Annotated in this window: 60 protein-coding genes (1 of these 60 only partly in view); 42 read left to right on the top strand and 18 right to left on the bottom strand. The window is 32.9% G+C overall.

Annotated features, from left to right (window positions below; all coding sequences use genetic code 11):
- The first annotated feature begins 220 nt into the window (after positions 1–220).
- From ACM55F_RS05310 to ACM55F_RS05175, 28 genes are all read left to right on the top strand, one after another.
- Complete coding sequence (locus ACM55F_RS05310; protein WP_416852706.1) at positions 221–1,309, top strand: alkene reductase; 1,089 nt, start codon at positions 221–223, stop codon at positions 1,307–1,309.
- A gap of 51 nt (positions 1,310–1,360) precedes the next feature.
- Complete coding sequence (locus ACM55F_RS05305; RefSeq protein WP_416852705.1) at positions 1,361–2,422, top strand: class I fructose-bisphosphate aldolase; 1,062 nt, start codon at positions 1,361–1,363, stop codon at positions 2,420–2,422.
- Between the two features lie 362 nt (positions 2,423–2,784).
- On the top strand, positions 2,785–3,258 hold the full coding sequence (locus ACM55F_RS05300; RefSeq protein ID WP_416852704.1) for a Dps family protein: 474 nt from the start codon (positions 2,785–2,787) through the stop codon (positions 3,256–3,258).
- A 38-nt stretch (positions 3,259–3,296) separates the two neighbouring features.
- The gene (locus tag ACM55F_RS05295) at positions 3,297–3,464 is read left to right on the top strand and encodes a hypothetical protein (RefSeq protein WP_416852702.1); all 168 of its coding nucleotides are present in this window, start codon (positions 3,297–3,299) and stop codon (positions 3,462–3,464) included.
- Between the two features lie 273 nt (positions 3,465–3,737).
- On the top strand, positions 3,738–5,111 hold the full coding sequence (locus ACM55F_RS05290) for an OmpA family protein (RefSeq protein ID WP_416852701.1): 1,374 nt from the start codon (positions 3,738–3,740) through the stop codon (positions 5,109–5,111).
- Positions 5,112–5,394: 283 nt separating this feature from the next.
- The gene (locus tag ACM55F_RS05285; protein ID WP_416852700.1) at positions 5,395–5,778 is read left to right on the top strand and encodes a hypothetical protein; all 384 of its coding nucleotides are present in this window, start codon (positions 5,395–5,397) and stop codon (positions 5,776–5,778) included.
- Positions 5,779–5,822: 44 nt separating this feature from the next.
- Positions 5,823–6,044: a hypothetical protein gene (locus ACM55F_RS05280; protein ID WP_416852699.1), complete on the top strand. Its 222-nt coding sequence runs from the start codon at positions 5,823–5,825 to the stop codon at positions 6,042–6,044.
- 136 nt (positions 6,045–6,180) lie between these two features.
- Positions 6,181–6,651: a PA2169 family four-helix-bundle protein gene (locus tag ACM55F_RS05275; protein WP_416852697.1), complete on the top strand. Its 471-nt coding sequence runs from the start codon at positions 6,181–6,183 to the stop codon at positions 6,649–6,651.
- A 291-nt stretch (positions 6,652–6,942) separates the two neighbouring features.
- Positions 6,943–7,701 (top strand): MlaE family ABC transporter permease, encoded by a 759-nt coding sequence (locus tag ACM55F_RS05270; RefSeq protein ID WP_416852696.1) that lies wholly within the window; start codon positions 6,943–6,945, stop codon positions 7,699–7,701.
- A gap of 2 nt (positions 7,702–7,703) precedes the next feature.
- Entirely contained in the window at positions 7,704–8,480 is a 777-nt protein-coding gene (locus tag ACM55F_RS05265; RefSeq protein WP_416852695.1) for an ABC transporter ATP-binding protein, read from the top strand.
- Between the two features lie 34 nt (positions 8,481–8,514).
- Entirely contained in the window at positions 8,515–9,399 is an 885-nt protein-coding gene (locus ACM55F_RS05260; RefSeq protein WP_416852694.1) for an MlaD family protein, read from the top strand.
- A gap of 276 nt (positions 9,400–9,675) precedes the next feature.
- On the top strand, positions 9,676–10,440 hold the full coding sequence (locus ACM55F_RS05255) for a DUF4382 domain-containing protein (RefSeq protein ID WP_416852693.1): 765 nt from the start codon (positions 9,676–9,678) through the stop codon (positions 10,438–10,440).
- A 143-nt stretch (positions 10,441–10,583) separates the two neighbouring features.
- On the top strand, positions 10,584–10,793 hold the full coding sequence (locus ACM55F_RS05250; protein ID WP_416852692.1) for a hypothetical protein: 210 nt from the start codon (positions 10,584–10,586) through the stop codon (positions 10,791–10,793).
- Between the two features lie 424 nt (positions 10,794–11,217).
- Entirely contained in the window at positions 11,218–11,403 is a 186-nt protein-coding gene (locus tag ACM55F_RS05245; protein WP_416852691.1) for a CsbD family protein, read from the top strand.
- A gap of 170 nt (positions 11,404–11,573) precedes the next feature.
- The gene (locus ACM55F_RS05240; RefSeq protein ID WP_416852689.1) at positions 11,574–12,038 is read left to right on the top strand and encodes a sll1863 family stress response protein; all 465 of its coding nucleotides are present in this window, start codon (positions 11,574–11,576) and stop codon (positions 12,036–12,038) included.
- Between the two features lie 222 nt (positions 12,039–12,260).
- Positions 12,261–12,896: a porin family protein gene (locus tag ACM55F_RS05235; RefSeq protein WP_416852688.1), complete on the top strand. Its 636-nt coding sequence runs from the start codon at positions 12,261–12,263 to the stop codon at positions 12,894–12,896.
- A gap of 141 nt (positions 12,897–13,037) precedes the next feature.
- A complete protein-coding gene (locus ACM55F_RS05230) occupies positions 13,038–13,190 on the top strand; it encodes a lmo0937 family membrane protein (RefSeq protein WP_416852687.1) in 153 nt (50 codons plus the stop codon).
- Positions 13,191–13,254: 64 nt separating this feature from the next.
- Positions 13,255–13,407 carry a lmo0937 family membrane protein gene (locus ACM55F_RS05225; RefSeq protein WP_113633709.1) on the top strand — a complete coding sequence of 51 codons (153 nt, stop codon included), beginning with the start codon at positions 13,255–13,257 and terminating at the stop codon, positions 13,405–13,407.
- Between the two features lie 34 nt (positions 13,408–13,441).
- Positions 13,442–13,774 (top strand): YtxH domain-containing protein, encoded by a 333-nt coding sequence (locus tag ACM55F_RS05220; protein ID WP_416852686.1) that lies wholly within the window; start codon positions 13,442–13,444, stop codon positions 13,772–13,774.
- A 58-nt stretch (positions 13,775–13,832) separates the two neighbouring features.
- The gene (locus tag ACM55F_RS05215) at positions 13,833–14,180 is read left to right on the top strand and encodes a hypothetical protein (protein WP_416852685.1); all 348 of its coding nucleotides are present in this window, start codon (positions 13,833–13,835) and stop codon (positions 14,178–14,180) included.
- Between the two features lies 1 nt (position 14,181).
- A complete protein-coding gene (locus ACM55F_RS05210) occupies positions 14,182–14,520 on the top strand; it encodes a hypothetical protein (protein ID WP_416852683.1) in 339 nt (112 codons plus the stop codon).
- Between the two features lie 186 nt (positions 14,521–14,706).
- Positions 14,707–15,654, top strand: coding sequence for a diguanylate cyclase (locus ACM55F_RS05205; RefSeq protein WP_416852682.1), 948 nt, complete (start codon positions 14,707–14,709; stop codon positions 15,652–15,654).
- A 423-nt stretch (positions 15,655–16,077) separates the two neighbouring features.
- Complete coding sequence (locus ACM55F_RS05200) at positions 16,078–17,856, top strand: Ig-like domain-containing protein (protein ID WP_416852681.1); 1,779 nt, start codon at positions 16,078–16,080, stop codon at positions 17,854–17,856.
- A 93-nt stretch (positions 17,857–17,949) separates the two neighbouring features.
- The gene (locus tag ACM55F_RS05195; RefSeq protein ID WP_416852680.1) at positions 17,950–19,983 is read left to right on the top strand and encodes an OmpA family protein; all 2,034 of its coding nucleotides are present in this window, start codon (positions 17,950–17,952) and stop codon (positions 19,981–19,983) included.
- A 245-nt stretch (positions 19,984–20,228) separates the two neighbouring features.
- On the top strand, positions 20,229–20,708 hold the full coding sequence (locus ACM55F_RS05190; RefSeq protein ID WP_416852679.1) for a nuclear transport factor 2 family protein: 480 nt from the start codon (positions 20,229–20,231) through the stop codon (positions 20,706–20,708).
- On the top strand, positions 20,698–21,144 hold the full coding sequence (locus tag ACM55F_RS05185) for a DinB family protein (protein ID WP_416852678.1): 447 nt from the start codon (positions 20,698–20,700) through the stop codon (positions 21,142–21,144). The genes ACM55F_RS05190 and ACM55F_RS05185 overlap by 11 nt, the downstream gene beginning before the upstream one ends.
- A gap of 216 nt (positions 21,145–21,360) precedes the next feature.
- The gene (locus ACM55F_RS05180; protein ID WP_416852676.1) at positions 21,361–23,103 is read left to right on the top strand and encodes an APC family permease; all 1,743 of its coding nucleotides are present in this window, start codon (positions 21,361–21,363) and stop codon (positions 23,101–23,103) included.
- A 187-nt stretch (positions 23,104–23,290) separates the two neighbouring features.
- Positions 23,291–24,379, top strand: coding sequence for an AI-2E family transporter (locus ACM55F_RS05175; RefSeq protein WP_416852675.1), 1,089 nt, complete (start codon positions 23,291–23,293; stop codon positions 24,377–24,379).
- 1 nt (position 24,380) lies between these two features.
- On the opposite strand, the gene ACM55F_RS05170 is transcribed toward ACM55F_RS05175, so the two are convergent.
- The 10 genes from ACM55F_RS05170 to ACM55F_RS05125 form a co-directional block, all read right to left on the bottom strand.
- Entirely contained in the window at positions 24,381–25,427 is a 1,047-nt protein-coding gene (locus ACM55F_RS05170) for an o-succinylbenzoate synthase (RefSeq protein WP_416852674.1), read from the bottom strand.
- Between the two features lie 52 nt (positions 25,428–25,479).
- Positions 25,480–25,836, bottom strand: a complete 357-nt coding sequence (locus ACM55F_RS05165) for a helix-turn-helix domain-containing protein (protein WP_416852673.1) — start codon at positions 25,834–25,836, stop codon at positions 25,480–25,482.
- Positions 25,837–25,841: 5 nt separating this feature from the next.
- Complete coding sequence (locus ACM55F_RS05160; protein WP_416852672.1) at positions 25,842–26,135, bottom strand: type II toxin-antitoxin system HigB family toxin; 294 nt, start codon at positions 26,133–26,135, stop codon at positions 25,842–25,844.
- A gap of 146 nt (positions 26,136–26,281) precedes the next feature.
- Positions 26,282–27,490 carry a tetratricopeptide repeat protein gene (locus ACM55F_RS05155; RefSeq protein WP_416852671.1) on the bottom strand — a complete coding sequence of 403 codons (1,209 nt, stop codon included), beginning with the start codon at positions 27,488–27,490 and terminating at the stop codon, positions 26,282–26,284.
- Between the two features lie 238 nt (positions 27,491–27,728).
- Entirely contained in the window at positions 27,729–28,406 is a 678-nt protein-coding gene (locus tag ACM55F_RS05150; protein WP_416852670.1) for a metal-dependent hydrolase, read from the bottom strand.
- A 76-nt stretch (positions 28,407–28,482) separates the two neighbouring features.
- On the bottom strand, positions 28,483–29,433 hold the full coding sequence (gene menA / locus ACM55F_RS05145) for a 1,4-dihydroxy-2-naphthoate octaprenyltransferase (protein ID WP_416852669.1): 951 nt from the start codon (positions 29,431–29,433) through the stop codon (positions 28,483–28,485).
- A 97-nt stretch (positions 29,434–29,530) separates the two neighbouring features.
- Positions 29,531–31,045, bottom strand: coding sequence for a PH domain-containing protein (locus ACM55F_RS05140; protein WP_416852668.1), 1,515 nt, complete (start codon positions 31,043–31,045; stop codon positions 29,531–29,533).
- On the bottom strand, positions 31,045–31,566 hold the full coding sequence (locus ACM55F_RS05135; RefSeq protein ID WP_416852667.1) for a PH domain-containing protein: 522 nt from the start codon (positions 31,564–31,566) through the stop codon (positions 31,045–31,047). The genes ACM55F_RS05140 and ACM55F_RS05135 overlap by 1 nt, the downstream gene beginning before the upstream one ends.
- 184 nt (positions 31,567–31,750) lie before the next feature.
- Positions 31,751–32,581, bottom strand: coding sequence for a 1,4-dihydroxy-2-naphthoyl-CoA synthase (locus ACM55F_RS05130; RefSeq protein ID WP_291247932.1), 831 nt, complete (start codon positions 32,579–32,581; stop codon positions 31,751–31,753).
- Positions 32,582–33,310: 729 nt separating this feature from the next.
- Positions 33,311–34,165 carry a CvfB family protein gene (locus ACM55F_RS05125; RefSeq protein ID WP_121365211.1) on the bottom strand — a complete coding sequence of 285 codons (855 nt, stop codon included), beginning with the start codon at positions 34,163–34,165 and terminating at the stop codon, positions 33,311–33,313.
- A gap of 537 nt (positions 34,166–34,702) precedes the next feature.
- Between ACM55F_RS05125 and ACM55F_RS05120 the strand changes: the two genes are divergently transcribed.
- A complete protein-coding gene (locus tag ACM55F_RS05120; protein ID WP_416852666.1) occupies positions 34,703–35,152 on the top strand; it encodes a hypothetical protein in 450 nt (149 codons plus the stop codon).
- Positions 35,153–35,284: 132 nt separating this feature from the next.
- On the opposite strand, the gene ACM55F_RS05115 is transcribed toward ACM55F_RS05120, so the two are convergent.
- Entirely contained in the window at positions 35,285–35,626 is a 342-nt protein-coding gene (locus ACM55F_RS05115; RefSeq protein WP_416852665.1) for a DUF2853 family protein, read from the bottom strand.
- Positions 35,627–35,714: 88 nt separating this feature from the next.
- Complete coding sequence (gene menD / locus ACM55F_RS05110; RefSeq protein WP_416852664.1) at positions 35,715–37,376, bottom strand: 2-succinyl-5-enolpyruvyl-6-hydroxy-3-cyclohexene-1-carboxylic-acid synthase; 1,662 nt, start codon at positions 37,374–37,376, stop codon at positions 35,715–35,717.
- Positions 37,377–37,452: 76 nt separating this feature from the next.
- On the opposite strand from menD, the gene ACM55F_RS05105 reads away from it, so the two are divergent.
- The gene (locus ACM55F_RS05105; RefSeq protein ID WP_416852663.1) at positions 37,453–37,968 is read left to right on the top strand and encodes a GNAT family N-acetyltransferase; all 516 of its coding nucleotides are present in this window, start codon (positions 37,453–37,455) and stop codon (positions 37,966–37,968) included.
- 108 nt (positions 37,969–38,076) lie between these two features.
- Complete coding sequence (locus tag ACM55F_RS05100) at positions 38,077–39,027, top strand: tRNA dihydrouridine synthase (protein WP_416852662.1); 951 nt, start codon at positions 38,077–38,079, stop codon at positions 39,025–39,027.
- Positions 39,028–39,104: 77 nt separating this feature from the next.
- Here ACM55F_RS05100 and ACM55F_RS05095 read toward each other — a convergent pair whose 3' ends face one another.
- The 5 genes from ACM55F_RS05095 to ACM55F_RS05075 all read right to left on the bottom strand — a co-directional run bounded on the left by ACM55F_RS05095 (position 39,105) and on the right by ACM55F_RS05075 (position 44,859).
- Complete coding sequence (locus ACM55F_RS05095) at positions 39,105–39,692, bottom strand: glutathione peroxidase (protein ID WP_416852661.1); 588 nt, start codon at positions 39,690–39,692, stop codon at positions 39,105–39,107.
- 142 nt (positions 39,693–39,834) lie between these two features.
- Positions 39,835–42,048, bottom strand: a complete 2,214-nt coding sequence (locus tag ACM55F_RS05090) for a TonB-dependent receptor (RefSeq protein ID WP_416852659.1) — start codon at positions 42,046–42,048, stop codon at positions 39,835–39,837.
- Between the two features lie 119 nt (positions 42,049–42,167).
- Complete coding sequence (locus tag ACM55F_RS05085) at positions 42,168–43,463, bottom strand: tetratricopeptide repeat protein (RefSeq protein WP_416852658.1); 1,296 nt, start codon at positions 43,461–43,463, stop codon at positions 42,168–42,170.
- 114 nt (positions 43,464–43,577) lie between these two features.
- On the bottom strand, positions 43,578–44,132 hold the full coding sequence (locus tag ACM55F_RS05080) for a DUF4331 family protein (RefSeq protein WP_416852657.1): 555 nt from the start codon (positions 44,130–44,132) through the stop codon (positions 43,578–43,580).
- Positions 44,133–44,205: 73 nt separating this feature from the next.
- The gene (locus tag ACM55F_RS05075; protein WP_416852656.1) at positions 44,206–44,859 is read right to left on the bottom strand and encodes a DUF4331 family protein; all 654 of its coding nucleotides are present in this window, start codon (positions 44,857–44,859) and stop codon (positions 44,206–44,208) included.
- Positions 44,860–45,090: 231 nt separating this feature from the next.
- Here ACM55F_RS05075 and ACM55F_RS05070 point away from each other — a divergent pair, with 231 nt between their 5' ends.
- Both ACM55F_RS05070 and ACM55F_RS05065 read left to right on the top strand, forming a co-directional pair.
- The gene (locus tag ACM55F_RS05070) at positions 45,091–45,621 is read left to right on the top strand and encodes an RNA polymerase sigma factor (RefSeq protein ID WP_416852655.1); all 531 of its coding nucleotides are present in this window, start codon (positions 45,091–45,093) and stop codon (positions 45,619–45,621) included.
- A complete protein-coding gene (locus ACM55F_RS05065; protein WP_416852654.1) occupies positions 45,621–46,406 on the top strand; it encodes an anti-sigma factor in 786 nt (261 codons plus the stop codon). Before ACM55F_RS05070 ends, ACM55F_RS05065 begins: the two co-directional genes overlap by 1 nt.
- 115 nt (positions 46,407–46,521) lie before the next feature.
- Here ACM55F_RS05065 and ACM55F_RS05060 read toward each other — a convergent pair whose 3' ends face one another.
- The gene (locus ACM55F_RS05060) at positions 46,522–49,731 is read right to left on the bottom strand and encodes a cytochrome c biogenesis protein CcsA (RefSeq protein WP_416852653.1); all 3,210 of its coding nucleotides are present in this window, start codon (positions 49,729–49,731) and stop codon (positions 46,522–46,524) included.
- 198 nt (positions 49,732–49,929) lie between these two features.
- On the opposite strand from ACM55F_RS05060, the gene ACM55F_RS05055 reads away from it, so the two are divergent.
- The 9 genes from ACM55F_RS05055 to ACM55F_RS05015 form a co-directional block, all read left to right on the top strand.
- Positions 49,930–50,703 carry a Rossmann-like and DUF2520 domain-containing protein gene (locus ACM55F_RS05055; protein ID WP_416852652.1) on the top strand — a complete coding sequence of 258 codons (774 nt, stop codon included), beginning with the start codon at positions 49,930–49,932 and terminating at the stop codon, positions 50,701–50,703.
- On the top strand, positions 50,687–51,214 hold the full coding sequence (locus ACM55F_RS05050) for a KdsC family phosphatase (protein WP_143388196.1): 528 nt from the start codon (positions 50,687–50,689) through the stop codon (positions 51,212–51,214). The genes ACM55F_RS05055 and ACM55F_RS05050 overlap by 17 nt, the downstream gene beginning before the upstream one ends.
- Positions 51,215–51,375: 161 nt before the next feature.
- Positions 51,376–52,287, top strand: a complete 912-nt coding sequence (locus tag ACM55F_RS05045; RefSeq protein ID WP_416852651.1) for a geranylgeranylglycerol-phosphate geranylgeranyltransferase — start codon at positions 51,376–51,378, stop codon at positions 52,285–52,287.
- 92 nt (positions 52,288–52,379) lie between these two features.
- Entirely contained in the window at positions 52,380–52,964 is a 585-nt protein-coding gene (locus ACM55F_RS05040) for a Maf-like protein (RefSeq protein WP_416852650.1), read from the top strand.
- A gap of 14 nt (positions 52,965–52,978) precedes the next feature.
- Positions 52,979–53,509, top strand: a complete 531-nt coding sequence (locus ACM55F_RS05035; protein WP_416852648.1) for a mechanosensitive ion channel domain-containing protein — start codon at positions 52,979–52,981, stop codon at positions 53,507–53,509.
- A gap of 179 nt (positions 53,510–53,688) precedes the next feature.
- Complete coding sequence (locus tag ACM55F_RS05030; protein ID WP_416852647.1) at positions 53,689–54,888, top strand: AI-2E family transporter; 1,200 nt, start codon at positions 53,689–53,691, stop codon at positions 54,886–54,888.
- A 43-nt stretch (positions 54,889–54,931) separates the two neighbouring features.
- On the top strand, positions 54,932–56,752 hold the full coding sequence (locus tag ACM55F_RS05025) for a hypothetical protein (RefSeq protein WP_416852646.1): 1,821 nt from the start codon (positions 54,932–54,934) through the stop codon (positions 56,750–56,752).
- A 167-nt stretch (positions 56,753–56,919) separates the two neighbouring features.
- Positions 56,920–57,237, top strand: a complete 318-nt coding sequence (locus ACM55F_RS05020) for a hypothetical protein (protein ID WP_416852644.1) — start codon at positions 56,920–56,922, stop codon at positions 57,235–57,237.
- A 171-nt stretch (positions 57,238–57,408) separates the two neighbouring features.
- A protein-coding gene (locus tag ACM55F_RS05015) for a hypothetical protein (RefSeq protein WP_416852643.1) crosses the window boundary here: on the top strand, positions 57,409–57,671 show its 5' portion. The gene runs 238 nt beyond the window's last position; only the first 263 of its 501 coding nucleotides appear in the window; the start codon lies at positions 57,409–57,411; the stop codon falls past the right edge of the window.

Genomic DNA, 57,671 nt, shown 5'->3' with positions numbered 1-57,671 from the left:
TAAAATTCATAGAAACGATTGAGCCTATTTTGACTGATTCATAAAAGCATTACCAAGATTATTTTCAAAAGAAAAACATTTAAAAATCATTTTTCAAAGAAGACTTTTTCAAACTGTAATATCCTTATTTAATGGACAATATATCATTTTAGAAAGTTTTCTCAATACGTAAGTCATTAAATATAATTATCTTTATAATAGCAATTTAAGAACAAAAAACATGAAAACACATGAATTATTCACACCAAAAAAAGTGGGTTCCATAGCATTAAAAAATAGAATTGTTATGGCACCTATGACAAGATGCAGAGCAATTGAAAATATTCCTAATGATTTGATGGCTGAATACTATAGTCAACGTTCCAGCGCTGGATTAATCATAACCGAAGGTACATCACCATCCCCTAATGGTCTTGGATATGCCCGGATTCCTGGTATTTTTAATGTAATACAAGTCGAAGGCTGGAAAAAAACAACAACGGCTGTTCATAAAAATGGAGGGAAAATATTTGTCCAATTAATGCACTCCGGAAGAATCAGTCATCCCCTTAATATGCATAAAAATGCTCACATCCTAGCTCCCTCACAAGTAAAAGCTGCCGGGCAAATGTGGACGGACTCCGAGGGTTTACAAGACTTTATTGTTCCAAATGAAATGACTTCCCAAGATATTTTGCATGCCCGGACAGAATATATTTCCGCGGCAGAAAATGCTTTATTCGCAGGATTTGACGGTGTAGAATTACATGCGGCTAATGGGTATTTATTAGAAGAATTTCTTTCTCCTGTAAGTAACATCAGGACAGATAATTATGGAGGAAGTATTGAAAATCGATGCCGTTTTGTAATTGAAGTTGCGAGTGCTGTTGCACAAGCCATTGGTAAAGAAAAAACAGGTATTCGTTTATCACCTTATGGAGTGGCAAGTGATATGCCGCATTATCCTGAAATCGATGCCACCTATAATTACTTGTCTAAAGAGCTCAATAAACTAGATATTGCCTATATTCATCTTGTGGATCATTCGGCAATGGGAGCGCCAGCAGTTCCTTTGGAAATTAAAAAATTGATACGTCATAACTTCAAAAACACCTTGATTCTCTGTGGTGGTTTTGACAAAGAAAGTGCCGAAGCAGCAATTAAGAGTGGACTTACGGATCTGGTAGCTTTTGGACGTCCCTTTATAAACAATCCTGATTTAGTGGAAAAATTTGAAAATAATTCACCCTTAGCAGAGGATCTTAATATGGATTTATTTTATACTGCTGATGAAAAAGGATACACTGATTATCCTATTGATAAAGGTTAATTAAAGAATAGGCTTGTTTGTTTTTAGAAACGCATTCAAATCAAAGTTAAAATGAAAGATATATCCCAATTGTTAGCTTTATTAGGTGATGAAAAAGACGCTTTGTTAAATCATGTCTGTCAAACAATTTCGAAAGATCAAATTCACCTACCCCATCCGTCCCATATCGATACTACTTTTTTACAGAGTAATCGAAATGAGCAAACGATTCGGAGTTTGACACAGTTATACCATCATGGCCGACTTTCTGATACCGGCTATATTTCTATTCTACCGGTAGATCAGGGAATTGAGCATACTGCAGGAAGTTCGTTTTCTCCAAACCCTATTTATTTTGATCCTGAAAACATTGTAAAATTAGCCATTGAAGCGGGTTGCAATGCAGTCGCCTCTACCATGGGCGGACTGGCGATGCTATCAAGAAAATACGCGCATAAAATTCCTTTTGTGGTAAAAATTAATCATAACGAGCTCATGACGTATCCTAATAAACACGATCAAATTATGTTTGGAAGCGTTAGAGATGCCTGGAACATGGGTGCAGTCGCTGTGGGAGCAACTGTTTATTTTGGTTCTGCCGAATCAAACAGGCAAATCATAGAAGTCGCACAGGCTTTTGAAGAAGCGCATAATCTGGGTATGGCTACAATTCTTTGGTGCTATTCCAGAAATGATGCGTTCACAAAAGAGGGTATCGATTACAATACTGCAGCTGACATTACCGGCCAAGCCAATTATTTAGGAGTTTCTATTCAGGCAGATATTATTAAACAAAAGCTGCCAACTGGTAACGGAGGTTTTACTGCAATAAAATTTGCCAAAACAAATCCTGATATGTACACCAAATTATCCAGCGATCATCCTATAGACTTATGCCGATATCAGGTAATCAACTGTTATTCAGGACGTATTTCGATGATAAATTCAGGCGGAGAATCTAAAGGCGAAGCTGATTTGGCGGAAGCCATAAAAACAGCCGTAATAAACAAACGGGCAGGTGGATCTGGGATGATTATGGGTAGAAAAGCCTTCCAGCGCCCCTTTAGCGAAGGTGTAAAACTCATACATATGGTGCAGGAAATTTATCTGGCTAAGGACATCACTATAGCTTAATACTTCAATAATAAACACATCACAATCGTGAACTTTAGATTTTTATCTAAATTATAAAATCTTGGCAAACATCTGATATAATTGTATTCGAACATCCGTCTTTGAGACCTAATTTATAGCCAATTAAAAATCATTAAAATCAATTAAAATACTGATTTAATGAATTTTACACATACTAAAAGCGTGAATGATGTAACATATTTTTGTAATTTTATAATACTTTTCGAGGGGAATAAAATGACCTTTGTAAAGTAAATTCTTTTTTAATTGTCCTGCATTCCTTTGATAATTCAAAACCAAGAATTTTGACAAAATCATTTTAAAAAACATTCCTATAACTAAATAAAAAAAATATGGAAACTATGAAACCACACATTGGAATTACAGAAGCACATCTAAAAAATAGTATTTCAATTCTTTCTTCAATTTTAGCGAATGAAATGACGCTGTATATCAAATTAAGAAAATTTCATTGGAATGTATCAGGAGAAAGTTTTATGGAACTCCATAAATTATTTGAAGGTCAATACAGGCAATTGGAAGAATCAATCGATGAAATTGCGGAACGAGTGGGCAAATTAGGTGGAAAAACGATTGGAACCATGAAAGAGTTTTCGGACTTATCAATACTTAGAGAAGCTCCAAATCAGTATCCTGATCAAAAAGATATGCTCAAGGAATTATTACAAGATCACGAAACTGTTATTATTCATTTGCGAAAAGATATTGACATAAGTATTGAAGAAAACATGGATGCGGGAACAGGCGATTTTCTAACCGGTTTAATGGAATCACATGAAACAATGGCCTGGACTTTAAGAAGATACATTGACTAATTTAAACAAAAAAAATTAAAGCATTAAAAATTAATAAAATGGAAAATTCAGAAAACAAAGTTTACTTGGCCTCAAATAGTTATTGCAAAGTTGGCAAAATAACTTCCAAAAGATATAGTGAAGAAGATCAATCAATAACAGCAAATGATCTTGAAAAAGAAAATTTTATACAATATGACGAAGTTTTAAGTAATGCAATAATGTAATTATTACTCTATTCAAGTTCTCTGTTTTTTTAAATATAAAATAGAATTATTAAAAATTTTTTTTCAGACCTTCCTCCCAGAGTGGTTAATTGAAAACTAGTTTTTTAATGGTTCTTTTTTTTTTTTGAAATATATAATACGAATATCTAAATCTATTTTGGCTTGAAAAAGCAATGGAAAATGTGGGAATGATGCAACTTATTACGGAAGTTCTATAACATTTATCGTTTCCATGTTGCCCATCTTTGCCTTAAATAATAAAAACAAATGAAAATGAAAAAAGTCCTACTGCTTTGTACCTGTTTAGCAATTACACTAGTATCAAAAGCACAAACTGAAGACAAGAAATGGAATATTGGTCTTCATGGTGGTGTGACACAATATCAAGGAGATCTTGGGAATAATTTTTACAAAACTGATAAAGCATTTTACGGTTTTGGAGGTTTATCTGTATCTAGGTATTTAGGCAGACATTTCGATTTAAATTTTTTAGCTTCAAAAGGAACTATTGGTTACAATAGTACGTTAGGAAGCTTCAAAACTGATTTCAATTCTGTTGCGTTGAACGTAAGATTTAATTTTACTGGACCTGAGTCAGTAGTAAGACCTTATGTATTTGCAGGAGTTGGTGCCATGCTGTTTGACAAAGATCTCAGTTTTGACAAAGATAAAATTGATTATGCATTACCTACTGCAGGTGGTGGATTAAATTTTAGATTGAGTCCGGTCATCATGCTTAATTTACAGGAAACTTTTAGTTTTTCAAATAAAGACAGAAGAGATGGTGTTACTGCAGGCAAAAAAGACGCTTATTTATCTCACATGGCTGGTCTGACTTTCAATTTTGGAGACAAAAAAGATGCTGATAATGATGGCGTTTCTGATCGTAATGATACCTGTCCTGAAACTCCGGCTGGTGTATCAGTAGATGCAAGCGGATGTCCTTTAGATAAAGATAAAGATGGTGTAGCTGATTATTTAGATACATGTCCAGATGTTGCGGGAACTGTTGCTCTAAATGGTTGTCCTGATGCTGATAATGATGGTGTAGCTGATAACAACGATAAATGTCCAGACACTAAAATGGGAACTAAAGTTGATGCAACTGGTTGTCCAATGGATAATGATAAAGATGGTATAACAAATGATTTGGATCGTTGTCCAGATGTTGCGGGTCCTTTGAGTTTAAATGGTTGTCCTGATTCTGATGGAGATGGTGTTGCTGATATGGATGATCGTTGTCCTACAGTAAAAGGAACTATGGAAAATAAAGGGTGTCCTGAAATTACAAAACAAGATATACAAAGAATCACCTATTTGGGAAGTAAAATTTTCTTCGAAAATAATAGTGAAAAATTAAAAGTGGCTTCATTAGTTCAATTGGATGAATTGGTAAACTTAATTAATAAATACGATGCTTCAAATTTAGTTATCGAAGGGCATGCAGACAGCAATGGTAGCGATGCATTCAATTTAGAATTATCTCAAAAACGTACTGAATCAGTTAAAAATTATTTAATGGGTAAAGGTATTTCCGGATCTAGATTGACAGCAATAGGTTATGGTGAAAGCAAACCAATTGCTAGTAACAAAACCGCTTTAGGTCGTGCAAAAAATAGAAGAGTAGAACTGAAAATGAACTACTAAAGACAATAAGATTAGGTTGGGTTTTTTTGGTTTTGGTTAGGGCTGTTGGTGACAACAGCCCTTTTTTTGTGGAGTAAAAATGGTTTTTCAATTATTATTTTAAAGAGAATACCCTGTTTTGAATTTATTTGCCAATAATTTAAAAACATGTAAATTATATAATTTTTCTCTAAAGTTATATAATGATTTTCAGCAATAGATGACTGAACTTTAGCACATTGTAATTTCTCAATTATAATTAGCTGCTAGACCAGGTATCAATCTATTATCTTAAAAAATCTATATGAAAACAACAAAAAAATTAGGCATTTGGATGGATCATTCCATGGCTCATTTAATGGAATTTACATCAAAGCATTTTGAAATAGAAACTATTGAATCAAAGTTTACAAATCGAGAGAAAAATAAAAGCTTAGCTAAAAGCGAAAGTCTGATGCATAATAAGCAGAAACAACAGCTTTTGGATTATTACAAAAAAATAGGTGAAGCCATAAAAAATTACAAACGCGTAATTCTCTTTGGACCTACAGATGCAAAAATAGAACTCTTTGATCTATTGAGTGAAGACACCCGTTTTTTAAAAATTAAATTCGAGATTAAAGACACCGATAAAATGACCGAAAATCAGCAACATACTTTTGTTAAAGAATACTTTTCAAGAGCATAATTCAAACTTTATAAAATTATATATCAACTTAAAAACTTTTAAAAATGCAAACAAGAACCATAGGAATCATAATAACCGTCGTAGGAATAATTATGTTGTTATATAATAGTTTCAATTATGTAACTACAGAAAAGGTAGTTGACTTAGGTCCAATCCAAATAAATAAAGAAGTAAATCATCCATTGGAATGGTCACCTATCGTAGGTGTTGTACTCGCTGTAGTTGGAGTTGTTTTGATTGTTACAAACGAGAAAAAAAATGCTTAACTCTTATAAAAAAACTGTGAATATTATAATTTCTTTATAAAGTTATGTAACACTTTTTGTTTTCTATCTTCTGACCTTTACTATGTTTTAATTAGCATGAATAAAATTGATAATCAACAATTTAAAATTTAAAAAAATGAATATAGATAAATCAATTGAAGTGTTAAACACACTTGTCAAAATTAATAACGATAGAATCGAAGGGTATAAAAGTGCATCAAAAGCAACAGAAAAATATGGCTTAAAAAACATGTTTTTTGAATTTCAACAAACCAGTCAAAAATGTAAATCAGAACTTATAAAAGAAATTAAAAAATTAGGCGGAATTCCAAAAGAAACGGTTAAAATTAATGGCTTTTTCTTTAAGTTTTGCATCAATCTAAAAGCCTATTTTATTTGTAAAGATTGTAAAGACATCATTAATTCATGTGAATCTCATGAGCAAAGAGCAGAGCAACACTATAGTGATGTATTAATTCATAACCTTGAAAGCCTAAATTTTGAACAACAGATTATGTTAAGAAAGCAATACCTGTTAATCAATGTAGACAACAATAAAATAAGAGTTTTAAGAGATGTATTAATCGAAAATAAACATTTCTATTAAATCTTATTTAAATTTAAGGAATAAACCTATTTTGATAACAGAGTACTCTAAATCCGAAAAGTACATATTGTTTTTAAAAAGCTGAAGATTCTTTCTGAAATTTTTATTTTCATGTAGTAGAAATCATTGGTTTAAGAAACCAATAGTAAATCCCCACCTACACAACTCCTCTTGCATCTGGCAAAAAAACATGAAAAATTAGAAATGGGATTTATTCTTCTCAAAAATCTAATAAATTATAAAATATATCAACTGCATACAATTCATTAATCTTCATAAAAATATACTATTTTGATTATTTATTTAAAAAATATTTTTAACGATGTTGGTAAAGTAACGTTGTTTACTACCCAATTTTTTCGCGAAGTCTTTACACCTCCTTATGAAATAAAAGAGTTTATTAAACAATGTTATATAATTGGTTATAAATCTCTGCCGTTAGTAACTATTACCGGTTTTATAATGGGATTAGTACTTACGCTTCAATCAAGACCTACGTTGGCAAAATTTGGTGCAGAATCTTGGTTGCCCGGTATGGTTGCACTCTCCTTAATAAGAGAAATTGCACCTGTAATTACAGCCTTAATTTGTGCCGGAAAAATTTCTTCTGGAATTGGCGCAGAATTGGGCTCGATGAAAGTGACCGAACAAATTGATGCTATGGAAGTTGCAGCTATTAATCCTTATAAATACCTGGTAGTTACACGGATTTTGGCTACTACACTCATGGTTCCTCTTTTAGTGATATTCGCAGATGGAATTGGAATGTATGGTGGGTACATTGGTGTGAATATGCATAGTGATGTTACCCTCTTTCGTTACACTGCCCAAATTTTGGAATCAATTACATTTTTGGATATTTTTCCAGCGACTATTAAAACTTTTTTCTTTGGTTTTTTTATTGGAATGATTGGTTGTTATAAGGGTTATACGGCAGCAAATGGAACAGAAAGTGTAGGTAAAGCAGCTAATTCAGCAGTAGTAACAGCTTCACTGACTATATTTATTATAGACATGGTCGCGGTTCAGTTAACTGATTTATTCTTCTAAAAATGATACAAGAAAAAACAAATATAGATTTTCCTGCAGCTACTAATAAAAATGTTCCCGTAATAGAAATAAAGGATTTACATAAATCTTTTGGGAAAAATGAGGTGTTGAAAGGAATTAATCTTTCCGTAAATAAAGGAGAAAACTTAGTGATTTTAGGAAGATCCGGATCAGGCAAATCAATAACTATAAAGTGTTTAGTGGGATTGGTAGTTGCAGATAAGGGAGAAATAAAGGTATTCGATACCGATATCACAAAAATAGACACTAAAGGACTCAATGAGATTAGGATAAGGATTGGATTTCTTTTTCAAAATGCGGCTTTATATGATTCCATGAGCGTTCGGGAAAACCTTGGTTTTACGTTAAAACGCCATGTAAAGGGTTTGTCTCCTGAAGAGTTAGAAGCTGAAATTACAGAAGTATTAGAGAGCGTAGGATTAGCGGATGCTATTGATAAAATGCCTTCTGAACTATCAGGCGGAATGCGAAAAAGAATTGGACTTGCAAGAACACTGATTCTAAAACCTGAAATAGTATTGTATGATGAACCTACAACAGGATTGGACACCATAACTTCCAGAGAAATAAGTGAATTACTAATCGACATTCAGAAAAAAAACAAAACGACTTCTATTATAATTACGCACGATATGGCTTGTGCAAAATACACCAGCGATCGATTAATGATTCTAAAAGATGGTGTAATTCATGCTGAGGGCAGTTATGAAGAACTGGAAAAAAGTGACGACGAATGGATACGTTCTTTTTTTAGTTAAATTAAAAATAAATTAAAAAAATAAATTAAAAGTTATGAATAAAGAATCTGGGTTCCAATGGAAATTGGGAATGTTTGTTATAATTGGATTGGTACTTTTTGTTTCGGCATTATATTTTGTTGGAAAACAAAAAAATCTATTTGGTTCAACATTTCATTTAAGATCAAACTTCAAATCCGTAAGTGGTCTTGAAGTTGGAAATAATGTCCGCTTTTCGGGTATCAATATAGGAACGGTAAGTGAAATCGAATTAGTCACAGATTCATCTGTGGTAGTGAAATTATTGATAAAAGATGAGGTCAGAAAGTTTATTAAAACGGATGCTGTAGCCAGTATTGGTTCGGATGGATTAATGGGTGATAAAGTATTAACCATCTATGCTGGTACCAACTCTAATCGGATTGTAAAAGACAATGACGTCATTGCTTCTAGAAAAGCTATAGATATGGAAGACGTTATGAGCAGTGTAAAAACCAGCGTAGACAATGCCGGAATAATTACAGCCGAACTTGCTAAATTTAGTTCCAATATGAATAGTGGAAATGGGATGGTATCCAAATTGATGACGGACAAAGAATTTGCTAATAGTATAACAAACACATTAGCCAATTTAGAAACCAGTTCAAATGAATTTGCCAATTTCACAACTAAAATGAATAATGGCAAAGGTGCTTTATCCAAATTAGTAACTGACGAAAAGATGGGAAGAACAATCGATTCCACCTTAACAAATGTCAAAACAGGAACCGAAGGACTTAATGAAGTGATAGAGGCTGCTAAACATAATTTTTTATTAAGAGGCTATTTCAATAAAAAGAAAAAAGAGGAAGATAAAAAACTGGAGGGATTAGATGGACAAGAAGAATTAGAAATGAAAAAGGAATTAAACATTGTTGATGAGAAGGAAGCAACAAAATAAGTTTTAATTCTAAAAAGGTTGTTGACAATTGAACATTCAAAAAAGGCATAGTTAAAAGCATATCTAGCAATGTATTATAATTTATTGCAGCTAAAAACAGAATATTAGAACTTTTACCGGAATAGGAAAATCTATAGTTTAGAAAATACTTATTTTTAAACCATTGAAAGTGTAAATCCTACAACATTATACTAAAGTTCTGTAACACTCCCTTTTAAAGTTGGGACTATCTTTACCTGGTAATGAAAATGTTTTATAAACTTAAAAAAAATGAAAATGAAAAAAATGAAAATTGTTTTATCTTTTATCATGCTTGGATTACTAATAATTTCATGTAACAGTGATGATACAAAATCCAGTTATCCTTATGCTGTAAGATTGACTGATGCACCAGGTCCTTATGATGAGGTAAATGTAGACATACAAGGTGTAGAAATAACTGGCGAAGGAGGAGAAACTGTTTCTCTAAATGTTAAAAAAGGTATTTATAACCTACTTGATTTTTCTAACGGAGTTGATACGCTAATTGCTACTGATTCATTGGAAGTATCCAAAGTAGAACAAATAAGACTTATATTAGGAACTAACAATACAGTTGTGCTTAATAATGTAAGTTATCCTTTGAGTACTCCTAGTGCGGAACAAAGCGGATTGAAACTTCAAGTTCATCAAACGCTTCAACAAGGTATCCTGTATAGTGTTCTTCTTGATTTTGATGCCAATAAATCTATTGTTAGCACAGGTAATGGTACTTATAAATTGAAACCAGTTATCCGAACAATAGAAACCGCAATAAGTGGTTCTATAAAAGGTAAAATTACTCCCGTAGGTACAATGGCAGTAGTTCAAGCAACTTCGGCCACAGCTGAAACCTATTCAACAAATGTAAATGAGAATGGCGAGTTTTTAGTTATGGGACTTCCTCCTGGAACCTATAGCATAACCATCACTCCTGTTTTACCACTTATAGCTGCTACCAAAACTGATATTATTGTAACAGCAGGTGCAACAGCTGACATAGGAACTATAATATTGCTATAGAATCGATTACAAATTAATTTTAATAAGACAATACATTTTAAATCATTAGAGGCATCATTACATTTTACGATGCTTTTAATGATTTAATTTTTTTAGTATTTGAATAAAAATACCAAACTAAATAACTAAAATTTTAATTTATTATGGAAACTGAAAAACAACTTAATGATGCAATTCTAAAAATGACTTTGACTATTCAAAATGAGTATCCTGAATTGTCAAAATATTTAATTGAAATGCCTGTTACTATCCCTGATGCCTCTAATCCTCAAATAAATATCAAAACGCTTAAAGATTATTATGAATCTTTGAATTCAATACTAAAAGAATATACTCCAAATCATACTAAATAATAAGACTATAATTTATAGAATTGCATTTTTAAGTTCACTTGCAATTCAAGAATCCTTTACCCTACTTTCTGTTTAACTGTTAATTATCCCTTGAAACAGCGAACAATACCTAAGAAATACAGAAATAAACCGGAACGGAAAACAACATAACTCTAAAGAAAACAGAGAATTTTATCAAGATATTTAATTTGTCATTTTTCCAAAAACAATAAATTTTTCTCCATTAATCCTGAATGAAAAATCACAATATTTACTATTTGAAATACCAATTGACATTTAATTATGATTTAATTTAAAGCTTTACTTCTTAAACAAAGGTGTGAATAATATAAGTCTTGTCTTAAATTCTATAAGCCGTTACATCGCTTTTTCCCTCAACTTTGTAGAGTTCCGAATATTTTTTCGAAACTTAAATAAAATAGAAATGAATACTACAGAGCTAGAAGGAAATTGGGAAGAGCAAAAAGGAAAATTAAAACAAAAATTTGCAGCCTTAACTGATAACGATTTACTTTTTAAAGAAGGTCTGAAAGATGAAATGATAGGAAAACTTGAAATAAAATTAGGCAAAACCAAAGAGGAATTACTTAAAATTATCGAAAACCTTTAAATAATTGCATTTTTAACATATGCCAATTATTTCTATTTCATTGAATACTTAGGTTAAAACCGTTAAATAATTCAACCTGGCTTAACTAAATTGTACCAAGTTAAATTAAAAATGGTAAACAAAAAACCCTTTTCAATCACTTCAAAAAATCAAACTTAAAATTATTAAAAATGAAGAAAACAATTTATACTCTTGCCCTAACAACATTTATAGCAGGATCAGTACTAGTGGGATGTCAGACTTCTACAAAAAAAGAGCTGGAAGCTAAAGATAAAGTAACCGATGCTCAAAGAGAAGTGCGAGATGCCAAAGAAGAATTGATGGAAGCAAGAAAAGAAGCAACTGCAGAAGAATGGCAAACATTCAAAAACGAAACTGCTGCAAAAGTCAATGAAAATGAAAATAAAATTGCTGAGTTGAAAGCAAAAATGAAAAAAACCGGAAATTCAATTGACGCAATGTATGCAAAAAAAATTGAGGAACTGGAACAAAAAAATAAGGATATTGAAGCTAAAGTTGAAACCTATAAAAATGACAGAAGTAGTGATTGGGAATCATTTAAACGCGAATACAATCATGATATGACTGAATTAGGTGAGGCTTTAAAAGACATGACGATTGACAATAAAAACTGATACAAAAAGAAATAATTTAAAAAGGCGAGTTTTCTAACTCGCCTTTTTTTTGTCAAAATTATTCTTAAAAAGCAGAAAAAAAAGAGCATAAAAAACCCTATAATTACTAAAAGGTGTGAATAATATAAATTTTAGAAAAAGTATTGTAACACTTTTCTTTTATATCATTCTCAACTTTGTAAGTAACAAATTTACAATTAATTAAACCTAATAAAAACAAATATGAAAAGTTCAAAAACACTGATTTACGCTTCCTTAGTATTAACTTTTATGGCTTTTACCAGTTCCAAAGCACAAGATGACGGGACAAAAATAGGTATAAAAGGTGGAGTAAATTTCTCTAACCTATATACTGACGATGTTGATGACAATAATGTGTTAACTGGATTTAATGTGGGCTTTTTTGCTAAATTACCTATTGCAGATAATATCGCTTTGCAACCTGAGATCTCTTATACTGGAAAAGGAGCTGAACTAGTTTACAACAACGCCTTAGTGAGTGGAACTGCACAATTTAAATTAGATTACATTGAAGTGCCTCTTTTATTAGTGGTAAATGTTACCAAGAATTTCAATATTCATGCTGGACCTTATGCCGCTTATTTGATTAGTGGTAAAACGACTAACAAATCAGATAATGGTAATTATAATTTCGAAGACAATATTGACACAGATGATTTCAACAGATTTGATGCTGGTCTTGCTGGAGGTATTGGTCTGGATTTAGAGCCTGTTAGTTTTGGAGTACGTTACAATTATGGACTGACTAAAATTGGAAAAGATGATTCATCAAATAACTTTACTTCTCCAGATGCTAAAAACAGTGCTTTAAGTGTCTATGCTGCATTTTCATTTTAATCAAATTCAAAACAACAGATTAATTTAATATTAAGTTAATTTTTTATACCATAAAGCACTGTAAAACAGAACTATATAATTTATTTTATATAACTTTACTAAACAATTAATTTAACTAATTAATCATTAAAAATAGAAATTATGAGCAACCTTCTTTACACCATCGCAGTTATTTTAGTTCTTTTTTGGGCAATTGGTTTCTTTGCATACAGTGCAGGATCAATTATTCATATTCTTCTTGTCATTGCAGTTATAGCAATCCTATTTAGACTTATTCAAGGTAGAAAAATATAATTAATCATACCTTATAAAAAATATACAACAACAAATAAAATTAAAATCATAAAAATTAAAAATCATGGGCAACCTTCTTTACACCATCGCAGTTATTTTAGTAATCTTTTGGGCAATTGGATTCTTCGCATTTAGCTTAGGTTCAATCATTCACGTACTTCTTGTTATTGCAGTTATAGCAATACTATTTAGACTTATACAAGGTAGAGGCATTTAATAAAAAACAAATTATAATAATAAAATAAAAAATTATGAAAGCAGATAAAATAATATTAGGAGTTTTAGGTGGTCTTGCAGCAGGTGCAATATTAGGAATTATGTTAGCACCGGATAAAGGCGATAAAACGAGAAAAAAAATTATGGATAAAAGCAATGATTATGCAGATGAGTTAAAAGACAAATTGGATACATTGTTAGGAACCATAAATAAAAAATATGAAAAAATTTGGAATGAAGGTGAAACTTTAATTGCAGAAGGAAAATCAAAATTTTACGATGCAAAAAATGAAGGCGAAAGTCTTATTGCAGAAGGAAAATCAAAATTTTATGATGCAAAAAACGAAATTAAAAATACAAGTATCTAAAAAGACACTTGAATATTAAAATTTCAATTCTAAATACTACACGATTAAAAATTAAATTATGGACAACTTTACAGCATCAATAGAAACGCTTTTTGAAAGGGCCGAGGACTATACAAGGACAAGTGCCGAATTGGTTAAGCTAAATGCAATTGACAAATCAGCGGATGTCATGTCTTCTTTACTCTCAAGATTAACCGTAGCTATTTTTGCTGTTATGTTTGTTCTACTAATAAATATTGGCCTTTCCTTATGGATAGGAGAAATAATAGGAAAACCTTACTTGGGCTTTTTTATAGTATCCAGCTTTTATTTAATAGTCTCAATTATACTGTATTATTTTAAAGACCAATGGATTAAAATCCCTATCAGTAATTTCATTATAACTAAACTGCTTAAAAAAAAATAGTATGAAAAAGATAAACCAAACAGATTTACTTAATCAAACCATCATCTATTTAGAAAATAAGCAGGCTTTAGAATTATATGCTTTAAAGGAACAGTTTCAATTAACTTACGAAAGTCTAAAACCTTTAAATATTATAAAAAATGCTTTTACTGAGATGACAACTTCCCCAAATATAAAAGGAAATATCATCAATAATGTTGTTGGAATGGTAACGGGCTACTTAACAAAAAAAGTTTTGGTAGGATCAACCCATAATCCAATCAAAAAAATATTAGGGACACTGTTGCAATTTGTTATAACCAATGTTGCTACAAAGCATTCTGATACTTTAAAATCTTAAAATTCACAATACTTTTATTGAAAATTAAATACTGATAATAAATAATTTACTTTATTTTTTATAATCAGACTGAAAACTATTAATTCTTTTGAAACTCAAAGTAATTAATAGATTTTCACAGTTAGGGTAATTTGTATTTTTAAAGATCCACGTCATTTTTTCTTAAACCTTTGAATCGAAAGAACAATGAATATAAGAATAAAAAAGGAAGAGCTAATAATTACAAATAAGGAACTTGTTTTTCAAAACCAAGAAAAAGAAAAACGAGCTGCTGAATTAATTATTGCTAATAAAGAACTAGCCTTTCAAAACCAAGAAAAAGAAAAACGAGCTGCTGAATTAATTATTGCAAATAAAGAACTTCTTTTCCAAAATGATGAAAAAGAGAAAAGAGCTGCTGAATTAATTATTGCTAACACTGAACTTGCTTTTCAAAACGAGGAAAAAGAGAAAAGAGCTGCTGAATTAAATATTGCTAATCGAGAGCTTGCTTTTCAAAACGAAGAGAAAGAAAAACGTGCAGCTGAATTAATTATCGCTAACAAGGAGCTTGCCTTTCAAAATGATGAAAAAGAAAAAAGAGCAATTGAATTGATTGTTGCTAATAGAGAGCTTGCTTTTCAGAACCTGGAAAAAGAAGAACGTGCTAAAGAGCTAGATATTGCAAACAAAAAACTTGCTTTCAAAAACGAAGAGAAAAGAATCCAGACTGCTCAACTTAATATTGTTAATAGAGAACTCGCTTTTCAAAACCAAGAAAAAGAAAAACGTGCCGCCGAGTTACTAATGGCTAACAGAGAACTTCTATTTCAGAACGAAGAGAAAGAAAAACGTGCTGCAGAGTTACTAAAGGCAAATTTAGAACTTAAAAAAGCGGAAGAATATCAGAACGAATATATAAATGGTTTGGAGGAAATTATGTTTATGACTTCACATAAAGTAAGACAGCCCATTGCCAATATATTAGGATTATCTTATCTGATAAACAATCAATTTGCAAATTCAAAAGATGAAATAAAAGAATCCTTGGATTACATCAAACAATCTGCTTTGATACTTGATAAGTTCACAAAAGAGCTAACCCTTTTTATTTTCAACTTGAGACAAAAAGGGAAAAAGAATAAATGTGCTTAACTAAAATCATTTTTTATGTTTTTAGCTTTTAAATAATACTATAAAATCGAGAACTTAGAAATCTCGATTTTTTTTGTTACCATCTAAAAAAAAAGGAATTTAGTTTTTTTAAATATCTTTCTTAAATATTTGGAATATAGCTTCCATTTTAAGATTGCCTTTTTTCTTCAAAATAAACACTGTTACAATTCATTTCTTCATACACTTCTTCTTTTTTCTGCATTTTAGAGCACATAATAATTGCTATAACACTTTGTTAACACAGCAATAAATTCAATATATTGATTTTCAATAACATACAAAAAACGTTAACAATTCAAATAAGTGAATCTTACAACTTCCATTTTTAATTATGTAACTCTTCTATCCAATAACTAAACAATCTTTGCTGTACAAAATACTTAATCCCCTAAAATCAATAAAATGAAAACTAAAAATTTACTATTAACCTTTGCAATACTGATTATTGCATTAATTTCTGGTTGTGCAGAAGACGATTTTGTAGAAACAGTAGGTGTATGTCCTGTTGTATCATCAACAATTCCTGCTAACGGCGCTTTAGGCGTTCCATTTAATCAGATAATCTCTGTCACTTTCAATGAAGAGATAAATGCAGCAACGATTAACCCATCCACTTTTATTATTACAGAAGCTGATGGAACAGCTGTTGCTGGTACTGTCACGTATAGTGGAACAACAGCGACATTTACTCCAGCAAGTCCACTTAGTCCTAATACAACCTACACTGGTAGAATTACAACAGGAGTTAAAGATGTAATGGGTAATGCGCTTCAAACAGATCATGTTTGGACATTTGCTACTGGGATGATTATTGTTCCTGTCGTGATTACTACAGATCCAACAAATAATGAAATAAACGTTGCTCTTAATAAAATAATCACTGCAACATTCAGTGTACCAATGGATCCATTGACAATAAATAATTCAACATTTACTGTAAAACAAGGAACAAACACGATTACTGGAGTAATTACCTATACTGGATCAACAGTATCTTTTACACCAACAAATCCATTAACCGCTAATACTGTTTATACTGTTACTATAACAACAGGCGCTAAAAGTTTACAAGGAACACCATTAGCTACTAATCATGTATGGAATTTTACAACAGTACCTGTACCAACAGTTACTGCTACAGATCCACTTAATAATGCTATAGCAGTTGATTTAAACAAAACAGTTACAGCTAACTTTAGCTTAACAATGGATCCTTTGACTATAAATGCAACTACTTTTACTTTGAAACAAGGTACTACAGTAATTCCAGGTGTAGTTATTTATACTGGTGGTAATACTGCTTCATTTAACCCGGTAAATTCACTTGATCCAGGACTTGTTTATACAGCTACCATTACAACTGGTGCTAAAAGTGCAGCAGGTATTCCATTAGCGAATAACTATGTATGGAATTTCACCACAGCAAATGTAGCTACTCCATCCCCAATAATTACAAGCGGTTTGTTTTTTGGAGTTTTTGGAGGAAATGCAGGAATGACCAATCAAGGATTATTAACTGTAGTAAATGGAGCAATCGGAACTACTGCTGCTTCATCTTTAGTAACAGGATTTACAGATGGTACAAGTGGAGATGTTTATACCGTAACCCCATTAAATAATGGAGTTGTAACTGATGGAATATTTACAGATGCACCTATGCCAGGAAATGCTAATAAAGCAGCAACTGCATTAGCTGGATTGAATGCAGCGAGAGATCTTTATAACAGTATTTCTCCAGCTTCAATGCCAGGTGGCGTTGCTAATCCGGGTGCTGGTGAATTAGGTGGATTAACGTTAGCTCCTGGTATTTATACAGCTTCAAGCTCTTTTAGCATCACTAACGGAAATCTTACCTTAAATGCGAATGGTGATCCCAATGCAAAATGGTACTTTCAAGCACCTTCGACTTTAACAGTAGGTGATTCAATGCCAAGTAGTGTTACATTTTTAAACGGTGTTGGTAATCCTAATAATGTTTATTGGTATGTTGGTACTTCAGCGGTTATTAACTACGCCGGTGGTGGAGTTATGGTTGGAAACATTATCGCCAATTCTGGAGTGACTTTGTCTTCTCCTGCCAATAGTACAAATCCTTTTTTAACGGTACTAAATGGTAGAGCGATTTCTCTAGTGGCTTCAGTTACTATGGTAAATACAACTATTAATGTACCTAATAACTAGGTATTTGATACTAAAGGTTTTTACAGCCAAACAATTTTATCCCGTCTTAGGAAGGGAATTATTTAAAAAATGAATCAAACAAAATAAAAAAACATGGACAATATAAATAATTTAAAAAAGGGATTACGCAATTCTTGGTCCCTTAATAACTTACCTATCAAAGGACTTTTAGTAGTCTCATTGACATGGTTAAGCGTTCAAACACCAGTTCAGGCACAACAAACACTAGAAGTTAAATACGCGAAACCATCTTGGTTCTTTGGTGTTGCTGGTGGAGCCAATTTCAATTTTTACGAGGGTTCTACCCATCAGTTGAATGCTGGTTTTACGCCTCCGGCTACGTTTCATGAGGGAGATGGTGTTGGACTTTTCATTGCACCACTTTTAGAATATCGTCCTGCTGATTCAAGATGGGGCGTTATGCTTCAAGCTGGATATGATAGCCGTAAAGGTTCTTTTGACCAAGTAAAAACGGCATGTGATTGTCCAGCAGATTTATCTACTGATCTAAGTTACATTACGGTGGAACCAAGCGTGCGCTTTGCTCCTTTCAAATCTAATTTCTATCTTTATGGAGGCCCACGTTTGGCTTTCAACTTAGATAAATCGTTTACCTATCAATTAGGTATTAACCCGGCATTTCCTGATCAAGCGCCTTCTCCAGCAGTAACAGGTGAATTTAGTGAGATTGAGAAAACTATTTTATCAATGCAAATTGGTGCAGGGTATGATATTCCGCTTTCTTCAGATAACAACAAAACACAATTTGTATTGTCTCCTTTTGTTTCTTTCCAACCTTATTTTGGTCAAAATCCACGTGCAACAGAAACATGGAATATCACTACTATTAGAGCTGGTGTAGCTCTTAAACTTGGACAAGGACAAAATATCCAACAGTCTACTGATATGTTACAAGATCGCGAAGTTCAGTTCTCTGTAAACTCTCCTGCTAATATTCCTGGAGAAAGAAGAATGACTGAAATTTTCCCTCTTAGAAACTATGTTTTCTTTAATGATGGATCAACTGAAATCCCAAATCGTTATGTTTTATTAACGAAAGACCAAGTGAAAGACTTCAAAGAAGATCAATTAGAAGTATTTGCTCCAAAAAATTTATCAGATCGTTCAAAACGTCAAATGACTGTTTATTATAATGTGCTGAATATACTTGGAGACCGTATGCAAAAAAATCCTGCTGCAACAATTACTTTGGTGGGTTCATCAGAGAAAGGTCCTGCAGATGGTCTTGCTATGGCAGAATCAATCAAAACCTATTTGGTAAATGTATTTGTAATAAATCCTTCAAGAATTACAACAAAAGGCCAAAACAAGCCAAATATCCCATCAGAACAACCAGGTGCAACATTAGAATTAGTACTACTACGTGAAGGAGATCGCAGAGTTTCTATCGAAAGTAATTCTCCAGATTTATTGATGGAATTTCAAAGTGGTCCTGATACTCCATTGAAACCTGTACAGATTGTTGCCTCACAAGAAGCACCTGTTGAAAGTTATGTTACCTTCAATAATAAAGGAGCTAATGAAACATTGTCTTCTTGGTCATTACAAATAGCTGACGAACAAGGAAAAGTACAGTCTTTCGGGCCTTATACTCAAGAAGAAGTTAGTATTCCTGGAAAATCAATTTTAGGTAATCGTTCAGAAGGAGATTACAAAGTAAAAATGATTGGTCAAACCAAAAGTGGTAAAATTGTAGAAAAAGAAACTCCTGTTCACATGGTACTTTGGACTCCTGCAAAAATGGAAGAAGGTATGAGATACAGCATTATTTATGAATTTAATAAATCTAAAGCGATTGCTATCTATGAAAAATACCTTACTGAGGTGGTAACACCAAAAATTCCTGTTGGAGCAACGGTTATTATCAAAGGACATACTGATATTATTGGTGAAGAAATTCACAATCAAGATTTATCTCTAGCTCGTGCAAACGATGTGAAAAACATTCTTGAAAGTGGGTTATCTAAAGCGGGTAGAAACGACGTAAAATTTGAAGTACTTGGATATGGTGAGGATGAAAACAGATCTCCTTTTGAAAACAAAACTCCAGAAGAACGTTTTTACAACCGTACAGTAGTAATTGATATTATTCCTGCTACTAAATAAGTCAAAATAACAGAGAATACATTTGTAACAATTATAAAAGAGGATAGAAAATTAAAAGTCTATCCTCTTTTTTTGTTTAAAAATTTAAAATTTATAGAAGGAATGCAAATCAATGAATCATAACCAATCAACACTATTAATTTGTCCAAATTAGGAATAAATGATATTTATTTTTTTTATATTACTTTTTAAAACCCAAATTTTAACAAAAAAATTATTATTTTTACTACTCACTTTATGTATGTATGACCCCAAACGAGAAAATCCTTATCAAGTTCTACACTGCTTTTGCCAATGCTGATGCTGCAACAATGTGCGAATGTTATCATCCAAAGATTCAGTTTCGTGATCCTGTATTTGATTTATTAAAAGAAAATGATGTTTGCGAAATGTGGAAAATGCTGATAGAAAAAAGTAAAGGAAATATAAAAATTGAATTCTCAGAAATAAAAGCGGATGAATACATTGGTTCACTTAGATGGACTGCCACCTATAACTTCAGCAGAACCAACAGAAAAGTTGTAAACCTTATCCGTGCTCAATTTCAATTTAAAGATGGGTTAATTATCAAACATACCGATGATTTTGATATCTGGAAATGGTCCAAGCAAGCATTAGGAATTACAGGATATTTATTAGGTTGGACTGGTTTTTTTCAGAAAAAAATACAACAACAAGCACTTTTATCATTGAAGAAATACAAAAAAACTAAAAATGCCAATTGAAAGTTTAAAAACACTATTCAACCGAGATTTAAATCAGCTAAAAACCGAAATTGAGTCATACCAAATTGAAAGTGACATTTGGAAAAACCAAAAAGGAATAGCTAATTCAGCTGGGAACCTTTGTTTGCATTTAGTGGGAAATTTAAATACGTATATTGGAGCCGAATTTGGAAAAACCGGCTATATCAGAAACAGAGCACTTGAATTTTCACTGAAAGATATTCCAAGAGCAGAATTGCTATCAAAAATCGAAGAAACCATTGTTGTCGTTAACAATGCACTTAACAATATATCAGAAGAAGAATTAAAAATGGAATTTCCACTTTTAGTTTTTGATTCAAAAACTTCAACTGAGTTTATGCTTATCCATTTAACCACGCACCTAGCCTATCATCTGGGACAAATCAATTACCAAAGGCGATTATTGGATAATTAAATTTAATTTTAAGAATATATAAGCCAAAATATTTATTTTTTATAGTAAGAATTAACTTATTTATTTTTTAATTTAATCGAAAATTAATATACAATTTTCAACAAAAAATAATAGAGAATTTCTTTTCCTCTATCTTCTGCATTTCCAATTAGCTGTTTACAAATGCTTAATTACCAAGCTGATAAACAAATACTGAAATAAATTAAAAATTCTACAATGAAAACAATAGTACATAAAAAACTAAATGAGTTACAAGCAACTGCTATTTGCGGAAATGATATAAGTTCATCCTGCCTTTATGTATCTGCGCTTACGATTATGTATGCGGGACAGTACGCTTGGATTTCGTTACTTTTTGTAGCAGTTGTCCTTTTTTTATTCAGAAAAATATATGGCGAAGTAGTTGGTGCCATTCCACTGAACGGTGGTGCTTATAACGTATTGCTAAACACGTCGTCCAAAAGGATGGCATCGCTTGCAGCGACATTAACCGTTTTGTCTTACATGGCTACAGCAGTAATCTCAGCTTCTGAAGGTATGCATTATCTCCATGGAATAGCACCTGGAATTGACATCACAATAACTACAGTAATTGTTTTAGTTGCTTTTACCGGTTTGGCTATTTTAGGAATTGGAGAATCAGCTGTTGTCGCTGTCTTTATATTCCTAATTCATTTAATCACACTTAGTTTATTGGTATTTGCATCTGGCTGGTTTCTTTTTAATCATGGCCTACAAACTTTTCATATCAATTGGAATCTTCCAGTTACTTCTGGTGGGATTTTTAGGGCACTTTTCTTAGGTTTTTCAGCGGCAATGTTAGGGATTTCGGGTTTTGAAAGTTCTGCTAATTTTGTTGAAGAACAAGAACATGGTGTGTTTCCAAAAACACTTCGTAATATGTGGGCTATAGTGAGTTTTTTCAATCCTTTACTGGCTTTATTATTAATATGCATAATACCACTGGCAGAAGTTGGGGAACATAAAGAATCCCTACTTGCCTTTTTAGGACAAACAACCGGCGGATCGTGGCTTGCTTATCTTATTTCCATCGACGCAGTTTTGGTATTATGTGGAGCTGTATTGACTTCATTTGTTGGGGTTTCCGGGTTACTAAATCGTATGACTTTAGACAGAATCCTACCCAATTACTTTTTGAAACAAAATAAGAGAGGCTCAAACTATAGAATAATTATCAGCTTTCTAATATTATGTATTTCCGTATTATTTGTTACCGGTGGGAATCTGGTTGCAATAGCCGGCGTTTATACGTTCTCTTTTCTGGCAGTAATGGGATTATTTGGTATTGGAAATTTATTATTGAAATTTAAACGAAAAAAACTGCCCAGACCTGAAAGAGCTAGTGGAATTTCGGTAGTTGTTGCCGTATCATTGGTAATCGCTGCTTTTGTGGGTAATGTCCAATTAAATGTTGATTCCTTTTATACTTTTATCAAATATCTGATTCCTTCATTGCTATTTATTGGTATCATGTTAAACAGGTCTTTTCTAATCCAGCTATCAATTGATGCCTTAGAATATTTTTACAAACCTCTGAGACGATTCGTTATATTCAGTAATCGTTATTTAACAAAAATGAATAAAAAAATCCATTCACAGGAATTTGTTTTTTTTACCAAAGGAGATGATGTGGCAATTTTAAATAAAGTAATGCAATATGTAGAAAATAATGAAACGACAAAGAAATTAAAAATTGTTAATGTAAAACGGGAAGGCGAAAATAATGATTCACTCATAATTGACCTTAAAGTTCTTGACCGTGCTTATCCTGAAATTGACATTGAATTCATTGAATTAGAAGGTACTTTTGGTCCGGAAATCATTGACGAATTATCAAAAAAATGGAATATTCCCAAAAATTTCATGTTCATTGGTTCTCCTGGTAATCGTTTCTCCTACAGAGTCTCCGAATTAGGCGGTGTTAGATTAATTATGTGATTTTTGTATTTATAGAATAAAAAATGCTTTACACTTTAAACAACTAGAATTCAAACAAATAGATAAATTAGTTTTAATCCGCTATATTTGTTATACCAAAAAAAATCATTTTTATTTTCAAAAAATGAAATACTAACCTGCAATTCTAAAAAAGAAATTTGAAATAACGGTTATAATACAAATTTGTATGTTACAATCTTCTAAAACACCCGTTCCTTTTCAATCTAACAAGAGATTTTCTGTTTTAGAAATACTCCAGTTTATAATATTGTCCTCTTTGATTCTGTACTTTGGCAAAACACTATTTATTCCGTTAAGTTTTTCGTTACTCATTGGTTTTATTCTGTATCCAATCTGTAAATGGATGGAAACAAAAGGGATTAACAAAGGAATTGCAATTGTTATTTCTATTTTAGGAGTAACACTTTTGGTGGGAGCTGTCATATATCTATTATTTGTACAGTTTTCAGAGTTTCTTCAGGAATGGCAATCTTTGAGAACCAAACTAACCGAAACGATACATCAATTGAGCCTTTTTATTTCGGAACGATTTGACATTAGTCTGGAAAAACAAACAGAATTTATCAATAATACACTCAACAACTCCGGTTCTCAAGCTTTTTCAATAGTACAAAACACCGCTTATTCCCTATCTGAATCTTTATTTTTTCTATTAATGATTCCTGTTTTTTCGGCATTAATACTTTTTCATCGCCAAATGTTATCGAATGCTTTGTATGAACTTTTCCCTCCGGAGCGAAAAAAAACCATTCACGAAATCCTCGTTGAAACCATTCACGCCTATTACAATTTCATCAAAGGAATGTTAGTGGTCTATTTAATCGTTGGATTGTTAAACAGCATTGGACTATTGATTATAGGAGTGCCACATCCTTTTCTGTTTGGTTTTATAGCCTCAATACTTACTTTTATCCCCTATGTGGGAATAATGATATCTTCGCTTTTGCCCATTGCAGTTTCCTGGATAACGTACAATTCGATTTGGTATCCATTAGCCGTTATTGCAGTTTTTTCTATTGTTCAAGCACTCGAAGCCTATATTATATTTCCTTTTGCTGTAGGAAGCCGTTTGAAAATAAATACACTTGTCATCATTATTGTGGTAATCGTAGGAGGTATTATTTGGGGTGCTGCAGGAATGATTCTGTTTATTCCGTTCATCAGTATCATAAAATTGATTGCGGACCGCACACCAAGCTTAAAGACATTATCCGTCTTGTTAGGAGACGGCGAACAAAAGAAAACTACGAAATAATCTATTTCAAAAGGGCAAAATCAAACGCCCAATCTAACTCCTTTTTGTACCACAATTGCCCTTCTGAAACTTCCAGCGGACAGTCAAAATTATTCGTATAAAGTGCTCCGGTTCCTAATCCCTGAGGCATTAAATTATGTTGTAAAAAGGTCCATTGCGCAATCACATTTAATCCAATATTACTCTCCAAAGCAGAGGTAATCCACCACCCGATTTTATACTTTTCAGCCAATGAAATCCACTCTTGCGCACCTCTAAAACCACCTACAAAACTAGGCTTGAGAATGATGTATTGCGGCTTGATTTTTTCCAACAATTGCTCTTTTTCTGCCAAAGAAAACACACCAATCAACTCTTCATCCAAAGCAATTGGAAAAGGTGTGATTTTACATAGCTCTGCCATACTGTCAGTATGATTTTTTTGTATCGGCTGTTCTATACTATGTAATTTAAATTCAGACAGTTGCATTAATTTATTTAAAGCCGCATTTTCAGTAAAAGCACCGTTAGCATCAACCCGAATTTCGACTTGTTCCGGAGTAAAATGTTGCCGGATAAATCGCAATAATTGCAGTTCTTTATCGAAATCTATCGCTCCGATTTTAAGTTTAATACATCGGAAACCTTGCGCTAGTTTTTCTTCGATTTGCAGCTTCATAAACGACTCCTCTCCCATCCAAACTAAACCGTTTATTAAGATGGATTTTGTACCATTTGTAAAGTCCGAAGGAAACAATAAAAAAGGGTTTTCACTCTCCAAAGATTGGAACGCCATTTCCACTCCAAATTGTATCGAAGGAAAGGCTAATAACGCTTCCCAAAGTTGGTCTTTTCCCAAGTGAATATTGTCGCAAGTCCATTGCAATTTTTCTTCATAATCCGGTCGGTCATCAATACTCAATCCGCGAAGGATTCCGCATTCACCAATTCCTTTTTTATCCTCTTTTTCCAAGACAATAAACCAAGTTTCTTTTTCGGTCATAACGCCACGGGAAGTTCCCGATGGGCGTTTGAAATCCAGAATGTATTTGTGGTAGGTTGCTTTCAAAAGTTATAAAGTATGAGTTATGAATTATGATTTGAAATAAACTCAATCAATTTTAATACGCTTGAATTAAAACATCTGTAGGAATGTTTAATTGTTCGTGCAATTGACGGATCATTTCCAATGAAAGTTTTCGTTTCCGATTTAGGATTTCACTCGCACGACTTTTAAGACCAACAATATTAGCTAAATCATTTTGATTGTATCCCATTTGCTCCATTCTGAATTTTATAGCTTCAATTGGGTCCGGCATGCCTATAGGAAAATGCTCATTCTCGTATTGGTCAATTAAAATCCCAAGTACTTCTAATTCGTCGCCTTCAGACGAGCTTTTTTTAGCATCAAAAATAACTTCAAGTCTTTCGAGAGCTTGGTTATAATCGTTTTCTGTTTTTATAGGTTTAATTTCCATTATAATTAAATTTTGTTGGCGTCAATTTTATCATACTCTGCATGCGTTCCAATAAACCGAATCCAAACCATTTGATGATCAAAATTTATTTTAACTATTAATCTGTAATTATTTCCTTTGATATTGAAAACAAACCGATTACTATTTAAAATACTTGCACTTGGATATTGCTGTTTTATCATATTGGGATTTTCCCATTCTGCTTTGCTGGTTTCCTGAAACCAAGATTTTAACTGCTGTTCACAATCAGTATGCGCTACCCAGAAATCCCTCAATATTTTTTTCGCAATTACTCTCAAATTCAATTTATTTTACAAAGATACGTAAAAAGTTCCCGTTTTGGGAATTTATTTTTTTAACTATTTGAATTACATACTTAAATGCCTTATATGGTAAAAAAATCGCTTCTTTAAAACATAAAGCATTTAAGTTTTTAAAGTTCAATCTATTTATCAATCAACTTCAAAACTCTTTCAAAATCATCATTTTTAATGCCCCCCTTTTTGAAAGCCTCAAAATCAAGTTTTATTTTTTGAGCCCAACTCAAACTATCGGTTACGTTTTGAAATTGGTATTCCTTGTAAATAGCTTTAGCAGACGAATAGTTATTATTCAATAAATACGCGTGCGCTAAATTCAGTTTTATCAATAATTCCGAATCATCCAGCTTCTCGCCTTCTTTTAGGAATTTAATCGCTTTACCGTATTGCTTGGTTAGAATATAACTGTTTCCAATTGCATTGTAATCCAAAGATGTTGCCTTGTTGTTATTAATTATCGCATTCAATTTAGCGATTGCAGCGCCATAAAGCCCTTGTTTCGCTAAATCCGATGCTTGTTTACGCAAATTATTATAAACTACATTAGAAGCGCCCGTTTCATTGAAACAACTATTCCCAAAATCCTTGAACGCTTTAGCGCGCTCTACAGCCAATAATTTTTGAAATTCCTTAAACTTGTACTTGGATTGGATTTTATCGAGAATACAAACGCAAAAATCATCTGAATTGGTCATTTTTTGAGCCAAATTGGATGTTTTACATTGATCTATGATTCCTTTTCTGTTTTCAAGCGCCCAGCCACGACTGAGTTTATTATCAACCCACGGCACAACTTCCAGAATAATTTTTTGGTTCATGATCCAGTTCTTACTTTCGAAACCAAACCATAAATTTCCCGAATTAGATTGCATACAAGCCGATTTCTCTGTAGAAAGTCGTTTGGCATCTTTGCTGACCGGTGTATCTTGAACTAAACAAGCGTCATCAGTTTTTCCGTTTTCTTTATATTTTGTGGCCAAGTCGGCGCTTGAAAAAACCGCATACTTGCATTTGTCATCTCCAGAAATTTTAGACAAAATAAAAACTGCTCCTGCTGAACCTTGACTTATTCCCGTTGGATCCGGAATGGCTTTTAAAACCGAAACCAAACTACCTGCCATTTGCTGATTTTTATCCAAAAGCGTTATTCTATAAACGACTTCAGTGGTTCCCTCGGGGAAATCTTGGGTTTTGATGATGATTCTGTCTCTGGCGGAAACTGTAATCTCTTCAGTTGTAGCGCGAGCTTTGTCCCAATAGCCGTCTTTTTGCGAAAAAACGATATTTGCAGTAATCAGAAACAGAAATAAAACAATGAAATTCTTTTTTTGCATGATTGATTTAAAATTTAAACACTAAGCTCCCAAAGTTTTTCGTAAAGTTCATAAAGTGTTATGTCAACGATAACCCTAGCCCAGATTACTTCACTTATTTTTTATTTACATAAGAGTTCAGTGAACTTCGTTTGAAGTGAAAATCCTTTTTTAAAGCTTCCAGCCTTTTGAAGGCTGGAAGCTTTAAAAAAGATTGCAACGAATAGCTGGAGATTGCTTCGAAAAACTCGCAATGACATTACAATTCGATGGAACTTCCTATTTCCAGCAACATCAAATCTTTTCCTTTATTGAAGAATTTACGTATGGATTCGTCATGGTCGATTTCGATATAACCGAAAGTGTCGTAGTGATAGCCCAGAATTTTATCGCAATCCAAGAAATCAGAAGCAAGAATAGCATCTTCGACATCCATGGTGAAATTATCACCTATTGGCAAAATTGCTAAGTCGAGTTTGGTGCGCATAGGAATGAGTTTCATATCCATAGTTAGCGCCGTATCTCCAGCAATATAGACGTTTTTATGCTCTCCTTCTATTACAAAACCGCCTGGATTTCCTCCATAACTGCCGTCAGGAAAGGAACTGGAATGAATGGCATTTACATATTTCAGTTTCCCAAAATCGAAATTCCAGCTTCCGCCGTGATTCATGGGATGCGATTGAAACCCTTTTTGAGAATAATAACCGGCAATTTCAGCATTGGAAACAATTACCGCATTCGTTCTTTTAGCAATTGCCTCGACATCCAGAATATGATCTCCGTGCGCATGCGTTACTAAAATATAATCTGCTTTTAAAGTTTCAATGTCAATATGCGCTGCATTTGGATTAGCCGAAATATAAGGATCTACAATGATGTGTTTGCCGCCAACTTCTAAACCCAATGACGCGTGACCGTAAAATGTTATTTTCATTTTTTTTAATTTAAAGATTGAAATAATTTAAAGTTTTAAATTGATTTTGAAATTGTCATTGCCATTGAAATTCACTTCAATAATTATTCACAATCAAATCCGAAAAGAAGAAAATCATGCACAATGCCAGCAACACCGAAAGTGCAAAAGTACTTAGTGCCAGTTTTTTTAATTCGGGATCTAATTCCTTAGGGTTTTGATTTTTATAGACGGTAATTAAATGTTTGGTTAAAGGAATATAAGCCAATAAAAACAAGTATTGATCAAAGTGAAAATCATCTATAATTGCAAAAACCAATACCAAAACCATCGCCGTTACAATCAGAATGTAATGGTATATTTTAGCTTTGGCTCCGCCTATTTTCACGACAATCGTATTTTTATTTGATTTTCTATCTGATGCTTCGTCTCGCATATTATTCAGATTCAAAACACCCACACTCAATAATCCAATAGCCATTGCTGGTAAAACCAATTCGAAATCCAGTTGTTTGGAGTATAAAAAATTCACTCCTAAAGTACTCACCAATCCGAAAAATACGAAGACAAATACATCGCCAAATCCACGGTAACCATAAGCTGTATTTCCAACCGTATACCGAATTGCAGATACAATTGAAAGAATTCCCAACACTAAATAAAACAAGGAATACCATAAATTAGTATCGGTAAACGCATAATAAATCAACAACATCGCCGAAAGCAACGTCAATGCCGAAGTAATTATAATGGCACGCTTCATAGCTTGCGGAGTAATTACACCGCTTTGTATCGCGCGTTTTGGACCTACTCGATCCTCATTATCCGTTCCTTTCATGCCGTCACCATAATCATTGGCAAAATTGGACAGTATTTGCAATCCTAATGTTGTCAATATAGCAAATCCAAACAATCGCCAGTTAAAGACTTCTGTTGGCGTCAATATGTTATCCGTTGGGTGCGCCAAAGCATACATACTCCCAACTATTATTCCAGAAACCGATAAGGGTAATGTGCGTAAACGTGCGGCTTCAATCCAATGTTTCATATTTTTTTATTTAAAAATTTTAACTGTTTATTTGGCTAATTGCTTATTTGATAATTCGGTTAAACGATTAAACAAATACTCAAATAACCTCTTTAAACTACATCCAATTACTATCGGAAGTTTCTATTTCGTACAACCAAAGGTTGACTTGTTGTTTTATCACTGAATAATTCCCTAACTGAAAAGCTATATTTCCTCCTGCAGTATGCAATGTTACAGAACCAATATTCAACTTTTTATGCCAGAAAAGCTGCGAAGTTGTAATCGCTTGTATTTTACTGGGCTCAATAATATCATTGCTGACATCCCAAGCGCCACTTTGTTTTATTATAAAATTCTCGTTAATGAATAATCGGTTATTTTTAAATTTAAAATACTGGATCAATCCAATAAAAACAAAATAAACTGGCACTACATAACTGTATTCAAAAAATACAGGTTCAAGCCAATAACCAATCGCCATAAATCCCAACAAAGGTAATCCTATTGAAAGAAAAACAGAAAAAACAAGTTTACGAAAATTAGGCTGAAGCATTAATCCCTTTTCAGGAATTTTATGAAACAATAATTTCAATATCGAATCTCTCTCGGTCTCACTGCATCCCGGAATTTCTATTACCGACTTGCGTTCTTCTTTTTCTCCGCTGGTTGCTTGTTTGATTTTCAGTTCTAAAATCCCCATTTTCTTTTGGAAATAATTTCTGGTGACGGTTGTAATCTGAACTTTTTCAGGTTTGATGATAGTACTTTTAGTATTCAACAACCCAAAAGACAATAATAAAGACCCTTTTTGTCGGGTTATTTTATAATCATAATACTTAAAAACAGTACGTATTACATTTACAACCAACACCACACCAAACAACAATACTATCGATATTAAAACGGTTTGAAAAACTAAATTTTGATCTATATAAGACCCAACTTTTTCTTTATAAACATTATTTTCATCTCCAAAATTTTGCAAATTCTCATAAAGAGTAGTGAAAAAAATCAGCAATAAAGCGATACTTCTTTCATAGTTTGAGGTGATTCCAACTTTCAACAAACTCAAAAAACTTATTTTTATAAAAGGATGTACTGCTTCAAATGTTTTTTCTTCCGTTTCTTCAAATTGAAATACAGCAGATTCACCGATACTCTTTTTTTCTTCATTATCTAATAGTCGAGATTTTAATTCTAAAGCCAATTCATGTGAAATCGCTTTTATGGCACCTTCTTTTTTATTGCTTCCGGCTGTATCTACATCCAATTCATAAACACCAATCAACTTTTGAATAAAAGACTGATTTATATTTACCTGTTGGATTTTACGAAGCTGAATAGCGGTTTTGGTTTTATTGAAAACTCCATCTGTAATAATGAATTCCTCGTTTTCTGAGTCTAAGAAAAAAGTGAAATTCAGATATTTCAAATAGGAAACAACTCCAATACCTACAAAGACGGTGATCATCCCAAGAAAAAGATACCATTTATTAATCTCATCAAACTTAAAAATCCAAATAACAATCACAGGCCATAACGCTCTGGCATATTGCTGAAGCGTGTAAAAAAACATCACCAAAATTCCTATTACAGATTGCCTTTGTGGCTGACTAAAATCGGCTCCCATTACAATTGCTTTTGTATTTTCCCCATCAACAGTTGCTTGATCTTTTCGGCTTGTTCTTTTTCGATTCCAGGGATTTCAATATCACTGGAACTTCCTCCCGCAGTGAAAATTTCAATTTTGGCCAAACCAAAATAACGTGGAATTAATCCTTCATGCAAAGCTACATGCTGAACTCTATTATAAGGAATTACAATAGTGTTTGTAGCAATAATTCCGTGTCTGAAAAGCACATCGTGTTCCCTAAATGCAAAACCTTTATTGTGGAATCCAATATAAGAAAGCACAATAATCAAAAGGGAAAGTATCGGAATAACAGCTCCTAAAATCAACCATATTCTTTGAGAAAAAAGTGCTGAATTGAAAACAGAAATTAGCACGGGAACCAGAATAAGCATTCCAATAAATAACGCCAAATTAATCAAAACAACTCTTAAATATTTAGGATGCAATTTCGTAAAAGTGACTTCCTCAAATTTAGGAAGTTGGTTGGTGTCAATTGTTTCGTTTGTGAAATTTTCCATTTAGACTATTTTTTTTTCACCGCAAAGGCATTGATTTTTTCTTGCCACAAAGACACTAAGCCGCTAAGTTTTTATTTGATTCTTTTTAGCCTGAATACGGATTACTGAAACTGTCAGTGAGATTTCTCCTTCTCCAGAAGCTTCGGGAGAAATAACAACCGATTCCTGAACACTGATTACTAAATTACGGCAACCATTTTTTCTCAAAATTCGGTTTTCTTTTCTCAAGGAATGCATTTCTGCCTTCTTTGGCTTCTTCTGTCATATACGCAAGTCTTGTAGCTTCACCTGCAAAAACCTGTTGTCCCACCATTCCATCATCGGTAAGATTCATCGCAAATTTCAGCATTTTGATAGCCATTGGTGATTTTCCTAATATTTCCTGTGCCCATTCATAAGCCGTATCTTCCAATTCAGCATGCGGAATCACAGCATTCACCATTCCCATATCCATAGCGTCCTGAGCCGAATAGTTGCGTCCCAAGAAGAAAATTTCACGAGCTTTTTTCTGCCCTACCATTTTAGCCAAATAAGCCGAACCGTATCCACCATCAAAACTGGTTACATCGGCATCCGTTTGTTTGAAAATCGCATGTTCTTTACTCGCCAAAGTCAAATCGCAAACTACATGCAAACTGTGTCCTCCACCTACAGCCCAACCTGGAACAACAGCGATAACAACTTTTGGCATGAATCGGATTAAACGTTGTACTTCCAAGATGTTTAAACGATGTTGTCCATCCTCTCCAACATAGCCTTGATGACCGCGTGCGTTTTGATCACCACCGCTGCAAAAAGAATACACGCCATCTTTGGACGAAGGTCCTTCAGCAGAAAGCAAAACCACACCAATCGAAGTATCTTCTTGTGCATCATAAAATGCATTGTACAATTCCGAAGTCGTTTTTGGTCGGAAAGCATTACGCACATCCGGTCTGTTAAAAGCTATTCTGGCAACGCCATTGCATTTCTTATAGGTTATATCCTCGTATTCTTTGACAGTGATCCAATCCATTACAATTGATTTAAATTATTTCAGTGTAAAATTAAATCATTTTTTACATTTTATCTATTCTATTTAAGAGAAGCTTGTGGTAATCTTTCTCTGATTAAACAATCGAAAATGTTAAAAAATGAAAAAAAAATAGAATATTAACAGTTGCTAATCAAAATAATCCCTAATTTTAAATATTGCTAGTCAGGAGAATGTAACTTGATTAGTTTGATTACTTCACTGATTTATTAACCTAAAAAATGTTTTTTTTTGAATACAATTAAAAATTTTGTCGCTCCTTTTTCGATGGTAATAAATTATAATACTTTTTCTAAAACCAAGATAAGTGAGCTAATGAGAAGGCCATTTGCCCCAATAGTAAAAAATAAAGAGTAGCACCTACGGTTTAAAATAAAGATTCGCATTCCCACTCAATAAATAAGTTGAGTACTAACAATACAGTTATTTCAGGAAGATAATCTTTCAATATATATACAAAACCAAGGCTTTAATGTGAAATTAATTCTTAGCTGTTAAGCAAGTGTTTGGACATTTAAAGACAAACCCATTTTAAAAAGTAATTTGCGCTTAAGTCAATGTTTTTAAAGTAGTATTAAGGATGCTATTAATTATAAAAGTGAATAAATATACTTTTAAGAATGAATCAGATTTATTTTTGTTTTGAATTTCAAGAATTCAAAACAATATAAAAAGAGAAAGACTAATCGTTGTGATTAGTCTTTCTTTTTTTTATTCCTTAACCAAGTAAATTCCATCTTCCTTGATTTCGATTAATTTCTCCCTGTACAAAGCACCAATGGCTTTCTTGAAGGTTTTCTTACTCATTTTCAAAACCGTTTTAATGTCTTCCGGATGTGAATTATCCGTTAAGCGCAAGAAACCTCTACTGGCTCTTAACTCATCCAGAATTTTCTCGGCATTTGGTTCGATACTTTGATATCCTTGAACTTGCAATGCCACATCAATTTTATTGTCCGGACGTATCGTTTTTATGTACCCTCGCATGCGGTCTCCCGTACGAATCGCATCATCATATACCTCATCTTTGTACATCAACCCTTTGTACTTTTCGTTGATGATTACGTTAATTCCTAATTCAGTGATATGTGAAACGATTAAATCTACCTCTTCCCCTTTTTCAACTGTAAGGTGGTCATTTTTTAAAAATTGATTCAATTTACTTGAAGCAACCAAACGATTGGTTTTTTCATCCATATAAAGATACACCAAGTATCGTTTTCCTTTTTCCATAGGACGCGCCTGCTCTTTAAACGGAACCAAAATATCTTTTTCCATTCCCCAATCCATAAAAGCACCAATCTGATTGGTATAATTCACACGCAAAAGTGCAAATTCATTCAACAATATATATGGTTCTAATGTTGTGGCAACGGGTCTTTCTTCGTGGTCCAGATACACAAAAACAATCAACTCCTCACCTATTTCAAATTCGTTAGGAACGTATTTGTTAGGTAATAGGATATCATGAATTCCTTCGGGATCTTTTTCTGGATTTCCCAGAAACAAACCTACTTTGGTATCGCGTAAAATGGTAAGCGTATTGTATTTTCCTATTTCAATCATTTTCTTTCAATTTCTAAAGCGCAAAGGTACGAAGTTTGAAAATAGTAAATTAAGAAACTGTCTACAAAAAAATAAAGACGAATCCGACTGTTTTTTTTCCTTTTTTGGAGCATAACTTTCCGTTTTTTCATCAGGAGTCGTCCCACTGTCCGCAGTATCTTTTTTAAACGCAACCTTGTCAGAGTTTTTAACTCTGACAAGGTTAAAAGCGTTTATAAAAAGGATACTTTCCCCCATCGGGGCTAGATTAGAACGTTTTGTTTTTCAGAAGAATTATAGCGTCACGTTTATCTATAATTCAAAAAGACATTTGCGTAGTTTGTAATCATTTATATATATTTGAGGAAATAACCCACTGCAAAGTAGCGCAAAGCCACCAAATATGGGTAAACAGGAACTACTTTGTTTCGGGTATATACAAGTTATGCACAATTCCCCATATTCGCATCCAAATTGACTCCATTAGCTAATGAAAAAAAGTAAAAATATGGCGCAACCAAATTAAGATTTGAGCATCTAATTAATAAACAAAAAGTTATGAAAAAAATTATTATAATCTTTATTTTTTCAATTGGCTTTATTTCTTGTAGCTCTAATGACGAAACCAAAATAGAGAATTCGGATTTAATTGGAAAATGGAATTGGATAAGTACAGATGGAGGGTTTGCATTCCATATTCACGAAAAACCAACTATTGGAAATCCTTTTCAATTAAGTTTAATGAAAAATTATGCATACTCAATAGCCCAAAACGGAAATGAAGTCGAAAGTGGAACATATGAATTAGTAATCAAAAGATCTATTTATTCTGGAGAAATGGAAAGATTTATAATTTGTTATGCTAAAAATCAACAGCTTCAAAACGTTGTACCAGTTCATAACGTTGTAATAAACGGAATAATTGAAGTTTACGAAACAAATAAATTGGAAATTTCAGATAATAATTATGATGGAATTGGAAGCAAATTCGCAAAAACTTCCGATTAAAACACTTATATACAGAAACATAAAACCTAAAAGTTGCAGACTTAGAGGAACTGTGATTTGAAAATACTAAAACGAAAAATCACTTCATAAAAAAAGCGCCAACAAAGGCGCTTTTCATTTTTATATCTATTATTAATTGTAAACACTCTCTTTATTAAAATGAACAGCCAATAAATAATATACAACAACTCGGTATTTATTTTTATTGGAACGACCGTATTTTTCCATAACGGCATCAATTCCCGCATCTAAATTAGCGCCGTCAGCAAGTCCTAATTTCTTGATTAGAAAATTGTTTTTCACGGTATCTAATTCAGCTTGTTGAGTTCCGGCAACCGTTGCAGAATCATCATTATAAATTGACGGACCACAACCAATAGTTACTTTTGTCAACAAATCCATGTCTGGATTTACTCCACATTTGTCTTTCAAATCGGCAGCATACTTTACAATTAATTCGTCTCTTGCACTCATAAATAAAAGTTTAATATTTGATTAATAGATTTTTATACTCTCAAATTTAAACATTTAATCATGCCTTTTAACGGACACCCAAAAATAATTAGACTAATTCTTTAAAATATTGCAGTAAAATGCTGTCATTTTCTAATGTTGGCGTGAAAATTTCCAAAATACTTGGTTTTTCATTTTGAGCATACAAAGCAGTCAAACTTGTTTCTAAACTCGCTTCATCACTGGCAATACTATATTCAAATCCATACATTTTAGCCAAATGCTCCGCAGTCAAACAATGGGAAGTTTCAAAGAATGTATTAAAAACTGGACTTTCTTCGTGTCCTGGTAAAATTCTAAAAATTCCTCCACCTCCATTATTAATTAGAATAATCTTGAAGTTTTTCGGGATATAATTATTCCATAACGCATTGCTATCGTACAAAAACCCAACATCACCCGTTATGAAAACGGTTTGTTTTTCATTGGCAACAGCCGCACCAATAGCCGTAGAAGTACTTCCGTCGATTCCGCTGGTACCGCGATTGCAATACACTTCAATCGAAGGATGAACATCAATTAATTGCGCATAACGGATTGCTGAACTATTGCTGATTTGCAATTGACTATTGATTGGCAAACACTGAATCACTTTTTCGAAAACTTTAAAATCCGAAAAAGGAATTTTGTCTAAATAAATATCACTTTTTAGCTTTCGCAACACTTTTACAGCGTCTAATAGCTGAAAATAATTACTTTCTGTTGAATTTGTAAGTGGCAAAAAAGTATCGAAAAACACATTGGGATCTACTTCAAAATGTTTAGTCAAAGCACCAAAAGTGTCATACGCCCTCAAAGAATCAATATGCCAATGGTGTTTTGGTTTGTATTTTCTTAAAAAGGCTTTGATTCGTTTCGAAACTACCATTCCGCCAAAAGTGACTAAGATTTCTGGACGAAAATCCTCAAAATCGGCATTCGTAAAAGGCGTAATTATCGTATCTATATTTTTGATAAAAGTATCATGATGCAAGTTAGAAGTCGTTTCAGTCAAAACTACAACCGACTCGTCTTTCGCAAAAGCTTCAATTATTTTTTCGTTGATTGCATTGGCTTCATTCACACCAACCAAAATCATTTTTTTAGTGGAATTATTCCAAATCGTTGCAAATTCCGAAACGTCTTCGATGGAAATCGTCTGAGTACCATTTGCGGAAGCGATACTATTCACTTCGACTGAAAGGGCTGAAACGGTTTCATACAAAGGCTCTTCAAAAGGCGCATTGATGTGAACTGGACCTTTTTGAGTGATAGCCGTATTAATCGCTTGGTTGATTTTTAAATCATTTTCGGTCGAAATGTCCTCATGCAAATTAGCATTATACAACGAATGGTTTTCGAATACATTTTCCTGCCGAATCGTTTGGCCGTCGCCAATATCAATTTTGCTTTGTGGTCTATCCGCCGAAATCACAATCATAGGAATCTGACTGTAAAATGCTTCCGCAAAAGCCGGATAATAATTCAATAAAGCAGAACCGGAAGTACACACCAAAGCTACTGGCTGTTTCGTTTGTTGCGCAATTCCCAATGCAAAAAAAGCAGCCGCACGTTCATCGGCAATACTGTAACATTGAAAGGCGGAATTGCTGACAAAACCAATTGTTAACGGTGCATTTCGGGAACCCGGAGAAATAATTATGGTGGTGATTCCTTTGGCCAAACAAATTTCAATAATGCTTTGTGCTAAAGGTATTTTGGGGTAAATCATTGTTTCAGTTTCAAAAGAACAAAGATACAAAGTTGCAAAGGTTTTTCTCTTATCTTAAATAGTTTTCTTAAATTTGATGGAAAATAGATTCTATATGGAAATCAAGATAAGACCGGCTGTTTTTGCTGATTTAGATACAATATTGGAAATCATCAATCACCAAATACTTCACAGTACTTCGAATTATGATTATGAGCCACGTGATTTTGAAACCCATAAATTGTGGTTTGAAGACAAATTGGCCAATGACTTACCGGTAATTGTAGCTGAAACAGAAAATGGAACGATTGGATACGCTACTTATGGTTCTTTTCGTCATAAAATAGGATATCGTTTTACAGTGGAGCATTCTGTTTATGTTGCGGAAGAATTTTTAGGAAAAGGAGTTGGAAAATTATTATTGGCTGAACTTATTCAATTGGCAAAAAAACAAAAATACCATACTATGATTGGCGTTATTGACTCCGAAAATAAAGGCAGCATTGCTTTTCATAAAAAATATGGTTTTGAAACGGTGGGCGTTATTAAAGAATCCGGCTATAAATTTGATCGTTGGCTGAGCTCCGTTTTTATGCAGTTAATTTTAGAATAATTGAATTTGTACTAGAATATACTTCGTTTATTCAACATATTTGGCTTTAAAAATTTTATGACTTTAAGACTTGAGACTTTATAGTATATTTGCACAACTAAAAATTTCATGGACTATACCTTACTTTCATCGCCTTTACAGGGATTTACCGACTTTCGTTTCAGAAATGCCCAAAACAAATTATTTGGAGGAATTGACACTTTTTACTCGCCATACATTCGCTTAAACGGAAAAATGGTTATCAAACCGTCTTACGAACGCGACCTGCTTCTTGAAAACAATCTTGATTTAGAGGTAATTCCGCAAGTGATAACAAATGATGCCGATGAATTTTTATTTGTGGCTAAATATGTTCGAGAATTGGGCTATAAAGAATTAAACTGGAATTTAGGATGTCCTTATCCCATGGTTACTAAATCTGGTATGGGTTCCGGTTTGATTAGTAATCCTGATAAAATCAATAACATTCTTCACAGAGCACATTCTGAATCGGATATTATTGTTTCTATGAAAATGCGTTTGGGTTATGAAAACAGTGAAGAAATTCTAGATGTTTTGCCTATTTTAGATACCTATCCTATTAAAAATATAGCGATTCATGCGCGTATTGGGAAACAACTTTACAAAGGTGGTGTAAATCTGGATGCGTTTCAGCATTGTATTGACAACTCGAAACATAAATTGTATTACAATGGTGACATAACCTCTGTGGCTAAATTTCATGAAATGCAGCAACGCTTCCCAACAATTGACCATTGGATGATTGGCCGAGGATTAATTTCGGATCCTTTTTTACCAAGCATGATAAAAAACAATACTTCAGAATATCCTGCAAACAAAATGGAATTGTTCAGCGCGTTTCACGATACTTTGTATGCTATTTATAGTGAATCACTTTCTGGATCAACACATATTTTATTGAAAATGTACCATTTATGGGAATACTTTTCGGCTACGTTTTCAAATCCGCATAAGGTTTTAAAGAAAATAAAAAAAGCACAAAGCATCCGAAATTACGAAGCTGCTGTAGCTGAAATTTTTAAAAATGAAAAGTTTTAATTTGTAACTGTTTCTATAAAATAAAAAAGCGATTTTCAGTTTCCCGAAAATCGCTTTTTTATTTTATTAATTCTTGATTATACTTTTATCCAGTTTACCACTTCAGGATCTGTAGGTAACGTTTTTGGAGAAATCACTTTTTCTAATTCTCCTTTTTCATTGATTAAGTATTTTTGAAAGTTCCATTCCACAGTTGAATCTTGTAATCCGTTTTTAGATTTTTGAGTCAAAAACTGATAAATAGCAGCCATATCATCGCCTTTTACAGAAACTTTGTCCATCATAGGAAAAGTTACTCCGTAGTTTAGTTGACAGAAAGTAGCAATTTCTTCATTTGTTCCTGGCTCTTGCGAAGCAAAATTATTAGCAGGAAAACCTACAATCACCAAGCCTTTGTCTTTGTATTCTTTATATATAGCTTCAAGATCTTTGTATTGTGGCGTTAATCCACATTTTGAAGCAGTATTTACAATCATGATTTTTTTCCCTTTCAAAGAAGCAAAATCAAAACTGTTCCCTGATAAATCTTCTACTTTGAACTGATAAATCGTTTCTTTAGCTATTGATGGAGTGCTCATATTGTTTTCAGATTTTTTAGGTTGTGCCTGATTTTGACAGCTAAATAAGATTAAAGCAAATGTTGCAATAAATACTAGATTTTTCATATTTAAAATTTTTTATAAAAATAGACAATTATTTGTCTCATTAAAATTTATTTTGGTTAAACACACGTTAAAAAACAAAGAAGCCCGACATTATGAAAATGGCAGACTTCCAAACAAATAAACAACAAATCTTCAATGCGTATTAAAAGGTATAGGTAATTTTTCCTTTCATAAAAAAAGGTGTTCCCGGAGTAAAATGAATCTCTTCTACACTTTCTGGTTCATTTTGCAACCTTGATTCTGTTGCAAACTGTGTTTCATTCCATTCGGTATCAAAAATATTCTCTACTGCTATTCCGAAATTTACATTCTTATATTGATAATTAACATTCAAATCGGATATAAAATAACCTTTGGCTACAATGGAATTATCTTCATTTGCCGGACGATTTTTTAAATAACGATACCGGATTCCTCCTGAAAAACTATTAAATTTTTGAAAACTTAAACCTCCAGTTGTGGTGAAATCTGGTGCTAGCGGAATGTAATCCTGACCTTTTGGTTCATCAATACTTCTGGCATAGGTATAATTTGCATCAGCGTCAAAATACAACCAATCATTCAGTTGGTAACGCAATCCAAGCTCTGCTCCCATACGTTTTGATTTTCCGCTTGGCTCAATGATTCCGGCATCGCCCACGTAAACAAATTCTTGCTCCAAAAATAAATACCATAAAGCCGAATTCACGATTAACTTAGGAAATGGTTTCCAAATAGTACCAATATCGGTTCCGATAGCCGTTGGTAAAATTTGTTTTCCATTGTTTTGAACCACCACACGAGCATCATTCGAATGAAAACCCATTCCTGATTTTATAAAAAACTGCAAATTGTTATTCTGCGAATAAATGAAATTCAGTTTTGGAGAAAACTTAACTTTCGATTCCGATTGCGTTTTGTAATTCTCAGTCAACTTGTCTTGATAATTAAATTTGAAATAATCCAATCGAATGGCCGGATTAATCATCAGTTTCCCAAAATTGAATTCTGAATTCAAGTACGAAAACAAATTAGATTCATCAATATCTCCTAATTTTATATTCTCAAGAACCGTTCTTCTATTCAAAGTATGTGAAAGCTCCGTATCTTTTGTCGCATCTGCACGAAAACCTCCACCAAGCTGTAACAAAACATCTACATCATTTAATTTCATTTTCTTGTTCAACTCAGCATTCATTCCATAAATATCCCTGTTTTCTTTCTGTTTAATTTGGTCACCATTAATTGGATCATCCAAAAAGAAAGTGAAATTCGAATACAATTCAAATTGATAATTCGAATAAAAAGCATTGGCTTTCAAGAACGTATTTTCATCAATTGGTTTACTCAAACTCGCATTGAAGTTCGTTCGGGACGTATTTCCACCTTCAGTATCATCAACGGAACCAAATCTTGAAATCGTTCCATTATCAATCAGACGTTGCGGAATTTGACCCGAAGCATCCCATTTGCTGGAAAAGCGAGAAGCCAAGATTGAAAACTTACTATTATCATTCAAAATAGCAGAATATTTACCTAACAAATTGATTCTATTAAAGTTTTGTGGGGAATCAAAAGGACCATCTGTCAGGATATATTCTGTGGCAATATAGGCGCTTTGTGTTTTTTGGTTGCCCAAAAGATTAAATAATCCTACCGTTCTCATCGTGTTGAATTGTCCTATTTCGAGACCAATACTACTTTTTTCTATTTTATCTTTAGTTTGGAAAGCAACGTATCCTGCCGTTGCAAAATCCCCTTTGTTAGCATAATACGTTCCTTTTCCAAAATCTATTTTTTCTACCGTTTCAGGTATAACAAAATGCAAATCGGCATACCCCTGACCATGCGCATGAGAAACCATATTTACTGGCATTCCCTCTACTGAAATGGCAATATCTGTTCCGTGATCGATATCAAATCCTCTAAGAAATATTTGCTCTGCTTTTCCTCCGCCTGCATGTTGTCCAATGAATAACCCGGGTACTTTTCGTAGAATTTCCTGCGAAGAATTTACCGGAGTCGTTTGCAAATCTATTTTCGAAATTACATTCATCGCCGAAAGTTTCGGTTGGATTACTATCTCATTTAATCTAAAAATATCATCTTCCAGAATGATGATGTCATCCGAAGAAACAATGGTAAAATTTGACTTTTTATATCCTAAAGCGGTTATTTTTATAACGTCTCCCAAAACCGTTTTATCTAAGCTAAACAATCCGAATTCATTTGTATGCGCATGACTTTCAGAATTTGTATTCACCAAATAAGCGTTTTCAACAGGATTACCATCACTATCCAACACTTTTCCTTTTTGGATTTGGCCATAGGAAGACAACCCAAAAAGGGCAATCATCACTAGAATAATATTTTTCATACGAAGATAATATTTGTTTTTTATTGGAATATGGAATTGCTTCGCCTGTTCGCTATCGCTCGAGTCGGATATCTCCTTTGATGTTTACGACCAATTTTAGGTTATACTCATTTCATACCCTATAATTGATTTACCTTTTTGTCAAAATTAGGTCCCAATTCATACAAACTGGACAGTAATTCTTCCTTAATAGGTTTCGTTTTGAGCGCTAAATTATTTGATTTGTAAATCATTGCCAAGTGGTATTGTACCTTTGGTTCAAAGGATTTTCCAACCACATGATTCTGAGCAATTTCTAATGCTTTTTTATTTTCGCCCACATTTAAATATGCCCAAGCCAATAAATCATAAGAATCAGCAGTAGGTCTGTGCTCCACTTCAATTTTTGCAATTTCTAATGCTTTTGAAGCCGTTTTTTTGTCGTCTGCATAAATCAAAACATTGTATTTATTGTACATCGCACCATAATTATTTTTCTTCATCATAGAAAAATAAGCATTTCTATTTCTTATTTCATTGGTTTTATCTCCTTTAAATTGGGCAATTTGAGATTTCAATAAATAAAAATCAGGTGTATTGTGCGTTAAAGCTATAGCGTCAATAATTCTATTTGCTTCATTTATATTTCTTTCTTTAGAGAAAACAATCCAAGCAATTCCTTTTAAAGCATAGGAATAATTAGGATTTAGGGCTAATGTTTTTAGGAAACTTTCATACGATTCCTGAATTCTTCCGGCATGACCATAAAAATCTCCAAGGTTAGAATAAGACCAAATTTTAAGTCCTTTGTTATCGTCTTTTTCAGCAATATCTCTCGCTTTTTCCATGAAAGTTATGGCTGTATTCAAATCACCTTTGTGATCGTTCCATTTTGCCAAGCGAATCAAATAATCAAAACTATTCATGTCTCTTATCGCATTCAGATTTTTAACCGCTTCCGGATAATTTCCCAATTCCATTTGAACATCGAACAATAATTTTTGGGTTTCTTTTTTTCCTTCGCCTATGGCTAATGCTTTATTAGCTAACTCCAACGCTTCTTTGAAACGGTGTTGCGAAATATAATTTCTGGCCAAAGATCGAACAGTTGAAACTCTGGAATAATCATACGCTTCGTTTGATTTTGTCAATAATTCTTCTGTTTTATATAGGTTTCTAATATCGCCTGTATATTCAAAAAGTGTGTTGTAGTTTGATGCTAATTGACTTAAATAGCTAATTTGATTTGGAGCAGCATCAAATTTTTTCTGCCAAAAGTCAATTTCTTTATGTGTAAAAGTCAATGATTTATTATCCTTTAAAGTCAAATATTTATTATAGTCTTCCGTATTTGTAATTTGTTCTGATTTAGTCTCGCAACCGAATATAAATAGGATTGTGAAAACTAAAAATGATATTGTTTTTAAAGTTTTCATACTCTAATTGTTTTGTTTGTTTGTTTGTTTGTTTGTTTGTTTGTTTGTTTGTTTGTTTTAATAAAAAAAACAGAGCGAAAATTATTGCAAGCGCTCTGTTTTTTTTTAGAAATATTACCACGCAGAAGCTAAGTAAGGAAAAGTTGTGCCAAATGCTTTATCATTTGCATTCACATTATCTTTAGTAAGACCTGGATTAGAAGTACCAGCTGAACCACCAAAAATTAATAATAATTCAACATCAATTACATCATCTGCCAAAGCTCTACCCGTCAATATATTAGTTCCATCAAAGAAAGTTGTTGGTGCAGTTTTAGACACTCCTAATACATCTGTAGCCAAAAGACCTGTAAGCTGAGCTGCCGTTTGCCCTAAAGCATTTGTAGTATACGCCGGATTCAAAGCTAATAATCTAGATTGAAAAATAGGTTGGTATTTAGCTCCCATTGCCGAAGGAATTGCAGCATTAAAATCATCTTTAGGCTGCCCTGAAGCAACGAATACAGTATTGATTGCCGGTCTTGCCATTTGATCTTGCTGAACATAAGTTCCCGAAAAATCAAGACTTACAGTAGAATCACCGTTTGAATCGTCATTATCACAATTTACTGAAACAACTGCAGCTACTAGCGCGATTGTTATAATTTTGAATTTATTTGTTTTACTCATGATCTTTATATTTAAGTTTTTTGGAAATCGTAAATCTTCGATTTCATGTTTTTACTTTTTTAAATAAAATTAATTATTGTTTTTTCTTAGTTTCAGCCCAAACATTAATTGTACTTGAAGAGCCTAACATTGCTTTTGGAACTTCTACTACAATTGACATTACATTAGTTCCTGCAAATGTGTCAACACCCGGATTATTAAATCCTGAAGCAGTTCCTCCAAGGATTGCTTTAAATTGACCTAAGTCAAAAAAGAAAGGATCGTCTCTTGGTCCTGCAAAAAATTTCATTCCGTTTTGCTCAGAAGTTAAAGCAGTTGCACCATAAGCAGAAATTGTAACATTTCCTGAAGCAGCAGTAGTTTTAACCATACTTGATGTCCCTGTTGTTCCCGGAGCAACTGGTCCAAAGAAATACATCTTGTCATCTCTCTTGATGGCTTGAATTACTAAATCTTCAACATTGTCATTGTTGTTGTCAATGTTGATTTCTACCATCACATTTTCTTTAAATGTAGCAGCACCTGTAGCATTAGGACTTAACAATCCTTGCGTATTTACTGCAAATACTAAATTACTTGTGTTCTGACCCTGAAAAGCGTACACATCAGTAATATCACCTGCATCGCCAGACATTGTTGCCGGAGCATCTATGTGATCCGCAGCTACTAATATTAAGCCCGAAATCGCCACTAGCGATAGACCTAAAATCATTTTTGTTTTTTTCATTTTGTTATAAGTTAAAAGGTTATAAAGGCATTTACGGGATTGTGTTGCTTTTGGTTTTAAAAATCTTAATTAAAAATCTATTTAATTTTTAAATTACTAAAAAACAACTACTTATATATTTAAAAAAAGTATAACTATTTTTATTTTTATTTTTATTTGATGTTGACAATCATAAAATATGTCATTTGTAAATAAGAATGTATAAGTTTGTAATAGTTAAATAGAAAGAATATGAGTCAAGAAGAATTGTTAGTATTAATTTATAAGAAGGACGAAAGAGCATTTACACATCTATATGATATGTATTCTAAAAGTTTATTTTCGGTTATTAATGTTCTTGTAAAAAATAGAGAAGAAGCAGAAGATGTACTTCAGGATGTATTTGTCAAAATCTGGAAAAACATTGATTCTTACAATGAAAGCAAAGGAAGGTTCTACACTTGGATTCTGAATATTGCCCGAAATACTTCTATAGATAAACTGCGTTCCAAAAATTTTAACAATAGTCAAAAAAACCTTACTACAGATAATTTCGTAAATCACTTTGAAGACAGTTCTAAACTGGCAGACAAAATGGATACTATTGGATTACAAGAGTTTGTAAAAAGACTAAAACCGAAATGTATTCAAATAATAGATTTACTGTTTTTTAAAGGGTACACTCAACAAGAAGCTTCAGATGAATTAGCAATTCCTTTAGGAACGGTAAAAACACAAAATAGAAATTGTATTAATGACTTAAGAAATTATTTGAAAATATAATGGAAACAAAAGAATATATAGAATCAGGAATCCTGGAGCTTTATGTTTACGGTTTACTAAGTGAACCCGAAAACGAAGAAGTTAACAGCATGGCAAAAAATAATCCGGAAATTAACGATGAAATTATAGCGATTGAAAAAGCCATTGTTGCTTTGTCTTCGAGCTTTTCACCGTTTCATTCTGTGGCTAATTATGAAAAAATTAAAGCTAAACTAGAACTCAAACATGCTAAAGTAATCGAGTTGGAGCCTACCAGCAATTGGTCACAATATATTGGTTGGGCAGCAGCTGTATTATTATTAGTGGGAATTGGTTACCAATACAATCAATTAGATCAAACCAATACACAAGTAGCCAATACTGAGATTGAGAAAGCTAAATTAGAAAAGGAATTTAACGTCTTAAAATTAAAAAATACAACAATCGAAACCAGTTTAGCAGTTGTAAGGGATACTAAAAATACTGTTGTAGCACTTGGAGGACAGGCAGTTGCTCCAGAATCATTTGCTAAAGTATATTGGAATCAAGATACTAAAGTAGTTTATATTGATGCAGCCGGTTTACCGGAACCACCAGAAGGAATGGTGTATCAGGTTTGGGCATTGAAATTAAGCCCGTTAACTCCAACAAGTATTGGACTATTGGAAGACTTTGATTCTAACGAGCAAAAATTATTTGCAGTGAATAATGCCAATGAAGCGGAAGCTTTTGGAATTACCCTGGAGCCTAAAGGCGGAAGCTTAACTCCTACAATGGAACAATTATATACGTTAGGAAAAGTATAAAGCGTTCTATTTAATGAAAATAAAAAAGGTTCATCTATATGAACTGCCCAAAAAAAGTTAGACACTATTTGGGGGCAGTTCAAAGTTGAACCTTTATGATGGAAATAATTAAATCCTACTTCTTATAATACTTTTTGTATTTTGGATACGTAATAGCTCCAAATAAAGTTATTACTCCTAATGAATACCATATCCAGTTTAAGGAATGGGCTTCCCCACTCGCATAAGAATGTAATCCTACTAGATGAAAGTTCACTCCATAATAGGTAAACAAAATAGATATAAAGGCAAACATACTCATCAGGTTAAAAATCCATTTCCCACGTAAAGATGGAACAAATCGAGCATGAATAACAAATGCATACACCATAATACTGATTAAGGCCCAAGTTTCTTTTGGATCCCAGCCCCAATAACGTCCCCAACTTTCATTGGCCCATTGTCCACCAAGGAAATTCCCGATGGTAAGCATGATTAAACCTATGGTCAAAGACAATTCGTTGATATACGTTATTTCTTGAATATTCAAATCCATTTTGGCTTTGTTTTTTTCATTGGTAAACAAAATCAGTAGTAGTGAAACCGCTCCTAAAATCATTCCCAATGCAAACGGACCATAACTAGCCACAATTACCGCAACGTGAATCATCAACCAGTACGAGTTCAAAACAGGCTGCAAATTGGCAATTTCCGGGTCAATCCAGTTCATATAAGCCGCAGCCAAAATCATCGCGGTCACAAAAGCCGAAGAAGCAACCGTAAGTTTCGATTTTATGTCGAAAGCCAAACCAAAAAACATCGTTGCCCAAGCCACATAAATAATAGATTCATACGCATTACTCCATGGTGCGTGACCCGATATATACCATCGTGCGATCAAACCGAAAGTGTGCAATGCAAATAACAAACCTACTATTACATGCATAAAATTAACAAGATAATACAATACCTTTCGCTCTTTGAAGATTTTAAGAATTGTAAATAGCAGCATTAAAATAGAAGCAAAAATGTACCAGTACGGTAATTTTTTAAAAACATCGTATTTGTTATACAACACTTCTGAAGTTATTTTTTCTTCACTTGGTCTTACTTTACTACCAAATCTTTTTTGAAAACCATTAATGCTTTCCAGTAACTCATCTGCAGTTTTATATTCGTTCGAGGTTGAAGCGTTAGCCAAAGAACCAAAATACAAAGGCAATACATTTTTGGTGTACGTTGCTTCCATTCCCTTGAGGCCAGCTTCATTTAGTTCCAAATAGGAAATCCATTTATTATTTTTATCATCAGGAATTGGAAAAATTTTCAATATTCTTCCGCTTAAGGCCGATTCCATTAGATTTACTTTTTTATCCGTTTCGATAAAATCTTTTTCAAATTGGTTTGGATTCGCTGATTTGAATGCCTGATCTAAATACTTAGAGAGTTTATAATTTCCCTTTTCGTCAAAAAATGCCACAAAAGGTGCAACTTTGGCTTTTTTATCAACCCCAATTATTTTTCTTAAACTGTCGTTACCTCTTCTTAAATGAATGATTGGAATTTCAATCCAGTAACTTGCGTATTGTGTCATGGACAAAAATACCTGATCAGAATTCATTCCGTTGTAAGAATCATCCTGACTTACTTTACGCAACAATTCTGATGAAAACGTATTGATCGGTTTCATTCTACCACCTGCATCCTGAATAACTAATCTTCCAAATTTTGCAGCATGTACTTCCGGAACTTTATATTTAGTGATCAAAGCATTTAGTTCGTCTTGACTCAATACTTTTTTAGTGTGATTCGCATGCGTTTCCGGTGCTGCCTCGGTTTCAGTATGTGCATGTCCTTCATGATCCGCGTGATTGTGTTCTTGTTCTTGCGCAAAACTATTGAAACTGAATAACAAAACTAAAATAGTCAACAGTTTTGCTTTTTTAGTTTTAACCACTTCCAGTTTTCGTTTAACATCAGCGAAACGAGAATGCTTCGTAAACATAATCGCCATCATGGCAAAAAACAACATAAAATAACCAGCGTACGTAATGCAAGTCCCCCAAAAATCATGATTTACAGATAATATTGTTCCTTTTTCATCCGGGTCAAATCCCGATTGAAAAAAGCGATATCCTTTATAATCCAAGACATTATTCATGTATATTCTGGCATCGAAAGGTTTAACGGAATCCTGAACGGTCACCTGACTTTCAAATGAGGAATAACTTTTCTCTGTTCCGGGATATTTCTGTGCAATAAAATCATTCAATTTTATCTTGAAAGGCAAGACATACGCTTTACTTCCGTAGAACAAAGTATAATCGTTATTTCCTATTTTTACTGTTTTGGCTTCGCCAATTTTACCTTTAGAACCTACTACTGTAACTATTTTTTCTTGTCCATCGGCAGTTATTTTTACCACTAATGCATCTTCAAGATTCTTAGCTTTAAAATCATTTTTAGACTCATAATCAATTACACCTTTTACCGCTGGATCAGGAAACACAAATCGCATTTCACCAATAGTATATAACGAGCGCATCATCAAAGGCTGACTATTATCTTTTGTTACTTTACCTTGAAATTTATCGGCCATACGCATGAATGCACCTTCAAATGGGGTTTGAATGGTATAACTGCTCCCTTTTGTATTGATATTTATAGCGCCATCAGTATATTTATTTAAAGCAAATAATACATTGTGAATATTTTGTACTTCACCATCTTTCAAAAAATGTTCCTCTCGTCCACCATCTCCAGCTTCCACTAATTTTAAATACAAAACTCCTTTAGGATTCGGTTTAATATATTCTTTAGCTCCCATGATAAAATTTTCATAGTTTACTTCAAATTCTGTATCGGCAAACTTATCAGAAATACTGAAATTATTATTGGTAGCCGGAGAAAGCAGTACTTGTTTTTCAAAAATCCTGCGTTTCATTTCCCCTTTATATTCGCCATCTACGAAAAGAGTAAGAAAGATTTTATCTGAAAAAACCTGATTTTCAGCCGCGCCTTCGCGAATGGGCATCATTCCTTCATAACTGATATATCGCGTTACAAAAGCTCCCAAAAGGATAAAAACAAAAGATAAATGAAGTAATAAAGTGGCCCATTTCTCTTTTTTTAACAATTGGTAACGTTTTATATTTCCAATAAAATTAATCAGGAAGAAAACCATTATGGCTTCAAACCACCAGGAGTTATAAACTAGAATTCGGGCCGTATCGGTGTTGTACTTGCTTTCGATGAAAGTTCCTGCTCCCATTGCGATTGCAAAAGTTAAGAATAGAATGGCCATTAATCGTGTAGAAAACAAAATCGAGAATATTTTTTTATCCATTTGTAAGGGATTACGTTTTATAAAAGTGGCACAAAAGTACTCAAAAATGTTGACTTCTATATTCTTACATTTGTTAATTTAATCCAAAATTAAGTCTTCCCATTTCGCTTAAAAAAGCATATTTATATGCTAATTACGTTTTATAACCGATCCAAAAATTGAATAAAACTCTTAATATTTTTTTGCTAATTTTGCCAAATGGTTAAAGTAATTATTATTGGTTCTGGAAATGTAGCGCAACATTTGATTGCAGCATTTCAAAATCCTCAAAATTTAGGGACAGAAATCGAATTGGTTCAAGTTTTTTCAAGACAAATAGGAAGTGTATCTCAACTGCTCGATTCAGATCATATTACAAATGATTTAGATACTTTGGCAGAAGCTGATCTGTACATCATTGCCGTTTCAGATGATGCAATTGCAGCCATTTCTTCGAAACTTCTATTCAAAAACCGTTTAGTAGTTCATACCTCCGGAAGCGTTCCTTTGAATGCTTTGGATGACAACAACCGAAAAGGGGTTTTCTATCCATTGCAAACTTTTACCAAAAACAAAGCCGTTGATTTTAGAACCATTCCCATTTGTTTAGAAAGTGAAAATGCCACCGATTTTCAATTATTAGAAAAAGTGGCAAAAGCAATTTCTGATAAAACTTTTGCTATTAATTCAGAACAACGAAAAGCGCTGCACATTGCGGCTGTATTTGTCAATAATTTCACCAATCACCTGTACCAGATAGGTCAGGAGATTTGTCTGGAAAATCAAGTTCCTTTCGAAATTTTGAAACCTTTAATTGCTGAAACCGCAAATAAAATTATGCTTCTTTCACCCGAAGAAGCGCAAACAGGACCGGCAAAACGGAATGACACTGATACTATTGAAGCACATGAAGCCTTTCTATCCAATCAAAATCACCTAACAATCTATAAAACTCTAACACAATCTATACAGCAAAATGGCAAAAAGTTATAAAGAAATAATGAACGACATCACCACTTTTATTTTTGATGTTGATGGCGTACTTACCGATAGCTCCGTTTTTGTAACCAATGAAGGAGAGATTCTGCGAACCATGAATATCCGCGATGGTTATGCGATGAAGGCCGCCGTAGAAAGTGGTTATAACGTTTGTATTATTTCCGGTGGAAGTAATGAAGGCGTTCGGGTTAGACTAAGAAATCTGGGTATTACCGACATTCATTTAGGGACACCCAACAAAGTGGAAACCTTTGATGAATATACTGATGTGTACCAAATAAATCCAGAACACGTTTTGTACATGGGCGATGATATTCCTGATTACCACGTTATGAAATTAGTGGGATTACCTGCTTGTCCCCAAGATGCAAGTCCAGAAATCAAAGCCATTTCAAGATATATTTCGCATAAAAACGGAGGGAAAGGCGCTGCACGTGATGTAATTGAACAAGTCATGAAAGCACAAGGAAAATGGATGGCCTATTTTGACGGGAAACACGATTGATTAGTAATCAGTGGTCAGTTTTTTAGTAATCAGTTGCAATGATTATTAAAAAGTAATTTAGTTCAATTTTTTTCTGAACACTGAATTTTATATGAACAATAAAAACTGACCACTGAATAATAGATTCTCCAATCTGAACACTGAAAAACTGAACACTGAATATGAACTTTCTAAAACTCATCCGATACCAAAATTTACTGATGCTTGCTTTTATGCAGCTTATTTTCAGGTACGGATTTTTTAAATTTCAGAATATTCCATTGGCATTAAATAACTGGCAATTTGGATTATTGGTACTATCAACAGTATTGCTTGCCGCTGGAGGTTATGTTATTAATAATATTTTTGACCAAAATACGGATAACATAAATAAACCCAACAACGTAATTGTAGGTAAAATAATTTCAGAAACCCATGCCTATAATCTATACATTGGACTTACCATAGTTGGAGTGGCGATTGGTTTTTATTTATCGAATGTCATACTGAAACCGGGTTTTGCATCCATTTTTATTTTAATTGCCGCAACACTTTATTTTTACGCAACCAGCCTCAAACAAATGATGCTTATTGGCAATAGTATAGTTGCTTTATTACTTTCATTTAGTGTGATAATCATTGGAGTTTTTGATTTGTATCCTGTAACATTTGAAGGGAATCAACAAAAAATGGCTGTTGTTTTTTCAATCCTTTTAGATTATGCACTGTTTACTTTCCTACTCAATTTTATTAGGGAAATCGTAAAAGACTTAGAAGATGTAGATGGAGATTACAATCAAGGAATGAACACATTACCTATTGCAATAGGAATCAACAGAACTTCAAAAATAGTTTTCGCATTAAGTTTTATTCCTGTTTTGGCAATTCTTTTTTACATAAACAATTATCTTTTTCAACTGCAGTACGCAACGCTCTATCTATTGGTTTTCGTATTAGGACCACTTCTTTTTTTTACCTTAAAAATTTGGACTGCAAAAACTAAAAATGACTTTCACAAATTGAGCTTACTCCTTAAATGGATTCTTCTTTTCGGGATTATATCTATCGCCGTTATTACTATAAATATGAAATGAGCACAACGGAAATCTGTTATAAACAAAAGAAGAGGTTTAAAGCGAATTGTATATGCCCCTTAAAAAAAATAAAAATCTACATATAAAACATAATGCTTAGAAATAAATTAAAAAAATACACTTTGATACTGGCTTCAGGTTCACCAAGACGTCAGCAATTCTTTAAAGATTTAGATTTAGACTTTGAAATTAGACTAAAAGAAATTGAAGAGGTTTATCCTCCAGAGTTAGAAGCTGCCCAAATCACTAATTATTTAGCGGAATTGAAAGCAAGTGCTTTTGAGGGTGAATTGCAAACCAATGAAATTCTTATTACAAGCGACACCATTGTTTGGCATAACAACAAAGCTTTGGGCAAACCAAAAGATGAACAAAATGCTTTTGAAATCTTAAAATCATTATCAAACTCTACACATGAAGTGATTACTTCAGTATGCTTTAAAACCAATGAAAAAGTTGATTTATTGCACGAAATAACCAAAGTCACTTTCAATGAATTAAGCGACGAATCGATTCGCTATTATTTAGAAAACTACAAACCTTTTGACAAAGCAGGGGCGTATGGCATCCAGGAATGGATTGGTTTTATCGGCGTTTCAAAAATTGAAGGTTCTTATGCAAATGTGATGGGAATGCCAACGGATAAAGTTTACGAATATTTAAGTAAATTAACTTAATTAAAATTATGGATATGTCTTTCTTTAACGAATATACAAGAGAACTAATTGCAACCGGAATTCTGTTTCTTTTATTGATTTTATTACGAATTATTTCTACAAAACTGGTTAGACGGTATGCTAAATCGAGTCATAGTATTGAACATCGGACCAATTTAGTGATCAAATACATTCATTTATTTATTAATATTCTGGTAGTAACTGCTTTAATAATAATTTGGGGAGTTCAGACCAAAGATATCTTTATTGCACTTTCCTCCATTACAACTGTTGTAGGTGTTGCCATGTTTGCCCAATGGTCCATTTTGAGCAACATCACATCTGGTATCATTTTGTTCTTTTCTTTTCCGTTTAAAATTGGTGATGTAATAAAAATCCATGATAAAGATTTTCCTATTGAAGCCGAGGTTGAAGATATTGGTGCTTTTCATGTGTACTTAAAAACCAATGATGGAGAAAAGATTATTTATCCTAATAATTTGCTTTTGCAAAAAGGAATTTCAATTATGAAAAATCATTTTGATGACAAGGAATTCATTGATTAACACTACCTTTAGGAGTATTTCAGTTTCATTTCATCGATAAATCAATAGAATAAAGTGATAATTATACAACTATTGATAAAAAATATATAATACTTTAGAATTTTTATTAAATCATATTTGCTTGTTAAACTTAGAAATAATCATAATTGATTTTTAATATAAATAAAAACAAAAAAAGTATGAATGACATCTTAAAATTCCCATTTTATGCTAAATTAACTCTGGTTCTACTGAGTATAATGGCTATTATCTTTATTTTTTATATGGGTCAAGACATATTGATTCCTGTAATGATGTCGTTTTTATTTGCAATATTATTGTATCCTATTGTTCAGTTTTTTAAATCCAAACTTTATTTTCCGCATGTTTTGGCGGTAATGCTGGCAGTGCTTTTATTCGTGTTAATTTTTATTGGACTTTTTGTTTTTCTATCCTTTCAAATCAGTGATTTTGCAGCTGATTTTGATAAAATTGAAAGAAACATAAACATTCATCTCCGAAATATTCAAGGATTTGTCAGAGACAATTTTCATTTAAGTTCAAGAGAACAAAGGCAATATATAGATACTGCCACTGAAGATTCAATGGAAAAAGGAAAAGAGTTGATTGGCACTACTTTAATGTCGTTTACAGATACTTTAGTAAATTTGACCTTAATACCTATTTATACTTTTTTAATTCTTCTGTACAGAACTCATTTTTTACTGTTTTTATCCAAGTTATTCAAAAAAGAAAACCATGAACAGTTAAAAGATATATTAACAAATATAAGAGTAGCCATTAACAGTTACATCGTGGGTTTAATTATTGAAATGATTTTAGTTTCAACAATGACAACACTTGGATTTATGGTTATTGGTGTGAAATATGCTATTTTACTGGGAATTATCACAGGAATTTTAAATCTGATTCCTTATATCGGAATTCTATTTGCAGGAGTTTTAAGTATCGTTGCTTCGCTTACTGGCTCACCTGATTTATCAATAATTCTTGGTGTAATTGTGATTACTGTTGTAGTTCAGTTAATTGACAATAACATTTTGGTTCCAATGATTGTAAGCTCCAAAGTGGAAATAAATGCATTTGTATCGATTGTTGGAATCATTATAGGGGGAGCAATTGCAGGAGTTTCCGGTATGTTTTTGGCGCTTCCAATTCTTGCCATACTTAAGGTGATTTTTGACCGAATAGAAGCATTAGAACCTTGGGGTTACCTGATGGGTGATCATTTACCAAAAACATACACTTGGCGCAGTATCAAATTCCCGCTGTTTGATTCCGATATATCTTCTAAAAAAACCATAATTAAAACGGATATTGCAATTCCAACGTTTACCGAAACAACCACAGAATCTGATGTAAATCGAACTGAAAACTAGGCGCTTAAAATCTAAAAATCTATTTAAAATTAATTTTTTAAAGATGCTCCGAAAACAAAAACTGATTTTAATCTTATCGTTGCTCTCTTATTGCCAGGTTTCTTTTTCACAGGCAGACAAACCTAAAAAAGATTCTTCTGAAGTATATAGAGATATCCAAACCTATTCCAAAAAAAGAAAATTCACCAAGGTATTGCACAAGTTAATTTTTGAGCCAATTAATTTAAAAATTAAAAAGAAAAAAGTAATACAAAAAAAATACCTTGCCTTTGAAGGGAAAATTATCCGAAATATCAATATTGTAACACTAGACCCATTTGGATTTTCAGAAATTGATTCTACAAAAGGTCCTAGAAATTGGGCAGAAGAAACCGGTAACCGGATACATATTAAAACTAGGAGACTTGCTATTCTGAATTTATTGCTCTTTAGAAAAAACAGACCGCTGGATTCTTTATTGGTAAAAGAATCAGAACGTTTAATTAGAACGCAACGGTATGTCAACAGGGCTAATATAGCACCCCAGTTAATTAAAAACAATCCCGATTCTGTCGATGTATTCATTCGTGTTCTGGATTCGTGGAGTATTATTCCAAAAGGCTCCATTTCAGGCACCAGAACCACTATTGAATTGAATGAGCGTAACTTTTTGGGCTCTGGTCATGAATTTGACAATGAATATAAAACGAGATTTAGCGATGGAAAAAGTGCTTACAAATTCGCCTATAGCATTCCCAACATCAAAAATACATTCATAAAAACAATAGCAAGTTATCAGATTGATTTAGACGGTTATTATGGGAAAAGTGTAACTATTGATCGCCCTTTCTATTCTCCTTTTGCAAAATGGGCCGGTGGGATTTACATCGATCAACAATTTAGAAAAGATACGCTTCAGGATTCCAATTTGACATATGCCAAACAAAATTTCAAATACAATTCACAAGATTTATGGCTCGGCCAAGCTTTTCGCTTATTTAAAGGAAATACGGAGGGAGAAAGAACTACAAATCTAATTTTGTCCGGTAGATTTTTAAATATAAAATATATTGAAAGTCCAGCCGTAGTATACGATCCTATCGATTTCTATTCCGATGAAAAATTTATACTTTTCGGTATTGGTGTTACTTCTCGAAAATTTATTGAAGACAAGTACATTTTTAAAAATGGAATCATAGAAGACGTTCCTATTGGTAAAATTTATGGAATAACAGGAGGCCATCAACGCAAAAATAACGCTGAACGTTATTATTTGGGCGGTAGAGCTGCATTTGGAAATTTTTATAAGTGGGGATTTTTAAGCGCCAATTTTGAATTAGGCTCCTTTTTTGATAAATCGATTACAACCCAGACCGCTTTTTCTTTTCAGGCAAATTATTTCACTAATTTAATTACTATTGGAAAATGGAAATTACGACAGTTTGTAAAACCCCAGTTCATTCTGGGTATCAACCGCTTAAATTCTATTGGAGATCGGCTTACAATTAATGAAAATTATGGGATATCTGGTTTTAATAGTGCCGAATATGGCACCCAAAAAGCGGTATTGACACTACAAACTCAGGCCTATGCACCATGGAATCTTTGGGGATTTAGATTGAATCCTTATTTTAACTATTCAATCGCTATGCTGGGAAATCCCGAAAAAGAGTTAGGTAAAAATAAAGCATATTCTAAAATTGGTATCGGATTTATTATAAATAACGATTATTTGGTATTTAGTTCTTTTCAAATATCGCTTTCCTATTACCCGTCGATTCCCCGTGATGGCGAAAATATTTTCAAAACCAATTCCTTTGAAACCACGGATTTTGGTTTTCAGGATTTTGAATTGGCGAAACCACGAACAGTTATTTATAAATAAAAAAAACAATTTAATACGTCTGGTTTAAAACGAGTTATACCACCACCCTTTTTCCTATAAGGTGTGAATTATATAATTCTGAGCTATAATTCTATAAGTACCTACATGTAGTTATACTTTATCTTTACTGTACTAAAAATAGTATTAACTAAAACTACAAAAACAAGATGAAAAAAGTTACTGTTTATTTAATGATGATGGTATTATCATTAAGTGTAATTCCAACCACAATTATTGCTGCTGAAAAAAATCCAACTACAGTATCAAACAATCCTAAAGAAGTACCTGCAGAGGTTAAAGTTTTACTTTCTCGTTTAGATGAAATAAAAATGATGGACAAATCTTCCATGAAATCTTCAGAGAAAAAAGCGCTTCGTAAAGAAGTTCGTGCTATTAAATCTGAGTTAGCATCAACTGGAAATGGTGTTTATTTATCTGTTGGTGCAATTATAATTGTTATCCTTTTATTGATTCTTTTATTGTAATCAGTTTTCGAAATAAAATTTAAAGAGAAGCTAGAATACTTCTCTTTTTTTATGAAAACCAGGAACCCAATTAAACGTTAATTATTAAAATTGGCACAGTTGTTGGCTTTACGTAAGAAATAGTAACATAAACTGTTACTATTACATAATTATTAATTAAATATTTGAAAAATGAAAACATTAAAATTAATCGCCGTTGGTATAATTCTTTTAGTATCAAGTGCAATACAAGCTCAGGTTTCTGTAAATGTAAATATCGGTTCACCTCCATCATGGGGACCTGTAGGATACTCTAACGTAGACTACTATTATTTGCCAGACGTTGAAGCCTATTATGATATTAGGGCTACACAATTTATTTATTTTGGTGGAGGAAAATGGATCCGATCCAGATATTTACCTGGACCGTATAGAAATTATAATTTATACAATGG

Source organism: Flavobacterium melibiosi, from assembly GCF_048158545.1.
In the GTDB taxonomy this organism is placed as follows: Bacteria; Bacteroidota; Bacteroidia; order Flavobacteriales; family Flavobacteriaceae; genus Flavobacterium; species Flavobacterium melibiosi.
This window is presented reverse-complemented; position numbering and strand designations above follow the sequence as displayed.

Excerpts from the sequence above, each read along its gene's own strand:
- ACM55F_RS05310 (WP_416852706.1), top strand. The coding sequence starts at position 221 with ATGAAAACACATGAATTATTCACACCAAAAAAAGTGGGTTCCATAGCA.
- ACM55F_RS05305 (WP_416852705.1), top strand. The coding sequence starts at position 1,361 with ATGAAAGATATATCCCAATTGTTAGCTTTATTAGGTGATGAAAAAGAC.
- ACM55F_RS05300 (WP_416852704.1), top strand. The coding sequence starts at position 2,785 with ATGAAACCACACATTGGAATTACAGAAGCACATCTAAAAAATAGTATT.
- ACM55F_RS05295 (WP_416852702.1), top strand. The coding sequence starts at position 3,297 with ATGGAAAATTCAGAAAACAAAGTTTACTTGGCCTCAAATAGTTATTGC.
- ACM55F_RS05290 (WP_416852701.1), top strand. The coding sequence starts at position 3,738 with ATGAAAAAAGTCCTACTGCTTTGTACCTGTTTAGCAATTACACTAGTA.
- ACM55F_RS05285 (WP_416852700.1), top strand. The coding sequence starts at position 5,395 with ATGAAAACAACAAAAAAATTAGGCATTTGGATGGATCATTCCATGGCT.
- ACM55F_RS05280 (WP_416852699.1), top strand. The coding sequence starts at position 5,823 with ATGCAAACAAGAACCATAGGAATCATAATAACCGTCGTAGGAATAATT.
- ACM55F_RS05275 (WP_416852697.1), top strand. The coding sequence starts at position 6,181 with ATGAATATAGATAAATCAATTGAAGTGTTAAACACACTTGTCAAAATT.
- ACM55F_RS05265 (WP_416852695.1), top strand. The coding sequence starts at position 7,704 with ATGATACAAGAAAAAACAAATATAGATTTTCCTGCAGCTACTAATAAA.
- ACM55F_RS05260 (WP_416852694.1), top strand. The coding sequence starts at position 8,515 with ATGAATAAAGAATCTGGGTTCCAATGGAAATTGGGAATGTTTGTTATA.
- ACM55F_RS05255 (WP_416852693.1), top strand. The coding sequence starts at position 9,676 with ATGAAAAAAATGAAAATTGTTTTATCTTTTATCATGCTTGGATTACTA.
- ACM55F_RS05250 (WP_416852692.1), top strand. The coding sequence starts at position 10,584 with ATGGAAACTGAAAAACAACTTAATGATGCAATTCTAAAAATGACTTTG.
- ACM55F_RS05245 (WP_416852691.1), top strand. The coding sequence starts at position 11,218 with ATGAATACTACAGAGCTAGAAGGAAATTGGGAAGAGCAAAAAGGAAAA.
- ACM55F_RS05240 (WP_416852689.1), top strand. The coding sequence starts at position 11,574 with ATGAAGAAAACAATTTATACTCTTGCCCTAACAACATTTATAGCAGGA.
- ACM55F_RS05235 (WP_416852688.1), top strand. The coding sequence starts at position 12,261 with ATGAAAAGTTCAAAAACACTGATTTACGCTTCCTTAGTATTAACTTTT.
- ACM55F_RS05230 (WP_416852687.1), top strand. The coding sequence starts at position 13,038 with ATGAGCAACCTTCTTTACACCATCGCAGTTATTTTAGTTCTTTTTTGG.
- ACM55F_RS05225 (WP_113633709.1), top strand. The coding sequence starts at position 13,255 with ATGGGCAACCTTCTTTACACCATCGCAGTTATTTTAGTAATCTTTTGG.
- ACM55F_RS05220 (WP_416852686.1), top strand. The coding sequence starts at position 13,442 with ATGAAAGCAGATAAAATAATATTAGGAGTTTTAGGTGGTCTTGCAGCA.
- ACM55F_RS05215 (WP_416852685.1), top strand. The coding sequence starts at position 13,833 with ATGGACAACTTTACAGCATCAATAGAAACGCTTTTTGAAAGGGCCGAG.
- ACM55F_RS05210 (WP_416852683.1), top strand. The coding sequence starts at position 14,182 with ATGAAAAAGATAAACCAAACAGATTTACTTAATCAAACCATCATCTAT.
- ACM55F_RS05205 (WP_416852682.1), top strand. The coding sequence starts at position 14,707 with ATGAATATAAGAATAAAAAAGGAAGAGCTAATAATTACAAATAAGGAA.
- ACM55F_RS05200 (WP_416852681.1), top strand. The coding sequence starts at position 16,078 with ATGAAAACTAAAAATTTACTATTAACCTTTGCAATACTGATTATTGCA.
- ACM55F_RS05195 (WP_416852680.1), top strand. The coding sequence starts at position 17,950 with ATGGACAATATAAATAATTTAAAAAAGGGATTACGCAATTCTTGGTCC.
- ACM55F_RS05190 (WP_416852679.1), top strand. The coding sequence starts at position 20,229 with ATGACCCCAAACGAGAAAATCCTTATCAAGTTCTACACTGCTTTTGCC.
- ACM55F_RS05185 (WP_416852678.1), top strand. The coding sequence starts at position 20,698 with ATGCCAATTGAAAGTTTAAAAACACTATTCAACCGAGATTTAAATCAG.
- ACM55F_RS05180 (WP_416852676.1), top strand. The coding sequence starts at position 21,361 with ATGAAAACAATAGTACATAAAAAACTAAATGAGTTACAAGCAACTGCT.
- ACM55F_RS05175 (WP_416852675.1), top strand. The coding sequence starts at position 23,291 with ATGTTACAATCTTCTAAAACACCCGTTCCTTTTCAATCTAACAAGAGA.
- ACM55F_RS05165 (WP_416852673.1), bottom strand. The coding sequence starts at position 25,836 with ATGGAAATTAAACCTATAAAAACAGAAAACGATTATAACCAAGCTCTC.
- ACM55F_RS05155 (WP_416852671.1), bottom strand. The coding sequence starts at position 27,490 with ATGCAAAAAAAGAATTTCATTGTTTTATTTCTGTTTCTGATTACTGCA.
- ACM55F_RS05150 (WP_416852670.1), bottom strand. The coding sequence starts at position 28,406 with ATGAAAATAACATTTTACGGTCACGCGTCATTGGGTTTAGAAGTTGGC.
- menA (WP_416852669.1), bottom strand. The coding sequence starts at position 29,433 with ATGAAACATTGGATTGAAGCCGCACGTTTACGCACATTACCCTTATCG.
- ACM55F_RS05140 (WP_416852668.1), bottom strand. The coding sequence starts at position 31,045 with ATGGGAGCCGATTTTAGTCAGCCACAAAGGCAATCTGTAATAGGAATT.
- ACM55F_RS05135 (WP_416852667.1), bottom strand. The coding sequence starts at position 31,566 with ATGGAAAATTTCACAAACGAAACAATTGACACCAACCAACTTCCTAAA.
- ACM55F_RS05130 (WP_291247932.1), bottom strand. The coding sequence starts at position 32,581 with ATGGATTGGATCACTGTCAAAGAATACGAGGATATAACCTATAAGAAA.
- ACM55F_RS05125 (WP_121365211.1), bottom strand. The coding sequence starts at position 34,165 with ATGATTGAAATAGGAAAATACAATACGCTTACCATTTTACGCGATACC.
- ACM55F_RS05120 (WP_416852666.1), top strand. The coding sequence starts at position 34,703 with ATGAAAAAAATTATTATAATCTTTATTTTTTCAATTGGCTTTATTTCT.
- ACM55F_RS05115 (WP_416852665.1), bottom strand. The coding sequence starts at position 35,626 with ATGAGTGCAAGAGACGAATTAATTGTAAAGTATGCTGCCGATTTGAAA.
- menD (WP_416852664.1), bottom strand. The coding sequence starts at position 37,376 with ATGATTTACCCCAAAATACCTTTAGCACAAAGCATTATTGAAATTTGT.
- ACM55F_RS05105 (WP_416852663.1), top strand. The coding sequence starts at position 37,453 with ATGGAAAATAGATTCTATATGGAAATCAAGATAAGACCGGCTGTTTTT.
- ACM55F_RS05100 (WP_416852662.1), top strand. The coding sequence starts at position 38,077 with ATGGACTATACCTTACTTTCATCGCCTTTACAGGGATTTACCGACTTT.
- ACM55F_RS05095 (WP_416852661.1), bottom strand. The coding sequence starts at position 39,692 with ATGAAAAATCTAGTATTTATTGCAACATTTGCTTTAATCTTATTTAGC.
- ACM55F_RS05090 (WP_416852659.1), bottom strand. The coding sequence starts at position 42,048 with ATGAAAAATATTATTCTAGTGATGATTGCCCTTTTTGGGTTGTCTTCC.
- ACM55F_RS05085 (WP_416852658.1), bottom strand. The coding sequence starts at position 43,463 with ATGAAAACTTTAAAAACAATATCATTTTTAGTTTTCACAATCCTATTT.
- ACM55F_RS05080 (WP_416852657.1), bottom strand. The coding sequence starts at position 44,132 with ATGAGTAAAACAAATAAATTCAAAATTATAACAATCGCGCTAGTAGCT.
- ACM55F_RS05075 (WP_416852656.1), bottom strand. The coding sequence starts at position 44,859 with ATGAAAAAAACAAAAATGATTTTAGGTCTATCGCTAGTGGCGATTTCG.
- ACM55F_RS05070 (WP_416852655.1), top strand. The coding sequence starts at position 45,091 with ATGAGTCAAGAAGAATTGTTAGTATTAATTTATAAGAAGGACGAAAGA.
- ACM55F_RS05065 (WP_416852654.1), top strand. The coding sequence starts at position 45,621 with ATGGAAACAAAAGAATATATAGAATCAGGAATCCTGGAGCTTTATGTT.
- ACM55F_RS05060 (WP_416852653.1), bottom strand. The coding sequence starts at position 49,731 with ATGGATAAAAAAATATTCTCGATTTTGTTTTCTACACGATTAATGGCC.
- ACM55F_RS05055 (WP_416852652.1), top strand. The coding sequence starts at position 49,930 with ATGGTTAAAGTAATTATTATTGGTTCTGGAAATGTAGCGCAACATTTG.
- ACM55F_RS05050 (WP_143388196.1), top strand. The coding sequence starts at position 50,687 with ATGGCAAAAAGTTATAAAGAAATAATGAACGACATCACCACTTTTATT.
- ACM55F_RS05045 (WP_416852651.1), top strand. The coding sequence starts at position 51,376 with ATGAACTTTCTAAAACTCATCCGATACCAAAATTTACTGATGCTTGCT.
- ACM55F_RS05040 (WP_416852650.1), top strand. The coding sequence starts at position 52,380 with ATGCTTAGAAATAAATTAAAAAAATACACTTTGATACTGGCTTCAGGT.
- ACM55F_RS05035 (WP_416852648.1), top strand. The coding sequence starts at position 52,979 with ATGTCTTTCTTTAACGAATATACAAGAGAACTAATTGCAACCGGAATT.
- ACM55F_RS05030 (WP_416852647.1), top strand. The coding sequence starts at position 53,689 with ATGAATGACATCTTAAAATTCCCATTTTATGCTAAATTAACTCTGGTT.
- ACM55F_RS05025 (WP_416852646.1), top strand. The coding sequence starts at position 54,932 with ATGCTCCGAAAACAAAAACTGATTTTAATCTTATCGTTGCTCTCTTAT.
- ACM55F_RS05020 (WP_416852644.1), top strand. The coding sequence starts at position 56,920 with ATGAAAAAAGTTACTGTTTATTTAATGATGATGGTATTATCATTAAGT.